This window comes from Bacteroides sp. ET225, assembly GCF_024733745.1.
Lineage (GTDB): Bacteria > Bacteroidota > Bacteroidia > Bacteroidales > Bacteroidaceae > Phocaeicola > Phocaeicola excrementipullorum.
Window position 1 is genome coordinate 115,344 of the sequence record NZ_JANRHN010000001.1, and the last position, 57,671, is coordinate 173,014.

The window sequence follows — 57,671 nt, forward strand, 5'->3', positions numbered from 1 at the left end:
GCAACGCCTCCACGTTTTGCCACATAGTCTGCCAAGTCATAAGCATGCTGCAATTCCTCTTGCGACTGCTTTCTCATCCATGATGCAAAGCCGTCGAATCCTTCACTCTGCAGATAAAAAGACATTGAAAGATACAAGTTGGAAGACCACATTTCAGCATTGATCTGGTCATTAATCGCGTTCTGTAATTTTTCTGAAATCATAATTGTATGTTTTTTTAATTGTTTAATCAAGATGTACTATACTTCCTACAAACAGAGTGCCAATGAAAATGCAAACTGACAATCTGTCGCGAAATCTCAACAAGAGCGCTGGATCATCCTTGCCTTTCCCCAAAAATAGGGCGATAAACGAAGCTTATCCATTAACCAGGCGATACCCAAGCATCCTGACACTGTTATCGCCAACGATACAGCCAGAAAAAGCATGCCAGAAGAGTCAAACGAAAAAACAGGCACAAGCGGTTTGACAAGCATGGTAAATATAGGAGAAAAAACCAAAAGAATAAAAGTGTTTGCCCCTATAAAATTGGCAGCACGGACAAACCTCTCCGGCAAGCAGCGATACAAAACAAGTGACAAGCTGACAGCCAAATATGTCAGCAAAACACCCGGAACAAGCGCCCTGTCAAGATTCGACATATCAGAGGCAAGCCAGACAAACGGAAGCACAGCCCACAACGACGGCCTGAAAAATGAGCAGAACCCAACAGAAGTGCGCCTTAAAACGGCTCCTGCAAGGAAATAAAAAGCATTAGGCAAAGAAACCACTCCAGCCCATGCAGCCTCTGCCGCATAAAGCAGACCAAGAACGATAAAGAATGAGATCAAGCTTCTCCGGTTACGGAAAAGACGAAATGCTACATAATAGGTCAATCCGCAAACTATCAAAGTATGCAAATACCAATAAGGCCCTACCGGATGCAGGAAAAGCTTCTCCAGCCATACTCCCCACCCCAACTCATCAACGCCGCCACGAACCGGAAGCACGGATGACACAATCACATATCCGCTCTCCATCACTGCATAAGGTATGAAAATCCAGACAATCATCCTGAGAAACGGACGAATTTCCTTTTCCACATTCATCAGATACCCCGATATGATCAGGAAAGCCGGCATATGAAATGTATAGACCAAAGACTTGGCATAAGGATATTTGTCGCCAATGTATGCCAGATGAAACACAATCATCAGCAAGATGAATATGCATTTCAAAAAATCCAGTTCCGCAATTCTGCCTTTCATACAAACATGCCTTTAAAAAAGGCAAAATTAGGAAATAAAAACAGACAAGCAAATGCTTTCCACCCCAAAAAGAAAAGCAAATGTCCGAATATAAGTTCAAAACACAGAGCTACAAGCACAGAACGCTGTGCTTGCACCTCTGTGTTCAATTCTTTCACATTACAGAATACTGATACTGCTCTGGATCGGAGTCATAATGAACGTAAATTCATAATCACCGTAAGGCAGCACATATTCATCAAGCGGCCATGCACCCCAACTGTTTACACATCCCAAGCCCATCTGAGCTTTGTCGATCAGTACATTCGTCAGATCGGCAGGTTTCACCTCGTTCGAATGTTCCTGACGTTTGTAAGGTCCCGAGTCGAGCGAACTGATGGTATAATGCAGAGCAGAAGCCGAGAAAGGAGCCTCTGAAACAAATTCCAGACCGTTGCCCGCATCATTCATCTGCCTCCACCAGCGGATGTCAGTCTTGTTGCCATTTTCCTGCGGACGGATATAAGCATAGAACTGGTCGCTTACATTCTGGTTCCAGATGCCAAGATCCGTACAATGATTGCGGTCGCTGTAATTCTCTATCGGACCACGTCCGTAGAATGAAATCTTCTCGAAAGATTTCGGCATAACCAACTGCATACCGAAACGGAACATCGGAGATACCTTTGCGTTCTTATCCGCCACCATCTTCTGGGTAACCTTTACAGCACCCTGATTGTTGATAACATAAGTCAGATACAGTTTTGTGGCTTCAGAAATGCCTTTCATTGCATATTCAGCAGAAACGGTTACTTGCCCATTAGCCGTTTCATGTTTGATGGATTCCAGCTTAAGCCCCGGATTCAGCCATGCACGGAACCTGTTCTGCAAGTTGGCACCAAAATCGTTATCTGTCGGAGCACGCCAGAAATTCGGTGTCAAAGCTTCACCTTCCTTAATCATATCAACCCCATTCACCGTATACCGATCCATATAGCCGGTATATTTATTGAACTGAATATTGAAATTGCTCCCCGTAATCTCCACACAATTGACGTTGTCCGCATTTACTTCGGGAACTATGGCCACCTCGTTGCTTCCAACCACATTGGGGAAGTCCATCGAAGGCGCCTTGTATTCAGTCAGAGCCAACTGATCCTTTGCCACCACATGACCGGCCGGAATCAGGTTTTCACGATTCTTCTGGATATATCTCACATTCAGCAGCCATTCGCCTTCCCCATCGGCCTGTCCCAAATCCAGTTTTACAGTAGCTGTCTGACGGGGAGCAACATTCAGATTTTCCATACGTCCGCTGCGCACAGCCTTGCCGTCCTTCAGCACTTCCCATTCCATAGCGTATGCCGAAAGGTCACGGAAGAAATTCTCGTTATACACTTTCACTTCACCTTTAGACAAGTCTCCCGGAGTTGTCCAGATGTTCTGATAGTAATAAGCCACTTCATACATGTGCGGATTCGGCTTACGGTCAGGACTGATCAGCCCATTGTCGCAGAAGTTGAAGTCGCTGGCGTCAAAACGGTTGAAATCGCCGCCATAAGCATAGATCATCACCCCGTCCTTGCCTTTCCAGCGGCAAGACTGGTCAACGAAGTCCCAAATGAATCCACCTTGATATTTCGGATATTTGCGTACCAGATCCCAATACTCCTTGAAGCCTCCCTCAGAATTACCCATGGCATGAGCATATTCACACTGAATCAGCGGCTTGGTCTTGCTGTCATCCTCACAATACTTGATACAGTTTTTATAATCATAATACATCGGGCAGAAAATGTCTGTCTTTCCGGTCTGATGCGCCTGCTCATACTGCACCGGACGGCTTGAGTCTTCAGCCTTCACCCAATCATATGCAGCTTCAAAGTTAGGTCCATACCCGGCTTCGTTACCCAATGACCAGAAAATGATGCTCGGGTGATTGAAACTGCGCTGCACATTACGCTGATTGCGCTCCAGATGCGCTTTCTTGTAGGAAGCATTCTTTGCCAGGGTCTTGTCACCGTATCCCATTCCGTGCGACTCGATGTTAGCCTCAGCCACCATATAGATTCCATACTTGTCGCACAGATCATACCAGAAATTATCATCCGGATAATGGCAGGTACGCACAGCATTGATGTTGAAACGCTTCATGATCTGAATGTCCTGAATCATGCGTTCGCGTGAGACATGATAACCGCCGTCGGGATCCATCTCATGACGGTTAGCCCCTTTGAACAGAACGGGCTGTCCATTTACAAGAACCTGAGAGCCTTTCAGTTCAACTTTGCGGAACCCTACTTTGACCGGAATCACTTCGCTCACCTTATTTCCTTCTTTTACAGTTGCGCGCAAAGTATAAAGATAAGGAGTTTCAGCCGTCCATTTATTAGGATTCTCCACATTCATAGTCACCGACACATTCTTGGAACCGTTTGCGGAAGCAGATGCTACGGTTTTGTTCTGTGCATCCAAGAGCTCCAGCTCAACGTTCACATTCCCCTTCAAGCTCAGGTTTACGGCCAGCGAACCATTCTTATACTGGCTGTCCAGATCCGGAGTTATCCGAATGTCGTCAATCCGTTTCTTGTTACGAGTATACAGATAACAGTCGCGAGCTACCCCCGTATAACGGAAAAAGTCCTGATCTTCCAGATATGAGCCGTCACACCAGCGGAACACTTGAAAAGCGATCAGGTTCTTCTGCCCTGCTTTCAAGTAAGGAGTCAAGTCAAACTCAGCTTCCAGCTTGCTGTCTTCACTGTAGCCCACATATTTTCCGTTCACCCAAAGATACATGTTTGAACTGACTGCACCAAAGTGGGCAATGATATCTTTTCCTTTCCACTCGGCAGGAACCATGATTTCGCGCCGATACGAACCCACATGATTCTTTTCGACCGGCACATACGGAGGGTTGCTTTCATACTGGTTCCTCCATGCATAACCCGTATTCACGTAAATGGGATCGCCATACCCGTTAAGCTCCCATACACCCGGAACTTGCAGATCATCCCATCCTTTGTCGTTGAAACCCACTTTCCAAAAATCGGTAGGGCGAGCGTCCGCATTGGCCACCCAGAAGAATTTCCAGATGCCGTTAATGCTCATAAAATTCTCAGAATCTTCCTTTACAGCTTTCCCCGCCTTCTCCAGATTCTCATAAGCGAAAAAGTTTGCATGCATAGGCGCACGATTCACCGCATTGATTTCCGGATCTTGCCATTCTTTGAAACTTTGAGCGTTTGCAGAAAGCAAACAAGCGCCAAAGATGCCTAGAACTAATTGTTTTTTCATGGTTTATAAATAGATGGTTATAAAATATAAAAAATTAAGCGTTGCAAATATAGGACGTTTCCTATTCCCAGCAGGACATTTTTTCGTCATTCAACCACCCAATTCTTGTCATAAGGGACAATAACCCGCGGATTATAATGCATTTCTTCCTTATCAGGTATGCGAATGACATATTCTTTCTTCCCATGATTAGGCAAAGAGAAATCTCTCAGCCAAGGATTCATGTTTCTGAGCAGACTGAAATTTGTTCCCTGCGATTTTGCGAATCTGGGCAGATCTTCAATATGTCCCGTCACTTTCACCGTGTGATAAGGGATAGGAGGATACAAATCGCTTGCCCGCAAACGGAAACCAAACTTCTTGGGATCGGCCAACATTGTTTTCACGGCCAATATCCGATACACATAACGCGCCGTTTCTTCAACCAGATAAAGGTCAAGTGCGTTTTCGGCATACTGCCGGTCCTGCTGCCGCGAAATTCTGCCTTGCCCCGCATTATACGATGCTGCTACCGTTTCCCAGTTGCCGAAGCGGGCATAAGCCTGCTTCAGATACTTACAGGCCGCACGGGTAGCTTTCTCCACATCATAACGTTCGTCCACATGACTGTTCACTTCCAGTCCGAACTCCTTCGCTGTGCCCGGCATGAACTGCCACAGGCCAGCCGCTCCTGCAACCGAACGAGCCAGCGGATTGACATTACTCTCAATCGCCATCAGATACTTGAAGTCTTCAGGAACTCCATATTCTTTCAATATAGGATCGACAATAGGAAAATAACGGTTTGCACGCTTGATGATCTGAAGAGAGGTGCTATGCATATAAGCAAATGCCATCAGTTCACGATCCATCCGCTCACGCCGGTCAAAACGGGTCAGATCAATAGCCGTGCCGCAAAATACAATACTTTCGGGAACTTCTATGCAGCTATACTGCACCACGTCCTGCTCTGAATGCTTTTCATCGCCTGCTCTCGTAAATCCTGACAATGAAAAAATGACAAAAAGAAAAAACAGCATACCGGCGCCTATGTGTAAACAATGAGTATTTTTCATATTTCAGTCAATTTGCAAACTAAAATACGAAATACGGCATAAAAGAACGCTATCTTTTAGCAAAATTTATAAAATCTATCCGGCAAGACACCCGCGAACGGCCGGATCAGTCTTTCAAGGCAAAGCTCCGCAAGATTGTTTCCGGAAGCGCATCATCCGCATCCTTGTAAACAATCGAAACGTAAAACCCGCAACTGCCATCTTTGGCAAGAAGGTAACTGTAGACACAACGGTCAGACCCGCAAATCCCTTTCAGATACACTCCATGGAACTGAGAAAGATCAAAAGACACAACCGGTGTCTGCTTTGTCACCTCATCGTCCGCAGCTATGGCCTTCAGTTCGCCAGCCAGTTCCGCCCGCCTGATGCCTTCACCTTCCAGAAGTTCCACAGTTATATAGTAGGTAGAGTTGCCGACAGCATATCCTTCCGAAGAATCTTCCGCCACAACCATATCGGAGGGAGCCTTAAACGACACATCAAACGAGGTCCACACGACAGACTTCAACTCTTGCGAACGACAAGGGACAGACAGCAGAAAAGCCGCAAGAAGAAAAAGGAATTTACTCATGGCTTTCTTTCCGCTACAACCTTTTTGGCATAAACTTCTTCTTCCGGGTTCACCATCACCCGCACGCTTCCCCCCATGCCCGCATACGGAGAAGTTACAACCGACAAGCTTTCATCCTTCAGCATGGCATCCACGCCGGCGGAAGCCAGCAAGCCCTTTACCAATTCGGCCTCCCAGAGATCCCCTCTGAAAACCTCAACCAAAGAGTCATAATCATTCGCTCTCATAATCCGAAAATTTAATAAACCAAGCAGAGCATATACCCTGCTTCTTATTTTCAAAGATAAGAAAAGTTTTCAAACAATCGCTTCTTCAGGCCGAGTTTTTTCCGTTGCCGGATTACATTTCCAATAAAGCAACATTCTATCAAGTTCTGAAACAAGCTGCCCTTATTGTGTGTTGGAAACTTCTACTTTTCCGACACACAATTTTACGCCATTCCTTTCAATTTTTCGACCAGCAAATGTGCATGGCGAACTGCTTTCGCTTTCATCCGGGCCAGCTCTGCTTCATCATGGCGGCTGGCATACGAAAGGCCTCCGCTATAGATGTAGCCACACCATTGCAGTCCACACAAATCTGCCATTTGCTTATATGCAGGAAGGAAATCATCAATGGGATAGTGCTGCGGACCGTCATACCGGTACATATCTTCGGGTGCACCGGAGGTAAAAGACAGGACAATCTGCTTGCCTTTCAATTTATCTCCTGTGCTGCCATGAGAGAAGCCATGCGTGAAAGTCTGCTCCACCCAGCGGTGCAGAAGCGAAGGCGCACTATACCAGAATAATGGATATTGCAGCACAATAATGTCTGCACGAAGCAGTCGCTCCTGTTCTGCTTTCACGTCAATATGAAAATCCGGATACAGCTTGTCCAGATAGGCAAACTCTGCCTCTGGCAATAAATGCTTTGTTTCTTCCAATATGGTCTTGTTGGCAAACGAATCGTTCAAGTCGGGATGTCCCGACACAATCAAAATCTTTTTCATCTTCTTTTCTTTTTATATTATACCTTATTGCAATCTCTTCCGGAAACACTCTGAGCAGCCGCTTGAACGAACGGTTATTGAAACCTGCTGCCCCATATACATCAGAAAGTTCTGTACTGCTATGCATCAACCGTTCGTATGCCCAATCAAGTTTTTTTGACGAGCCATTTCTCCAGCAACAGCTGTTGTCCACCACATCTTGCGCGACATGCAATATCCCGATACTGGATGTCCTTATGATTGGAGCATACTGATGCAAAAATAATGATTTTCCAGTTCTTCTTTTTGCATTCCGTTCTGTTTTTCTCGTTCAATCCACGGCTCTTTCATTTAAAATAAACCCAATAAGCCTTGCTATTGTTCGGAAAATCATTATTTTTGCACGTTGCGATGCGGGAAGCACCGCTTCCGGTGTTTCTTTTTATCGTTCATATAAAATGATTTTTGCAGGCGGAGATCAAATGCGACAGAGGTTGCTTTTTGATTTCCGCTCTTAAATTTCAGTACGTCGGGACTGTATGATACTGCGTGCAGAACAGACATCGGACAAAGCGCATTTGGAAAAACAAGGCGAAAACTGCAAGCTTGTAGACTGGTATCTTGACGTGCTCCTCAACCACAAGGATAATGTTTAACCATCCGGACAGTGCAGTGCATATATCGGAAAGAATGAAGATTCCTTCGTCACAAACTGATCAAGAAAATCATGCATTATGATGCCTGTTAACTTCGCAGGCAAAGGTAAAACAGTTAATGAAAATTCCTTCTGATTCGCTCATATAAATAGCTATAACTACTATAAGGCTACAAACAAGGCTAGAAAGAAAGCTACATCGGCTCTCTATATGGAAAATATTATTAGTGTCCACTAAAAAGCCATAGAAGTTCTTTGAAATTATTGAAGTTCAATTTGTTATAAGCGATTTGATATTCCCGAAACGTGAATTTAACTTTGCGGTCAAAATCAGACCGTTATGTTTAAAGACGAGTACGTTTTCTCTCAATTAGTGAAATTCCTTGATTACGAAAAATTCAAATACATTGTGAAGAAATACAATGGCAACAAGTATATCAAGAGCTATACTTGTTGGAATCAACAGTTTACGATGACGTTCGGTCAGCTATTTACTCTACAACGATTGATCTGTGCCTGCCAGTGTTTGAGTGGGCTAGATTTCGCAAACATAAAGGCGGAATAAAGTTGCATACGCTCTACGATATTGAAGCGGAAGTACCTGCATTTGTGCATGTTACACCATCTAATATTCACGATTCAAAGGCTATGCCTGAAACTCCATACGAATCAGGAGCACATTACATATTCGACTGCGGGTATAACGATTTCAGCAACCTTCATACGATAAATCGTATAGGTGCTTTCTTCGTCGTGCGAACCAAAACAAACATACGGATCAAGCCTAAAACCTGAAAACGAAGATTGCCGGAAGGTGTAGTTTCGGATGCAATCGGATGCCTTACGGCTTATAAAAGTTCTAAGGATTACCCCGGGAAACTTAGAAAACTCATCGTGGAGAATCCTGAAGACGGTACACAATACATCTTCCCGACGAACAATCTTGACGCATCTGCGGAGTTAATATCATCGCTTTATCGAAACAGATGGAGTGTTGAACTGTTCTTCAAACGGATAAAACAACATCTCAGTGACTTGTTTGACAAATCGAATTTCAAAAATGTCAAAGACCGATATGATTCAAGTATTTAATTTTTAACCTTGTCCATTTTTAGTGGACAGTAGTGACTTAAAGTTTAAACATTCTCTTATTAATTGCAAATAATTGAACGGAACGACAGGCATTCTGGCCTGAATCATTAATTTTGCATTCAGCCTATTCATGAAAACACGTTTTATTTAAACATCAAAACGATATGAACAATAATAATGATAGAAGTTGGAATGACAATTTTAAAGCATATACAGAATATATTGTCAATCATAAGAATTATGCTGGTCTACCATACGAAAGGGGGAAAAATGGATGCGTCAAATGGGTTGTTGCCGGCAAGTCTAAACAAGGTATTGCACGGACTAATTGGTGGAACGAAAAATGCAAGCAACATGACATACCTATCCAAAAAGGATGTTATGCTATTATAGCCAGGTTGTTACATCCTACTAAGATGCATACTTGCCAATGCTGTGGAAAGCAACTGAGCATTTATGCTGTTTACCCTTCAAAGTTGCTTCTGACAAAGCTCAAAAAGGACTACGACATCAACGTTGAACAGACTTCTTGCACAATTATGGAAATAGTCCAACATCATTTCAACACAGAAAAAGACTTAAAATACATCGCTGCACTCTTTGGCGTGACATCTTACGCAAACAAAACGGATTTAATAGAGCAAATCAAAAGATTGGCACAGAGCGAACAAAGCAAGTATTTATCGCCCGGAGTTATGAGCAATTGTCCAGACCGATTTGACGGCTTTCATTCGGACGGATTATGCTGCCGTGAAAGAACGGACAAAGGCAGACACAAAGATAATATGCAGACCTATACACAGGACAGACGGGCATATGAAGAATGGGCTGACGGAAACTACAATCTCGCCAACAGACTGATGGGAGAATTTCATAAATGCACTGTCAGGTATGAATGCCCTGTTTGCAAACAAATGGCACAAATGTCACCAGACCATATAGGTCCTATTTCACTGGGATTTTGCCATAGCACAAACTTTGCTCCCATGTGCGCCTCATGCAATTCCGCGAAGAATAACCGCTTTACCCTTAGCGATGTAAAGAAACTGATACAATTGGAAAACAACGGCCAAACTGTTGTCAGTTGGCATGCTAAATACATTTGGGACAAATGTAAATTCAACGTCAACAGTGATGATGACGCCAAGAAACTAAGTTCCATTATGGCAAAGTGCCACCAAAATATCTTAAAGTTGTTTTCAGTTATAAGCGAGAAAGGCGGAAATGAGTTGTTGATGCAATATCTACATCCCGAGTATTCCCTTTATGATTATCGCTTCAAGAACTTCAACCCGATGAAGTTAGAGGAACTACAAATAATAGAGAAGCCTTTAACCAGCAAAAACAAGCGCAAAAATCAGGAGCGTTACATACGCATCGCTTTTGAATCATTACGAGATTTCAGTAAAAAAGATAACAGAAAAGTTCTTTTTTATACAGACAGGAAAGATATTCAAGAGCAGACCGATCAGATTATCGGTTTGCTGAATGATAAAAAAATGTCAGAAGCCAAGGCCAAACTTAACGACACAATAGAGAAATTATGTGATTATGTTGAAAACGGAGATTGAGCGGAGAGGGTAGCTGAGCCCCTCCACTCAATCGCATTTATTGGGCAATACACATATTATAAAATTCTTCAAATGTGATTTCGCGCCTCATCAACCTATCGTATGGATGAACGACAGACGGATTATAGTCCATTTCGGGATAACCTCCCCCATTGTCCAACGCAGGGAGCGATTCGATTGCATCTCGAACAGACATTGCTATAGGTAATTTTGCGTTTGTCTGAACCGTTTTCCGTCTTGTTTTGCAGTTATCAGGCAATCGGAACAAGGGAGAAGGCGCATTGACAATTACACCATCTTTAGAACCTATAATAAACACACGCTTACGACGCTGCGGAACCCCGAACTCTTCCGCGTTTAATTTTATCGGCTGATTCACAAAATAACCGACATCCGCAAATGCCTGGATTATCTCTTTCATGGCTTCACCTTTTCTCATAGTCAAGATACCCGGAACATTCTCCATAACAAAAAAACTAGGCTTTAATCTCTCAACCATCTCAACAAATTCTTTAAACAATTGATTTCGTTTGTCGTTCGGATCACGCCATCCGGCATAAGAAAAGCCTTGACACGGAGGCCCGCCAATTACCACATCAATGTTACGTCTACCGCACGCCATCAATAACTTTTGTTTCGTTTCATCAAGGGTTATGTCACCGACAATGAAGTTGTCTTCAGAAGTATACCGGGAATGATTGTACGCATATGTCGACATAATGCTTCTATCAAGTTCATTGGCCGCCACCAAACTATAACCATCCATAATGAATCCTTCAGACAAGCCTCCGCAACCGGCAAACAGATCAACGAAACTATAACTGTTTAAATGCGGCTTTATTAAACAGGCTACGGCTCTCGCCAACAACGGCGGCACCGCATTCCCAATCTGCTTATACTGTGACGCGACAGAACCCTTGAACACAAAATCATCCGGAAAAGATTGCAAACGTGCAGCTTCTCTGTTTGACATGACCCTGCATTGGCTTGGATGCAGATTACACCCATTCCCGACCCGATTGAAATAAGTAGCAATGGTATAGCTCGGCTCATCCCAGCTCAACCGTCCATAATATGTGGTGCGACCACCCGACGCACGTATGTTTGTCAATCGCGCATCCGATATCGTAAGGGGAATGTCTTTCCAATTTCCCCCTTCCGGAATATGAGGAGCGATTTCCGCCTCATGCTTCCCCATTTTAAATGCAATGTGATTGTATAATTTCATACCGCAACATATCTGATTTCTTCGGCGCTTAAGCCATATAAGCTACCTATGTATGCGTCCAGCTTCTCTTGACTTGTATATTCAAATTTATCATCCACCAAATCAAGATTAACAAGAGGCAGTTCATCCAGTTCATAATTATTGATATGATTGTTTGAACTTGTGACTTTAAACCTCCAGTTGAGAAGGCTGCTGTTAAGCAGAAGATACAGTTTCTGCAATGTACTATAGTCTGAAGAAATATAGTTGCATGAGTTACCGAGAATATCACTCGCTCCGCAAAAGACAAACTTCAGGCGGCGACCCTGACCACCATTAGAGATTTGCTGGCATATCAGCCTTCTTTTGTTGAAATCTTTGGTAATGTAGTCGTTCGATCGAGTTTTTAGAAAATCTTCTTGCACAAATTCTTGGCTTCCGCCTTTAATGCCATCTGCTCCAATCATATTGCCCCTCACGAGCCTATATGGAGTTATCTCTTTCGTGATATATTGCTTGGACAAAGTTAAGTCGAGTTCTCCACGCCTATTGCGGATATTATGGTAACTCCGTAAAGGCTGGCAAAAAGACAATTTTTTAAGTACATTCCATCCTTGTTTGGATATCAGCGGTATTTCCATATTATTCCCAAACAGTTGCTTTATAAGGCTTATTTCAACTTCAAACCTTTCCACACCCACTGCAATTTCTATTTTGTCTGTCTTTCCACCTTTTCTCATATAAAAAATATTGGAGGCTTGAGTGACATTCTCAAACAATTGTGCAGCCTCGCTGAAACTTTTAATGGTCAAAATAGTATTCTTCAGCAAAAGGTGTTTACGCAATTTTGATGCAGAAACATCCGCAAACAGTGTGGAAGGACAGATTATGCCCATCATGCCGTCAGGCTTCAAAAAACCGAGCATACGTTCAATGCTCAACTGATACAGATTGAGCATTCCCTCAATGGAATGATTGTAAAGCCCAGACTTCCTGAAGTAGCTGACCATCTGCATGAGTCTGTTTCCCTTTTCATCCGCTATTTTTTTCTTGTTAGGCTTAAGAACCAGATACGGAGGATTTGAAACGATAATATCGAACTTTTCCATGCACCCTCCAAAATCTTGAAATGACAAACCTTTTAAAGAATCTGAAAACATGCCGTCATCCATAAGTGCATTACGCCACAAAACCCTCTTGCTGACCGCTTCTAAAGAGTCTGCACATATCCTGTCCAGATAAGACACTGCTTTTAAACGAGTTATATTCACGGCATTTACATCAATGTCTACAGCACAGATGTTTTTAAGTACCGAATCATTTGGCTGCATGCCATACTTCTCATGCAAGCATTTCACAATTGAATCGTAGAAACGTCCTGTTCCGCATGCGAAATCCAATATACAAATGTCATCATATACATTATAGTGCTCAAGTGTGTTATACACAATCTCATCCGTTATGCTCGTTTGTGTATATACGGCACCAGTTTCTATCAGATTACTCTTTGAGCGTATTCTTTCTACCTTATTGTTCCGGTATATAAATGAAGAATTAAGATAAGACACATGCAAACATTCGCACAATGATGGAATGTCATTTCCAGCTATCCAGTCTATAAATTCATGCGTTTCCTTCGCCATGACAAAACCCAGGCCCAACAGTTTCTCCGCCTCTTCAACACCAATCCCCTTTGATACAAAAAACGTAAATATCATATCTTCTATCAATGAACGGTGGACTAATGAAGAAATAGTTTCCATGTCTTTCGGCATATCGGGAGGCATGTTCGGAGCAAATAATCCAACGCCAACGGTTTCGCCACAAGCTTCTTTCACTTTCCGGTTCTCGAAGTCTATTATTCTTTGTGTCATTTAGTCTTATTCTTATATTCAACAATGCTTTCGGCCACAATTGACAAAACACTTTCAGCATCTTCTTCATCAACAACATAATTGTAAACCTTTTCTGCCAACCATAGCTTTAGCAGCTCTGACTCATCAAGGCCTAACAGTTTAGACAAAGCAGGTATTGCTTCTCGCTTAGCAGGGCGTTGGCCCCGCTCAATCCGGCTATACATAGGCACATCTACCCCAATGGCTTTAGCCACCTCTTTTTGTGACAACTGCAAGGAATCTCTTGCCGCTTTTATTCTTTCTGCAAACAGCATATTTGTCATTTTTTGACAAAGATACAATGTATTTCCCAAAAATCAAAAGATACAGCCAATAGATAACAATTGTTTTTCTTTCCAGTTATTTTACTTCCTTCCATACATCCTCAATATCAGGACTATCAATACTATCGCCACCACTACATCAACAACATTCCAAACCATACGCCCCAATGGAATCTTTATGATCGGCTGAAACAACACAGCCAAAGCACCGAAAACCAGCATCAAACTCTTTTTCTTCTCCAGATAGTACTGGTATGCCATAACCCCGAACATTACCATGGCAAAGAAACGAACCAGCATATAGTATCCGTAGGGCATGGGAGCCAAACATAAGAGCAATACGATAACTAGAATTAGCCTGAGATTTTTCATCATTTCATGCAATAAGGTACAACATGAATATCCTTCGCAAAATTAAGATTAGCTCCCGAATCATCACGCCCTCCTGTTGTAATCCCAATGGCTTCACCATATCGATTAATCAATGCCCCTCCACTGCTCCCATGATCTATAGGACAACTGATCTGAATAAAGTCACCTTCTCTTATTTGAGAAATTTCACCCGAAGCGAATGTATTCTCCAACCCCTTAGGACTGCCTATTGTATAGACTCTTTCTCCAACTTCACACTGTCTTTGAGAAACAGGTATGTAATTAAATCTTCCTTTTATACGAAATAAAATGTAATCATCAGATTCGCTTTTTGTCAATACCCTATCTATTTTATACTGACGACCATCGGAGAGTTTTATCACTTCATAACCGACAGCTGTCCCTTTGAAAACATGGTAATTGCTTACAGCCAATCCATCCTTACTAATAAAAAATCCCGAGCCTTGATAAGCATTATAGCCATCTGTTGTAAAAACCATAAATACAGCAGAATTGTAACGTTTGAACAGTTCTGTGGCAGGAATGACTTTGTCTGTATCATGGTTAACTTTTGGATTGTTTTGTTGTTCGGAACGTGAAATGATACGATTATTAATTTTAGAAGGTACAGATTTCTCTACATAAGGCTTTCTAACGTCTTTTTTCCTTTCATCCCTTCCCGTCATCGTACAAGAGGTTACCGAAAATAGCATTAAAAAGAATAATCCTATATTACGTATTTTATCCATATCCTTTATTTTATTACTCCTGGTTTAGGCAATATGTGAATTAAAAAGCGTTGGTTCTTTACATTCCCTGGGACATCCGGCTGCATACGTAAAGTCCCATCCTGTCCACTTCCTGACACAATAACTTCACATTGCTCCGAATTAAAATAGACACCATTATTTTTCCAATAATTCACCAAAGCCAAAGCACGCTCATAACTCAATTCATTATTTCTGATAAAATTATCCTTCGAAGCCTGTCCCTCTATAATTAATAAATATTGGGCATTATATTTCTGACATGCTTCTTTAATAAATTGATTAATAGCTTTTCCTGCATTTAACAATTGCTGCCTTGTCTCTAATTCTATATCTGTAATATCGGCACTATTTATCTGAAAACCCACATCTATTTTCAATATATGCTTCTTATGTTCGGCATTATAAGCAAAATAAGTAGAATCAATATTACTGATCGCATTTTGGATTTCTTTAATTTTATTGATTTCAGCCTCAGTAGCTTTAACTTGTTTTTGAAGCATGATAACCGTTAAAACAAACAAAACAAGCATAATAAAAAATAGACTTGACATCAAGTCTGCATAACTCGCCCAAAAGAAACTCTTTTTATTCATAATCAAAACGCACTATACTCTATCATACATTAGTTCCATTAAAAGCTGATAAAATCCAACTCAAGAGCATGACAAAAAATACGACAATACCTAATCCCATAAATAAGAACAGCATATATTCAACAGGCTTAGATATTTTTAAAGACGAAGTTTGTTTTAATGTATTCGGCATAGAAACTTCTACAGACATATTTTCTACAGCAGATATCAAGCTATCCAATTTTTCATTCTGATCAGCGGCCATTTTTTCAATTCCAATTTTCATAGCATTCAAACTCTCTAATTCCAGATCGAGCTTTTCACCTTGCATTCTTACAGATGAAACAACTTCATCCAACTTTTTTAATTCATCTAATATATTTCCATTTTCTTGAATTTTCCTTCTAAAAATTTCCTGCTGTTCATCCAATGCAGTATTAAAAATATTCTGCCTGCGTATAAGCACCTCATTCATATCTTGCATACTTCTATCTGCATTCTCTTGCAACGAGCGCAGAGTTTGCTGCAGTCTATCATCTACCATACCTACAGCCTGACTAATTGCTGCTTTACGCTGTTCTATTTCTCTTACTTCCTGTTCAAAGAAAGTACCCATCCGCTCAATCAATTGAGTACGCTCCATCTGTGAATTGATGCTGTCATTTAACGCATTAACATGACTGATATATTCATTCACATTGTGCATATACTGACTGAATTGCTCCAACTGAGGCGTACAAGCTTGCAATTCACGCAGGACTGAAACATTAGCTGTTGCCATTCTTCCAATGTCCAACCGCTGAATCGTATGCATCAACTCTATTTGATTCTCATAGGAGGTTTCTACCCGCTGAAGAGCTTTATCTAGTTTTGTAGTATTGGCAGAAAATGAACGATTAAATTTCAACAAGTTTTCTTGAAGTTTCATTAAACTGTTCTCCGTTCCACCTAATACAGGAAGAAGTTCCGTTTGAATCCATGTATAAAATTTGTTTTTATCTTCTTCGACCTTAGCCGAAGCATTTTTGGCAGACCAAGAACTGCACGTTGTCAAAATAATGCCTATAAGACTTGCAACCATTGCAATAGCAACACCACCCATCAATGTCCCTATTGAGTCACTGGGGTCATCTATAAATGCAGAGAATCCACTTACAATCGCAATATATCCAATACCGATAATAATTCCCAACATTGTACCCATTAACCCCATATACAAAGGCATCGGAAGTTGAGTTTCTATTTCTTCGTGCTTGGTATCGCAATAGCGCTCGACAATATCTTTAACTAATAAGAAATCACTTACAGCCCCTTTATTTTTCAACAAATATGAATTTATAGCATTGACTATTTGAATAAGAAGTGGGTGGGCCACTGGGGTTATCAAATCTTTGCTTAAAGCATTTATATATGTTATTTCAATCTCATCATCTGCATCCTCTGACGGTTCTTTATATGATATGTCAGATAAATCTTTTATCCTATCATTAGTTATTTCAGACAAAGGAATATATGCTTTCGAAGTACTAAAATGTACGTCTTGAAAAACGCTGATATATTCTCTAATCAACAAATTGCCACGAAACCATATATAGAATTGAATAACTACAATTACAGCTATTGCTAAAATTATAATATAATTGTGTTCTGCCATGATTCTATTATCTAATAAATTCTATTTCAGCTTTCTTAATTACTTTCCAAATATCGTTTCCAAACAATTCAACTTCCCCTTCACTCAAAACTCTAATGCTCTCAGCACCTATAGAACTACCCTTTGCATCACAAAACAAGTCCAACATATTATCTTTATTTTTTATGGCTCTTTTCTTTTGGTCTTCGTTTTCATACAAACTAAACCTACCGATATTATCTTTATCTACTAAAATAATATATATTGCTTCTGATGCTTTAGCAGTAGCTTTAAGATTGCCATTCCCTAATGGTTTTGCGTAAATTGTTTTCGGTTCATTCTTGATGCTTTCATAAGAATCCTCTTTTACGTCCTCAACATTATTTTCTTGCTCAGTCGCCTGTGTTACAGTTTGCTTGACATCAGAAACAACCACTTTCTTTATCTTTTCAACATTTTTGGCCGTTTCTATCACATTCCTCTCTACAGACGTTAATCTATGTTCAACAGACCGAGATTCTTCTGGCTTACGTTTCATCTCTTGCAATATTTTAAACACCTTATTATACATAAGTCCAACGATTGCTCCTAATATGAAAATAAGGATTCCTATAACAATTTCCCCTGTTGTAATAACCATCTTCTTAGTCATTACGGCTATTTTTTCTTTATTTTCTTGTTTCATCTTTTCAATAACTTTGTCTGCTATTGCATCTATATTGCTAATTGTCAAATAAGCATTATTTGTATTCAATACATCTTCTGTTTGCACAGAAGCTATCTTTGCCGAATCATTCTTCAGCGAATCCCTTTCAGCAGGATTCGCCCAAAGACAGACACTGCATATCAATACAAGACATAGTATAATCCTTTTCATATCATTTTCCTTTTATTCATAAACCTTTTGGGCAATCATATTCAACACACCTACAAACGGATAGAAGAAAAGTGTTTCTTCTATTTTGGGATCTGCTCCTGTTTTTTCTATCTCTTCTTTTTTACTATTGATACCATTCTTTAAATAGGTTTTAATATCTCTTTGACACCATTCCTGAACAATTTTCCATTTAGAACGTTCTGCATCAAACTTATCTGCGTAAGAGAATTTTTTATTCAAATCAAAAAACAATTGGATTGCTTTGTTAACCTCTTCCACTACACTCTTTTCTAAGGTTTCATCTATCTCATTATATTGCAAGCCTATAGAAGAAAAAGTATTAGCGGCGTCTCCTAACAATGTCTGTTTGAGATCCATGATATCCGAATAATCTTGCGGCTTGGCATTTAGCAACCCTCCCTTACAAGTTGCCTCTTTCGGATTTTCTTTTTCACGGATAATGGTCAAACCATCTTCACTATACGGTTGGTTGTATACTGCTTCAAATATCAGTTTCGTGAACTTTTCTAAAGTCGTATCATTTGGAGTAAGTACCATCAAGACTTTTGAACCTGTTCCACTAAACGTGATATGTCGCGGCATATTCATTTCTTTGGCTTTCATAATATGTGCAATATGATACACAATGGCGACGTAAAACAAAATGAATACGTATTTGCTGCATCCGTCTTGTGATAACAAGGCATTAAAATCAATGGTTATTTTCTTGTTCAGTACGCTCTTGTTTGCAGCTAACGAGAAGAAGAAAGAAATAATATCTACCGACTTCTTTTGTCTATCCAAATTCTGCATCACTTCGCAAAGTTCATCCAAACCATTATCTTGTAACTTATTAAATATCTCATCTTTAAAATGCCCGACAAAGCCGTTACTATCTGCATCAAAACCATATCCATCTCCCCAAATGCTATTGGCAGCAAAACGGAAAGATGTTAATAATTCTTCTTTGCCATCATTCACAATCAAGACATCAGTCGTACCTCCACCTATATCTACAGAAACAACATCTGTAGTCGCATTTCTCTTTTTCTTATAAAAATAATAAGGAGCTACAGACTCCGACATTGGAATTACATTCGACAAATCATTTCCAAAATTTTCTCGATACAACTCTTGCCATATATTTGAAAAATTATTGAATCGACCTTCTGTCATACTAGCCGGATAGAACCATACGATTTTTGTTTTACCTAGGTCTCCCCCATTCAACAATACTTTATTGCGCAATATCAAAAATAAAGCATCCAAATAATGTTTTACCCTTTCTTGAGTATGAGCTTCATTCGACCACTTTAAGTTCGTTGTTATTGTATTGTAATCAGAAATGCGTTCTTTTTCATAAACAAACGGAACATTGGTATTTGCCATCGAAAAGACTGACTGATTCCAATTGGTCGTACTTCCCTCAGATAAAACAGTACGTATCGGAAATCGGAATGCGCCACCTATCATGTCAGGCAAATAGTCATGGCACAATACTCTTGCTGAAGATACCGAAGCCATTAAATCATTAATTTTACGCAATTGCATATCTTTTTCTCCTATTTCAAAAGAAACAGGAGTCGAATTGTCTTCTGAATATTCTACGTGTGTATTGGTAGTACCAAAATCTATTGCAAAAGTAAACTGCTTGTTTCCTCTTTTTTCTTGTCCCCATTTCGGTACAATACATCCTCTAAAGTTCCCATTGAACACCAACATCATGTAGTCAAAATTGGAATCTAAGATATATGTTTCATTAGATGCATAATTTGTATCCGTAACATTTCTTTCGGCCTTTCCTGACACTTCGATTGTTTTACTTCCTTGAAAAAACAATAAATCTGCTTTTTCTTTACCTCTATAATCTCGTACTAAAGCAATGCGATAATGAGGATTTTCATTTCCTATAAACTTTACTAAAGGAAGCAAGGCAACACCAAAATTCCGTTTGACCACTCCTCCTTTATTATTTTGAGGCTCTGCCATTGCATCAGTAAAATACAAACGCTCGTAAGTGATATACTCGTTTTTTTGAATAGGTATTCTTAAAATTGCTTTTACACCCCCTGCATTGCGAACCAACTCAATCATTTTCTTACCATCAGGCATTGTCCTTTGAAGTTCGTCAACCGTGAAGTAAGAAAAGAATTCTTTTCGAAGAGGCAATAAATAACAACCTTCTACATCTGTGCCGCCATTGAAGAAATTTTCTTGATTGAATGTATTTTCATCCCATAAGATATAATCCCCCAAAAAGTCACCGATTGTCAGATAAGGATATTTTGTTCCATCATCCGGCAAAGAACGTTCTGTAAGAAGACGGCTGTCATTATAAGGCACTTTGGTATCTTTATCCCAAAGGTCTCTCGTATAACGCATTTGTTTAGTATACATATCTACAGGAAGAACCAAAGGCAACTTTGCATCCTTACAAATAGAAGAATTGATTTGAAAATCACTATGCACATCTGTAATTCCTTTCCTTTTCTTAAGATGAAAACCTAAAACTTCTACGAGATTCGCATCAGATGTTACAGACAAGTCTTCATAATAAGCATCATACGCATCCTTATCTAATGCACTGATTTTCTCTTTTTGTGAATTACTCAATTTTGCATAACTCAAATTCAAATAGGTATTGATTTCCGGATATAAACCAGCAAAATCAGGCATACTTTTTTGCAAACAGAACCAATACATTTGATAATCAAAATCTCGCTTGTACAAAGGTTGGAATTCTTCATCGAACGGTCGGTCTTTACCAAAACTTAGATGTTTTGACGCATATGACAAATTATTCGCAGAAGTAAAGAAAAAAGTAGCTGGGGATGTGGCTCCAATAATGTTGTTTACTCGATTCGGTTTATCATCCCCTATATAGTCTAACAAATAGATTCGTTCAAGATCATTAAAATTAAAGGCATCAGCATCCTGTTCCAAATAAAGGCGCAACGTTTCTCCAAACAAACGGTGTCTTTCATTGCCTGAATCAAGTAAGGTTTGCAAGTCATTTTTTTTGTCCCATACAATAATGCGCACTTTATCCCGAAACTTGTCTATGTTGAAGAATATTTCTCCCACATCGAAACAATCCGAAATTAGTTTATGGTGAATAGAATCGCCATCCAAATCCTTGCTCTCAGTAACAACTTTAAAAGCAGTCTTCACCAAGTCCATCCGTGCAAACGGAGAGGGAACAGACGTTATCTCTTTCTTACTCGTTGCCCCATTCGGATCCTTTATTTCTTTAATGGCTGTATTCCCATAGGCAGAAGATTCTCCCCAACCCACTAAATTATCATCGCCTGTATGTAATCTGAAAACTTTTTCCATGACTATGCTAATTTTTTATCTGTTACTAATTTGTTGACTGTTCGATAGAATAATTCTATAAAGCGTTCTTCTGTGTTCAGGTTGTTAGGAACTTTAGGCTCCAAATCGCAAAGGCAATAATCGAACAAATCATAATTACTCCGATAGTTCATTACCTTGCTTGGCTTCACTCCTGCCACAAAACCAAAAACATCTTTTTTCATTTCCTCTAAATGGAAAGGAGCAAAACCTCTATGATTGGAGGCCATCTCATCTAACCATTGCAAATAGTTTTCTTTTATTTTTACTAGGTGGCTTTTAAAGAAATCACCGTTAAAGAAATTATCATCAAAAGGACGTTTTCCCTTTGTCCATTTCTGTGATTTCGATGCAGATAGATGTTCATTAAGGAATTTGCAAAACAAAGTGAATTCAGTCATCGGACGCTGGATAATATCATGTGTATCATCATAGAAACTGGAAAATATCATATCTTCATCACCCGAAGCCGCACCAAATTCTTTATAAATCGGATTCAAAGCCTTTCCTTTTGAGGACTGAAGCACATTATCTTCCATACTGCAAAAATCTATAATAGCCAATGCAGCTAATAACTCTATGATATGCGCTTTATTTTTTTGAGTCGTACCGCCTTCGCTATATTCATACATATCGTAAATATCATCGGCTAAGTAATAAAGGGCATTCAAAGAATTGTTTCCGCTGATATTCTTATTATAATACTCTAAAGCAGCTTTTGCTTTAGAAATAAAAGTAGAACTGTCTATGTCATTCGTCCCATCCTGGCTTTGAGCCAAATTAAAATAAGGCAAAACCGTTATAGCACCAATTGGCGCATCTTTGATGTTCCCTGCATTAGGCAGCGACATATTTATACCTCGTAAATTCTTCAACAACAAAGGGAAACCACTGGCACCTGTACCCCCAAAAATAGAACTGACTATAAAAATACGGTCACCCGGACGGAAACTATTGGTAAAATTATTAAAAGCATTCGATTGCGCAAACTGGTTTAATACCACACTACCAATATTGGGATTACCTTTAAAACCGACTTCCATATCTGAATCCAAGTTCTTTTCCGAAAATAGCATATAAGCTAATGCTTGATTGGCTATATCCAATGAATCGAATCCCATATACTTACGAAAACGGTCATTTCGTGTATTCGATAATTCCAGACGATAATTCGGAATCATTTCACTGATTCTTGTTTTGAAAAAACGATTTTTTATATCATCGGAAAAATGAAGCTGTCCGTTCATATACTTATATTCCCGCAAAAAAGAAATGGTACGGGTTAAATCTGCCGCTGAGGCATCCGGATCGATAAATATCGGAACGATTTCATCTGTATTTATTTCTACTCCTGTAGTCAACAACATGGCAAGGGCTTTCATTACACGTGCACCTGTGCCTCCAATGCAAAAGATATATGTTTTCATGCTTATTAAAATTTAATGAAAGGAGAATATTTTGCCACACGGCTCCACCAGTGGAACAGGAGTGATAATACCAAAAAGAAAATAAAAGCCATAATCATATTGCTTATACCGAAACTCCAGCATTCGCTGGGAATAGAAATTAAATTTTGAACCACTTCACCGTTTTCATCCCTTAAATACAATAATTCATCGGGAATCTTTCCGGCATTATAATCAGAGAGTACACAATAATAACCTACAAACAAAGCTATTACACTATTGATTATTGCCATAATCAACCAACTCCACCATTTACAGAATCGTGGATGATCTATCACATAATAATATAACGCCATTATCACAAAAGAAATGATCAAAGTATAAAGTCCTATCGTGTTATACCTCAATTCTAAATCATACGTGCCTGATGCAGGATTGTAGCCCCACAGATATTGTGATAAGTAATCCGAATAGAACGACTTAAACCAGCAATACATATTGCCTAAAAGCAATTCAAAAAAAGTTCCCATAGCTATTTCATTTTATTGTTATTTTAAATTCAGCATAATTCTCTTGACGGGTTTTAAACGCTTCGTAAACCCCTTCTATCAAATATTTCAATCCGTATGTCTTATCGGTAGCATTGTCTTTTACCAAATCATCTCCTAATAAGTCTGTTCTCTCTTCCACCCATTGCGGAAATTGTTTTTTCAACATAATGGTAATATTTCCGCGAGAGGCTATTTTAGAAGACAAATTAAAGATGTAAGGATAACATCCTGTTTTCTGTTCTTTTACAGACAAAGTATAATCTTTATTGCTGACTTCATAATTCGCTATATCCATCAAATAGCTTTTATCCAATGGCAACTGATTCAGGTTTACCCCAACCGAAAACATAAACATCCCTTTCTGTTGCCCTTTGTTCTCCTTCCGGATATCACAGATGGTTGTCTTCGGAGCAGTTCTATCAAAGCCAAAACTCCCCAACCGCGGCGTAAGCAAAACTCTATAATCAAATTCTTTAGATGAAGAAACCAACGTACAAACGTTATCCAAATCTGCACCGTTCCCTTTCAAAGATTCCAATGGCACTTTGTCCAGCATTTGCTTAATATGTGAAGTGCTTCCTATTATCCAAATATAAAACGGACGATTTCCTTTGTAATATCTTGGATAGTCTGCCTTGTTATAAAACTTACCATCAAACGAAGACGTCAACTGACAAATTACTACCGATAAGTTTCCATTTAAACATTCCAAAGATTGTACAAAAGTCTTCTTTATCTTCGTACGTTGCTCTAATAAATAATTATTCAGATTTTGTGGAGAAGAAGCATATTTACTCCCCGGAGAAACAATACAATCAGACACAAATATAGATATACCATTTTTATCATGTCGCTTCAATATAGAATCAAGTACAATTGCTATATCTGACGTGCCTAAATTCCCTCCATGTTTTCTGAAATCAGTTGGTTCAATATTATGAATAAACTTCTCCACATCATGCCCAAGAGGAATTATCCGACTATTGACGTAATGCAAATGCAATGTATCCACAATCTTACCAATTTGCAGTTCTGACAAATAAGCATAAATGGATTGTTCAAAACCTGTATTCCCTTTGACATACCCGTCCATGCTTCCTGAATTTTCAAGATATACATTAATACTCTTAACAGAACTATCAACAGGAGATGAGAGAGTTCTTTTTGTTATCTTTCCTCCAGTATCCATTCCTCTCCCACAAGAAACCGCACCCCATAATAATCCAAAGAACAACAAACTTCCCCCTAATATGAAACCTATTTTTTTCATTTCTAACATTTGTGTCTTCCAGTCCCCAAAGGCTATAAATTCAATCTACAAAAAGAAGCGTGGAACTGCGTGCTATTTCCACGTTCTTGAAGGTCCTAGGAAAACCCAACACACAATGGTAAATAGACAGCAGACCCACGCTATACAGCATGGGAACCGCCAACTTCCATCCTTGTGTGTTTTGAAAATTTCCTAGGTTTTCAAGAACAAGAATGAAGCATGACGCTTCTCACAATATCTTTCCCGCAAAACGATGAGCGGCAGACGCTTCCGCACTTCCCACCGATACAAAAATAGAGAATCAAAACGAGATAATCAAACTTTAACTGCCGTTTTTCATCCCTCCCCTGCAAACAAAGCAAGAATGCCACGCAGGGCTGACGCATTACTAAAGTCATTGATATTCAGAGTATCTGATATTTAGAGATATACTAAAGCCTGATAAAAAGGCTGTTTTTTACCTATAAAATCAGCACATGCTGAATAATAAGTACTTAATAATCAATATTCTTTTTAATGCGTCAGCCCTGGAATGCCACGCAGATTCTATAGTTCAGCCTTTGGACTGTATAGTCCAGCCGCTGGACTATACGGTTCACACATGTGGACTATACAGTCCAGCACTTGGACCGTAGAATTTATCCCATCATACAGGAAAACTTTACACCGGCAGACGAGAATCCTTGCCGGAACACTTCACATGCGCTTCCAGACAAAAATCCGCAATTATTCTGCATTTTTTATGCAAAAACGCAGAAATATGTTCCCAAATATTGTATTTTTGTATCAAGTTGAAACATAAACCAAACGAAATGGAACTGAATGAAATCTTCAGGAGCGTTCAGGCCGCTTCACGGAAGCTGGCAATGATGAACTCTGATGAAGTGAACCGCATCCTGCTGGCATTGGCAGACGAAACGGAACACTGCATACCGGAACTGCTGGAGGCCAACCGCAAAGACCTCGAGCGGATGGATCCGGAAAACCCAAAATACGACCGGCTGAAACTTTCCGAAGCGCGCCTCATCGAAATAGCCTCGAACATACGCGATGTGGCGGCTCTGCCCTCACCCGCAGGCATCGTCCTTGAGGACAGGATACGTCCGAACGGACTCCGCCTGAAAAAAGTGAGCGTGCCCTTCGGAGTGATCGGAATCATCTATGAGGCGCGGCCGAACGTGAGTTTCGATGTCTTCTCCTTATGCCTCAAGAGCGGCAATGCGTGTATCCTGAAAGGAGGAAGCGATGCCGACTTTTCCAACAGAGCTATCGTGGCGCTGATACATCGCGTGCTGGAACGGCTCGGGACTGACCCTTCGGCGGTAGCATTGCTCCCATCTTCTCATGAAGCCACGGCAGAACTGCTCCACGCTGAAAGATACGTAGACCTGATCATTCCGAGAGGAAGCGCAGGACTGATCAAGTTTGTGCGCGAAGAAGCAACGGTTCCGGTCATCGAAACAGGAGCGGGAATCTGCCACACCTATTTCGACAAGGACGGAGATGCAGAAAAAGGGGCTGCCATCATAAACAACGCGAAGACTCGAAGGGTCAGCGTATGCAATGCGCTCGATTGCCTGCTGATACACAAAGACCGCCTGCAAGACCTGCCGGATCTGTGCCGGCCGCTCCAAAAGAACAATGTGGTCATCTATGCTGACCCGCACGCATGGGAAGCACTGAAAGGGAATTATCCGCCGGAATTGCTGGAGCATGCGGACGAGCAGAGTTTCGGAACCGAGTTTCTCGACTACAAAATGTCCGTCAAAACCGTTGGCTGTGCAGAAGAAGCCGTTTCGCATATCCACGCATACGGCTCAAAACATAGTGAAAGCATCGTCACCGAAAATAATGTTACGGGCAGCTACTTCCAGAAAGCCGTGGACGCGGCCTGTGTCTATGTAAATGCGCCCACATCATTCACAGATGGGGCACAGTTCGGTCTGGGAGCGGAAATAGGCATCAGCACACAGAAGCTCCATGCCCGCGGCCCGATGGGACTGCGCGAACTGACAACCTACAAGTGGCTGATTGAAGGAAACGGACAAATCCGTCCATAAACAGCCGAAGAGATGAATTTTTATAAACACTTCCCAACGGAAAAAGAATATTTATCGTATATTTGCAAGCAAGGAATCAATTAATATACATTCTATGAAAACTTATACAAATGTCTTCGACCTGGGAGACCTGAAGACCGCACTGGCGGAAGCATTCGAAATAAAGAAAGACCGCTACAAGTATGAAGCATTGGGCAAACACAGAACTTGTCTGCTCATATTCTTCAACAACAGCCTGCGCACCCGCCTGAGTACACAAAAAGCGGCACGCAACCTGGGAATGGACGTGATTGTGCTGGACGTGAACCAGGGCGCATGGAAGCTGGAAACGGAACGGGGCGTAGTGATGGACGGTGACAAGAGCGAACACTTGCTCGAAGCCATCCCGGTAATGGCCTCATACTGCGACATCATCGGCGTGCGCTCGTTCGCGCGTTTCGAAAGCCGCGAAGACGATTATACGGAAAAAATACTGAACCAGTTCATCCAATATTCCGGCAAGCCCGTATTCTCGATGGAAGCAGCCACCGGACATCCGCTCCAGGCATTCGCCGACCTGATTACAATTGAAGAATACAAGAGAAAAGACCGGCCGAAAGTTGTGCTGACATGGGCACCACATCCGCGCGCACTTCCGCAAGCCGTTCCAAACTCATTCGCCGACTTCATGAATGAAGCCGATGTGGACTTCGTAATCACTCATCCGCACGGTTATGAACTCGACCCCAAATTCGTCCGAGGGGCACAAGTCGAATACGACCAGATGAAGGCATTCGAAGGAGCCGACTTCATCTATGCGAAGAACTGGGCATGCCCGGGAGTCACAAATCCGGCAGATTATGGCAAAGTGCTCAGCAAAGACATGAGCTGGACGGTTGACGACGCGCACATGGCGGTTACAAACGATGCATTCTTCATGCACTGTCTTCCGGTCCGCCGCAACATGATCGTGACAGACAGCGTGATTGAGGCTCCCACGTCATTGGTGATTCCGGAAGCCGCCAATCGCGAAATATCTGCAACAGTTGTGCTGAAGCGTATGCTTCAGAGCTTATAAAGCTGAACAACACTCCAGAACTCCCGAACGGATAACGGCAAACTTCACGCACGGTCGGTTCTGGAGTGTTATCCCGGAAAACAACAGCCGGACACCATGCCGGTTCCTGAAGACCTAAATCTACAGACAAAAAATCCGAATCTTGTATAACCTCATAAAAAAACAATTTTTCCCAAGAAAAAAGTTTTCCAAAATTTGGCTTTATCATCCATATCATGTACATTTGGAGAACTTTTAACCAACGCAAGATATTTTCTTGCCAACAAATTTAATAATATGAAAAAGACAGAGCATCTTCGTGACGATATGCTTATAGAAGCTTATCGCCAGACCCAATCGCAGAAGGCAGCACTAGCATTGCACAAACGTTATGAACCATTAATCAGAAGACTGATTCAAAATGTCATTCTGAACCACGAAGAACAAATGGATCTCATGCAGGAAATCGAAATCAAGATATTTCAGAGTCTGCTGCTTTCATACACCGAACAAGGCAAATTCAAACAATGGGTAAAAACAATCACCGTCAACATGATCAATGACTATCTCAGAAGGCGGGCCAAAGCTCCGCAAATGATTGACTGTGACATAAACAGTCTTCCAGCCCTCTATTATGACGAAAGGAAAGAACAGCAACACAAAGAAAAAATCTACCGCATCATAGAGGTCGTTATCCAGCAACTGTCGCCTGCACACAGGCTGTTATTGCAGAAAGTCTTTTTTGAAAACAAGAGTTTCCGGGAAATATCACAAGAACTGGGCATATCAAAGTCCGGAAGCCACAAAAGATTGAAATCACTCTTCCCGAAAATTGAACAGACACTGAGAGAAATGGGTATCAACGGACTCGAATCCGATTGGTAACAAATAAAGAAGACGGTGAAATCCACAAACTGGAGTTTCACCGTCTTCTTTAATATCTCATTTCAGATTATTATTCTACTTCACTATAATCCAAAACATTCTTCTTGTTGGCCAAAATGCGGTCGTATTCTTCTTTAGAGCCGACCACAATCTTGTCAAATTCACGCTGTCCTGTTCCTGCAGGAATCAAATGACCGCAAATCACGTTCTCTTTCATACCCTCCAGTTTATCAACCTTACCGTTTATCGCTGCTTCATTCAGCACTTTCGTCGTTTCCTGGAATGAAGCTGCAGACATGAAGCTTGAAGTCTGCAATGCAGCACGCGTAATACCCTGCAGAATCTGAGTTGACGTTGCAGGAATTGCATCACGCACTTCAACCAGTTTCAGGTCGCGGCGTTTCAGCATACTGTTCTCGTCACGGAGCTTGCGGGCTGTCACAATCTGACCCGGCTGCAGAATCTGAGAGTCACCGGCATCAACAACCACTTTCTTGCCCCAAATCCGGTCGTTCTCTTCATTGAATTCGATGCGGTCGACAATCTGCTGTTCCAAGAAGCGTGTGTCACCCGGTTCGTCAATCTGAACCTTACGCATCATCTGGCGGACAATGATTTCAAAGTGCTTGTCGTTGATCTTTACACCCTGCAAACGGTATACATCCTGAATTTCATTCACAATGTATTCCTGAACGGCTGTAGGACCTTTAATAGCCAGAATGTCGGCTGGAGTAATGGCACCGTCAGACAACGGAGTACCGGCACGCACATAATCGTTCTCCTGAACCAGAATCTGCTTGGACAAAGCAACCAGATACTTCTTCACATCGCCAGCTTTCGACGTAACGATGATTTCACGGTTACCGCGCTTGATCTTGCCCATCGTTATCTCTCCGTCGATTTCTGAAACGACAGCCGGATTAGACGGATTGCGCGCTTCGAACAATTCGGTTACACGCGGCAGACCACCGGTAATATCACCAGCCTTACCGACTGCACGAGGAATCTTGACAAGAATATCTCCGGCCTTAACCGTCTGTTTATCTTCCACAACAACATGGCCGCCCACAGGCAAGTTGTATGTACGGAGCGAGTTGCCGTTTTCATCCAGAATATGCAGCGACGGAATCTTTGACTTATCTTTAGACTCGGTGATAATAATTTCACGCAAACCGGTAGCCTCATCCGACTCAACCTTATACGTTACATTTTCGATTACCGCCTCAAAGTCAATCTTACCTGAAGCTTCTGTCACAATCACAGCATTGAACGGGTCCCACTTGGCAATCAGCTTGCCCTTTTCAACAACTTCACCGTCGGAAGCGTATAGTTTCGAACCGTAAGGCACATTGTGAGTTGACAGGATAATGCCTGTATTGACATCCACAAAACGAACCTCGGCCAAACGTCCGACTACAATCTTAACCGGTTCGCCTGTTTCTTCAACAGCGTCCACCGTACGCAGTTCTTCAAACTCCAGACGTGAATCATTCTTCGCCACGATGCTTGCATTGGCAGCCATGTTGCCTGCGATACCTCCGGCATGGAAAGTACGCAATGTCAACTGAGTACCCGGCTCACCGATAGACTGTGCAGCGATAACGCCCACGGCCTCACCTTTCTGAACCATACGGCTTGTTGCCAGGTTACGTCCATAGCACTTAGCACAAACACCCCGCTTCGATTCGCAAGTCAACACAGAACGGATTTCAACGCTTTCAATCGGAGATTTCTCGATTTCTTCTGCGATGGCTTCCGTGATTTCTTCACCGGCTGCGACAATCAGCTTGCCTGTTGTCGGATGAATAATATCATGTACAGAAACACGGCCGAGGATGCGTTCGTATAACGTAGCAATCACCTCATCGTTGTTTTTCAGAGCTGTGCATACCAGTCCGCGCAACGTACCGCAGTCTTCTTCGTTGATGATGACATCATGCGAAACGTCAACAAGACGACGAGTCAGATAACCGGCATCGGCTGTTTTCAATGCGGTATCGGCAAGACCCTTACGGGCACCGTGAGTAGAAATAAAGTACTCAAGCACCGACAGACCCTCCTTAAAGTTAGAAAGGATCGGGTTCTCGATAATCTGTGCACCTTCAGCTCCGGCTTTCTGCGGCTTGGCCATCAATCCACGCATACCCGACAACTGACGGATCTGCTCTTTAGAACCACGGGCACCGGAGTCCAGCATCATGAATACCGAGTTGAAACCTTGGTCATCTTCCTTAATAGTCTTATACAGAATATCTGACAAATCACTGTTAACATGTGTCCATGTATCGATAACCTGATTATAACGTTCGTTATCGGTGATGAAACCCATGTTGTAGTTCATCATGATCTGCTCGATTTCTTCGTTACCTCTCTTGATCAGATCTTCCTTCTCTTTCGGAATGATAATATCGCCCAAGTTGAACGACAAGCCGCCTTCGAATGCTTTCTGATAACCCAGGTTCTTGATTCCATCCAAGAATTCACATGCGCGTGCAACACCGACTTTCTTGATTACATCGCTGATGATATCACGCAATGACTTCTTAGAAATAATCGTATTCAGATAACCGCACTCATCAGGAACAAGCTGGTTGACAATGACACGTCCAACAGACGTTTCTTTAATCAGCTTCTTGACGATATTGCCGTCTTCATCAAGGTCATTGGCAACTACGCTGATAATGGCATGAATGTCAACCTTTCCTTCATTGTAAGCAATCATCGCTTCTTCCGGGCCATAGAAAATCAATCCTTCACCCTTTGCGCCCTTACGCAGTTTGGTAATGTAATACAGTCCCAATACCATATCCTGTGCCGGCACAGTGATAGGCGCACCGTTCGCAGGATTCAAGATGTTATGCGACTGCAACATCAGCAATTGAGCTTCCAGCACAGCCTCGTTGCTCAAAGGCAGGTGAACAGCCATCTGGTCACCGTCGAAGTCGGCGTTAAATGCCGTACAAGCCAACGGATGCAGCTGAATAGCCTTGCCTTCAATCATCTTCGGCTGGAATGCCTGGATACCCAGACGGTGCAGTGTCGGAGCACGGTTAAGCAACACCGGATGTCCTTTCATCACATGTTCAAGAATATCCCAGATAACAGGCTCCTTCCGGTCAACTATCTTCTTGGCTGATTTTACAGTCTTCACGATACCGCGTTCTATCAGCTTACGGATAATGAACGGCTTGTACAATTCGGCAGCCATCAGTTTCGGAATACCGCATTCACCCATCTTCAATTCAGGGCCAACAACAATAACCGAACGCGCTGAATAGTCGACACGCTTACCCAACAAGTTCTGACGGAAACGTCCCTGCTTACCTTTCAAGCTGTCTGACAAGGACTTCAACGGACGGTTTGCATCTGTCTTAACAGCACTTGATTTACGGGAGTTATCGAACAAGGAATCAACGGCTTCCTGCAGCATACGCTTCTCGTTACGCAAGATTACTTCAGGTGCCTTAATCTCAATCAACCGTTTCAATCGATTGTTACGGATAATTACGCGGCGATACAAATCGTTCAAGTCAGATGTAGCGAAACGTCCACCGTCCAAAGGAACCAACGGACGCAGTTCAGGCGGAATAACCGGAACAATACGCACAATCATCCATTCAGGCTTATTGCGACCACGTGACGCGCGGAATGATTCTACAACCTGCAAACGTTTCAACGCTTCGTTTTTGCGCTGCTGTGAAGAATCATTGTTCGCCTTATGGCGAAGCTCGTACGACAGAGCGTCCAGATCCAATCCTACCAGCAGGTCATAAATGGCCTCGGCGCCCATCTTAGCGATAAACTTGTTCGGATCTGTATCTTCCAAATACTGATTGTCCTTCGGAAGTGTATCCATAATGTCCAAATACTCTTCTTCAGACAGCAAGTCGTATTTATTAATGCCGTCTTCAGCCTTCACACCCGGCTGAATCACTATATAGCGTTCATAATAAATGATAGCATCCAGTTTCTTTGTCGGCAAGCCCAACAAATAGCCGATCTTATTCGGCAATGAACGGAAATACCAGATATGAGCAACAGGTACAACCAGTTGAATATGTCCGCTGCGTTCACGACGAACTTTTTTTTCCGTCACTTCAACACCACACCGGTCACACACAATTCCTTTATAACGGATACGCTTGTATTTACCGCAATGGCACTCGTAGTCCTTCACCGGACCGAAGATACGTTCGCAGAACAAACCGTCGCGTTCAGGTTTGTAAGTACGATAATTGATTGTTTCCGGTTTCAGCACTTCACCATATGAATTTTCAAGGATCTCCTCCGGTGAAGCCAGACCGATAGTAATCTTCGAGAAGTTACTTTTTATCTTGGTATCTTTTCTAAAAGCCATACTTTATATTTTATAATAAAATGAAGAATTTAAATCATGAAGAACAAGGAGCAAGTCCGGACCTTGTTCTCCACTTGTAGATTATTCCAGGGTTATGCTCAAGCAAAGGCCTCTCAGTTCATGCAACAGCACATTCAAAGACTCAGGAATACCCGGAGTAGGCATCGGCTCGCCCTTAACGATTGCTTCGTATGCCTTAGAACGTCCTACGACATCATCCGACTTAATGGTAAGGATTTCCTGAAGAATGTGAGCAGCACCGAAGGCCTCGATTGCCCAAACCTCCATTTCTCCAAAACGCTGTCCACCGAACTGTGCCTTACCTCCAAGAGGCTGCTGAGTGATCAGAGAGTACGGACCGATAGAACGTGCGTGCATCTTGTCTTCAACCATATGACCCAGTTTCAACATATAAGTCACACCTACAGTCGCAGCCTGGTCAAACTGTTCACCTGTACCGCCATCATACAAATAAGTCTTGCAATAGCGAGGCAACCCTGCCTTATCTGTCCACTTGTCCAGATCGTCCAATGTCGCACCGTCAAAAATCGGAGTAGCAAACTTCACTCCCAGCTCTTTTCCGGCGCGTCCAAGTACGGCTTCGAATATCTGACCGATATTCATACGCGAAGGCACACCCAACGGGTTCAGCACGATATCAACCGGCGTTCCGTCAGCCAAGAACGGCATATCCTCCTGACGAACAACTCGAGATACGATACCCTTGTTACCGTGACGACCCGCCATTTTATCGCCGACACCGATTTTACGCTTCTTGGCAATATACACTTTGGCCATCTGAATGATGCCGGAAGGAAGTTCATCACCGATTGTCAGCGCAAACTTCTTACGCTTCAGCTCTGCATCAAGTTCTTTGAACTTCTTCAGATAATTCATAACCAGGTCACGGATCATATCATTCTTATGAGCATCGTTTGTCCACTTGCTCAACTGAATAACGGTATAATCCAGCGGTTCCAGATCATGCTTTGTAAATTTGGCGCCCTTGGCTATGACTTCCACACCCAGATAATCCTTAACACCTTGGGAAACCTTATCGGCCGTCAGTACCAGCAACTTGTTGACAAGTATTTCCTTCAGTGCTGCGGCTTTTTCTTTAAATTCATCCTCCAATTTGGGAAGAATTGCCTTATCAGCATTTTTCTCACTGCGGGTTTTGATAACACGCGAATAAAGTTTCTTATCAATAACCACACCTCGCAGCGAAGGAGAAGCTTTCAGCGAAGCATCTTTTACATCACCGGCCTTATCGCCAAAAATCGCACGAAGCAACTTTTCTTCCGGTGACGGATCAGACTCACCTTTCGGAGTAATCTTTCCTATCAGGATATCGCCCGGCTCAACACGCGCTCCGATACGAATAATACCGTTTTCATCCAAATCCTTGGTTGCCTCCTCGCTCACATTCGGAATATCAGAAGTCAACTCTTCCATTCCACGTTTTGTTTCGCGAACTTCCAGAATATATTCATCCACGTGAACAGAAGTCAGGATGTCTTCACGAACCATACGCTCGTTCAGCACAATGGCATCCTCATAGTTGTATCCTTTCCACGGCATATAAGCAACAAGCAGATTCTTGCCCAAAGCCAACTCACCGTCAGCTGTCGAATAGCCTTCTGTTAGGATATCACCTTTCTTCACGCGCTGTCCCTTGCTGCAAATCGGACGCAGGTCAATCGTCATACTCTGGTTGGTTTTGCGGAATTTCGGTATGCGATATTCCTTCAACGCAGGCTCAAAGCTGACAAATTCTTCATCATCCGTACGGTCATACAGAATGCGGATTGTTGTAGCGTCTACAAAATCAATGACTCCGTCACCCTCCGCAGCAATCTGTGTGCGCGAATCTTCACACAACTGCTTTTCAATGCCGGTTCCTACAATAGGAGCCTCGGTTCTCAACAGAGGAACAGCCTGGCGCATCATGTTCGATCCCATCAATGCACGGTTAGCATCGTCATGTTCCAAGAACGGAATCAAAGAAGCTGCGATTGAAGCAATCTGCTGAGGAGAAACATCCATCAAGTCAACTTGATCAGGAGCAACAACCGGGTAATCCGCATCACGGCGGGATTTAACCTTATTCCGCACAAACGAACCGTCATCATTCAACGGTGCATTACCCTGTGCAATAATCTTATCTTCTTCTTCTTCAGCAGAAAGATACTCAATGCCTTCCGGTGAAAGATCAACTACTCCATCCTTAACCTTCCGGTATGGAGTCACGATAAATCCGAGGTCGTTAATCTTTGCATAGACACACAAAGAAGAGATCAGACCGATATTCGGACCTTCAGGAGTTTCAATCGGACACAGACGTCCATAATGGGTGTAATGCACGTCACGCACCTCAAATCCGGCACGGTCACGCGACAAACCACCAGGACCCAATGCAGACAAACGACGTTTGTGAGTGATCTCTGCCAACGGATTGGTCTGGTCCATAAACTGAGATAGAGCATTTGTTCCAAAGAATGAATTGATCACAGAAGAAATAGTCTTCGCATTGATCAAATCAATCGGAGTGAACACCTCATTGTCGCGTACATTCATGCGTTCGCGAATGGTACGTGACATACGAGCCAAGCCTATCGCAAACTGATTTGACAACTGTTCGCCTACAGTACGCACACGACGGTTGCTCAAATGATCGATATCATCAACATCCGCCTTCGAGTTAATCAGCTCTATCAGATATTTGATGATTTCGATAATATCTTGTTTCGTCAATACTCTGACATCCATAGGCGTATCGAGATTCAATTTCTTATTGATACGATAACGGCCTACATCACCCAAATCATAACGCTTTTCAGAGAAGAACAAGTTATTGATAACTTCGCGTGCGCTTGCATCATCGGCCGGATCTGCATTTCGCAACTGACGGTAGATATACAGCACGGCCTCCTTCTCAGAGTTGCTCGGGTCTTTCTGCAAAGTATTGAAGATGATGGAATAATCTGAAGAATTAGCTTCTTCATTATGAACGAGGATGTTCTGGACGCCAGATTCAAGAATCAGGTCGATATGTTCAGGCTCGATAACCGTTTCACGGTCGATGACAACCTCGTTACGTTCGATAGAAACAACTTCACCCGTATCTTCATCAACGAAATCTTCCGTCCATGTTTTCAGCACACGAGCCGCAAGCTTGCGCCCCACGATTTTCTTCAGATTCGTTTTGGTTACCTTAACGTCCTCTGCAAGATTGAAGATTTCAAGTATATCCTTGTCATTTTCAAAGCCTACAGCTCTCAACAACGTTGTAACCGGCAACTTCTTCTTGCGGTCAATATAAGCATACATGACATTGTTTATGTCAGTTGCAAACTCAATCCAGGATCCCTTAAACGGAATAATACGCGCAGAATACAGCTTGGTTCCATTCGCATGGATACTCTGTCCAAAGAATACGCCCGGCGAACGGTGCAGCTGAGAAACGACAACTCGCTCAGCGCCATTGATGACAAAGGTTCCTTTCGGAGTCATATAAGGAATCGGTCCCAAATACACGTCCTGAATCACCGTGTCAAAGTCTTCGTGATCGGGGTCTGTACAATAAAGCTTCAATTTGGCTTTCAAGGGAACACTATAAGTCAATCCACGTTCCAGACAATCATCAATGGTATAGTGAGGCGGATCGATATAGTAGTCAAGGAACTCGAGCACGAAGTTGTTGCGTGTATCAGCAATCGGGAAATTTTCCGCAAAAACCTTATACAAGCCATCGTTTTTTCGTTTTTCGGGCGGGGTATCTAACTGTAAAAAGTCATGGAAAGACTTCAACTGCACTTCCAGAAAATCCGGATAGTTCATCGGATTCTTTACGGAAGCAAAATTAATTCGTTGATTTTGAGTTTCTGAAGACATCTGTATGAAGTTTTTATAAAATATTTTCAGCCAGACAATGAATAAATATCCGGCGAACTTAATATAGACACAAAAAGGTTAAGAATCCCCGAACAGGGAGATTCTTAACCGAAGTACCTGACTAACAGGCTAATGTTATTTAAGTTCGATTTCTGCTCCAGCTTCTTCCAAAGTCTTCTTCAAGGATTCAGCTTCGTCTTTAGCCAAACCTTCTTTCAAAGTGCTGGGAGCACCGTCAACCAAGTCTTTAGCTTCCTTCAAGCCAAGACCGCAAGCTTCCTTCACAGCCTTAACAACCTGCAGTTTAGCTGCACCTGCGCTCTTCAAAACAACATCAAATGAAGTTTTTTCTTCAGCAGCAGCTGCACCAGCAGCAGCAGGACCAGCAGCAACAGCTACGGCTGCAGCAGCAGGTTCAATACCATATTCTTCTTTCAGGATAGTTGCAAGTTCATTAACTTCTTTTACTGTCAAGTTAACTAATTGTTCTGCAAAAGCTTTCAAATCTGCCATTTTTGTATGAATTTAATTGTTTGTTACTTTTTAATAATTAATGGTTTGAGTGTTTTCAGTTCAAGCACAACGCATCATTCCGCACGTTCGGCCAAAGTCTGAAGAACTCCATGAATGGTGTTTCCACCAGACTGAAGAGCTGAGATGACATTCTTTGCCGGAGATTGCAGCAAAGCCACGATTTCGGCAATAACCTCGTCCTTGCTCTTGATAGTCGCGAGAGCTTCCAGTTGTTCAGCACCCACATAGAAGCCTTCTTCTGCATAAGCAGCCTTCAGAGAAGGAACTCCTTCTTTATATTCTTTCAACAGTTTTGCCGGAGCATTAGCTGTTTCACAGAACATTACAGAAGTCGTACCTTTCAAGGAATCGAACAACGGTGAATAATCAACATCCAAGCTCATCAAAGCCTTGTGAAGCAATGAATTCTTCACAACTACCAGCTTAATACCAGCATTAAAACATTTCCGGCGGAGCTCGCTTGTTGCAGCTGCATTCATTGCAGTCGTGTCAACCAGGTAGAAATGTCCATACTGCTTAACAGCATCAGCCAACTGGCTGATAACAACGCCTTTATCTTCCTTTCTCATGATTTCCTCCTGCTTTAAATTGTTTCGTCTACAGTTTTAGGGTCTACTTTAATTCCCTTACTCATAGTACTTGAAAGATAAATGCTCTTGATATAAGTACCTTTAGCTGCAGCAGGTTTCAGTTTAATGATAGTAGCAATAAATTCTTTGGCATTATCACGAATCTGATCAGCAGTGAAAGAAACTTTTCCGATTGAAGTGTGAACGATACCGCTCTTGTCAACCTTAAAGTCAATCTTACCCTGCTTAACCTCTTTAACAGCCTTAGCCACGTCCATAGTTACGGTACCGCTCTTCGGGTTAGGCATCAATCCGCGAGGACCGAGAATACGGCCGAGAGCACCGATTTTACCCATAATAGACGGCATTGTGATGATAACATCAACGTCAGTCCATCCACCTTTGATCTTTTCAATATATTCGTCAAGACCTACATAGTCAGCACCGGCTTCCTTAGCAGCAGCTTCAGCGTCAGATGTACACAAAGCGAGCACACGAACTTGCTTACCAGTTCCGTGAGGAAGAGCAACTACGCCTCTCACCATCTGGTTAGCTTTACGAGGGTCAACTCCCAAGCGCACGTCTATATCTACCGAAGCGTCGAATTTAGTAAAAGTAATTTCTTTTACCAAATTAGCAGCTTCTTTAAGTGAGTATGCTTTCCCTGCTTCAATCTTACCTGCAGCCAACTTTTGATTTTTTGTCAGTTTACCCATTGTCAATTGAAGTTAATTAATTATTACCCGGGAAGTCACCTTTTACAGCGATACCCATACTTCTAGCTGTTCCTGCCACCATTGACATGGCAGCTTCGATAGTAAAGCAGTTCAAGTCAACCATCTTATCTTGAGCAATAGCGCGAATCTGATCCCATGTCAGTTCAGCAACCTTCTTGCGGTTAGGTTCAGCGGAACCGCTCTTAATCTTGGCAGCCTCGAGCAACTGGATAGCTACAGGAGGAGTCTTGATGATAAAATCGAAAGACTTGTCTGAGTAGTAGGTAATGATTACAGGCAATACCTTGCCCGCCTTGTCCTGGGTTCTGGCGTTGAATTGCTTGCAAAACTCCATGATATTGATACCCTTGGAACCCAAAGCAGGTCCTACGGGAGGAGATGGATTTGCAGCGCCTCCTTTAATCTGTAATTTGATTTGTCCAGCAACTTCTTTAGCCATTTTCTTATGAAATTTTTATATAAGTATTTAACGAAGGGAACTTTGTACGTAACAAATACATCATTCCTTTTCTACATCCGCAAAGCCTAACTCGAGCGGTGTTTTCCGACCGAATATTTTGACCATAACCTTCAGCTTGCGCTTTTCCGTATTCACTTCTTCAATGAGGCCACTGAATCCGCTGAACGGACCGACGCTAACTTTCACTGTTTCTCCAACGGTATAAGGAATATTGATTTCCTCTCCGCTTTCCTGCAGTTCATCTACCGTACCCAGAATCCGACTTACTTCCGATTGCCTGAGGGGGACTGGATGATCCATTCCTCCAAGGAAACCGATCACGTTCGGTGTATTCCTCAAATGATGGGCAACTTCACCCACCAAAGCGGCCTCCACCAAAACATAACCAGGGAGATAAGTTCTCTCCTTCACAATTCTTTTGCCATTGCGAACCTGATAGATCTTTTCGGTCGGAATCAATACCTGAGATACATAGTCACCAAGGTTACCGTGCTTGATATCAGCATCAAGATACTCTTTCACCTTGCTTTCCTTACCACTTACGGCACGCAGCACGTACCATTTCTTTTCAATCTCAGACATCTTAAAAACTTATTAATAGTGCGGATAGATAACGTCCTCCATAAGGAACTGGAAGGCAGAATCCATTATAAAAACAACGAGTGCAATGAGAAGGGAAGCTGTCAAAACAACCACTGCACTACTTGAAAGCTGCGAACGGTTAGGCCATGAAACTTTATGGACCAGTTCGTCATAAGATTCTTTGCAATACTTCGTTATCTTTGTAAACATATTCTTTTAATTTTAGCACGGGAAGAGAGGCTCGAACTCCCGACACTCGGTTTTGGAGACCGATGCTCTACCAACTGAGCTATTCCCGTAAAAATAGTTCCCGAAAACGAATCCGGGAACTATCGTATCATTCGGTTAAACAACCATTCAATTTATTAGTCAAGGATTTCAGTAATCTGACCAGCACCTACTGTACGTCCACCTTCACGGATAGCGAAACGCAGACCTACGTTCAATGCAACCGGGTAGATCAAATCTACAGTGATAGTTACGTTATCACCCGGCATTACCATGTCTGTTCCTTCCGGCAAAGAGATTTCACCTGTACAGTCCATAGTACGCAGATAGAACTGAGGACGGTAGTGGTTGTGGAACGGAGTGTGACGGCCACCTTCTTCTTTCTTCAGGATATAAACCTCAGCTTTGAACTTAGAGTGAGCTTTAACCTGTCCCGGATGGCACAGAATCATACCACGCTTGATTTCGTTCTTGTCGATACCACGGAGCAACAGACCTACGTTATCACCAGCTTCGCCTTCGTCCAAAATCTTACGGAACATTTCAACGCCAGTTACAACAGACTTCTTGTCTTCGCCCAAGCCCAGGATTTCAACTTCATCACCAACCTTTACACGGCCAGCTTCGATACGACCTGTAGCAACAGTACCACGACCAGTAATTGAGAATACGTCTTCAACCGGCATCAAGAACGGTTTGTCTACATCACGCGGAGGCAGAGGAATCCAGTTATCAACAGCATCCATCAGTTCGATAACCTTGTCTTCCCATTCCTTAACACCATTCAATGCACCCAGAGCAGAACCGCGGATAATCGGAGTGTTGTCACCATCATAGTCATAGAAAGAAAGCAATTCACGCATTTCCATTTCTACCAGTTCCAACATTTCCTCATCGTCAACCATATCACACTTGTTCAAGAATACAACCAAGCGCGGTACGTTTACCTGACGAGCCAACAGAATATGTTCACGAGTCTGAGGCATCGGACCATCAGTTGCAGCAACTACAATGATCGCACCATCCATCTGAGCAGCACCAGTAACCATGTTCTTTACATAGTCAGCGTGTCCCGGACAGTCAACGTGAGCATAGTGACGATTAGCAGTTTCATACTCTACGTGAGAAGTATTGATGGTGATACCACGTTCCTTTTCTTCGGGAGCGTTGTCAATCTGATCGAAAGACTTGATTTCGTCAGCTTTAGTGAAACCTCTTTCTGCCAATACCTTAGTAATAGCGGCAGTCAAAGTTGTCTTACCGTGGTCTACGTGACCAATCGTACCAATGTTCACATGCGGTTTGGTGCGTTCAAATTTCTCTTTAGCCATAGCTTTACTTATTTTTATTTGATTAATAATCAGCTTTACAAATCCACGAGCTGTTACCGGGACTTGAACCCGGGACCTCTTCCTTACCAAGGAAGTGCTCTACCGCTGAGCTATAACAGCAAAAAAAAGAAGAAGAAAAAGAGCGGAAGACGGGACTCAAACCCGCGACCCTCAGCTTGGAAGGCTAATGCTCTATCAACTGAGCTACTTCCGCAAATTCAAGTGGGCAAAGATGGATTCGAACCACCGAAGGCGTAAGCCAGCAGATTTACAGTCTGCCCCATTTGGCCACTCTGGTATTTGCCCCACTCTCAAAGAACATCCGGCATTGAAACACCTTTTGTTTCCTCTTCTTGTTGAGCCTCTTGTCGGATTCGAACCAACGACCCCGAGATTACAAATCACGTGCTCTGGCCAACTGAGCTAAAGAGGCTTGATTTTTAAAATTTTGCAGCCGCCTTTCACGACTTAGCGGCTGCAAAGTTAGGTATTATTTTTTAATCACAAAACATTTTCGTGACTTTTTTACTTACCCTGCTGTTTTTCTTTCGCTTTCAGCAATTGCTTAGACAGTGCATCCATGCACACATCTATCGATTCTTCGAATGTATCACTTACTTTTTCTGCGTAAAACTCTGAATTGAGCGCCAAGACACGCACTCCGGCCTCCTTGTTCATAGCCGTTTCAGGTTTCACAACTTTCAAAGACACCTCTACTTTCTTTATATTATCGCAAAATCTCTCGAGCTTTTCCGCCTTCTTCTGAATAAAGGCTTCCAGTTTTTCAGACGCATCGAAATGAATGGATTGAATTCTTACTTCCATAATTACCTCCTCTTTCTTTAGGCTCTGGGATGAGCTTGTTTATAAACTTTTTTTAATTCTTCAAAAGTCGTATGCGTATAGACCTCCGTAGTGGTCAGGCTCTCATGTCCCAGCAACTCCTTCACCGCTTCCAAGTTGGCTTGATTGTTCAGCATGGAAGTAGCAAAGGTATGCCTAAGCACATGCGGGCTCCTTTTCTTCAACGTTACAACTTTCGACAGGTTCCGTTTCACTATAAGCCTCACCGTTCCAGGAAGCATTGCCCTTCCGTCCTTACGGACAAAAAAAGCCTCACATTTCCCGTCACAGCTTTCGTTCCTCGCCTCCACATAGGCTTTCATATCTTCCCTCAGCTCCTCACCGAAAGGGATCAGCCTTTGCTTGTTTCTCTTTCCAGTCACCTTTATCACTCCCGCCGAGAAATCCACGTCCTTGTCAGCCAGCCCCACAAGTTCAGACAACCGCATCCCCGTCGAATAGAACATCTCTATAATCATACGGTCACGCACTCCTAAAAAGCCTTCGCCGAAATCCGTTTCATCAAGCAAACGGGCCATATCGGCTTCTTTCACAAAAACGGGAAGCGGCTTCCTCTTTTTAGGACCGGCAATCTTCAGCATAGGGTCAACACTGACAACGCCTTTCCTCAGCAAATAATGATAAAAAGACCGCAACGAACTCAGCTTTCTGTTCACTGAAGAAGCCGTATAGCCTGCATCCATCAGCGAAACCACCCAATTGCGGATAACATCAGCATCCACCGTCCGGTAGTCCAGAGCCTCGTCCATGTTTTTAAAGAACTCCTCAAACTTAACCAAATCCGTACCATACGAAAGCACCGTATAGTCCGAATAGTTCCGTTCATAGCGGAGATACCTTAAAAAAGATTCTTTCAGCATAGAAACATCGCTTATATTCAGCAACGAATATATGAAAAAGAATTCAATAATTCAAGAATTTTGCGGAATTATTATTCTTCGTTCTGACGCATTTTTTGTACATAGATGGCATGTTCCATCTTAAGTCTCTTTTTAACAGACGGTTTGTCGTACTGCTGTCTGTTTCTCAGTTCTTTAATTACACCTGTTTTTTCAAATTTTCTTTTGAATTTCTTCAGCGCCTTTTCAATGTTTTCGCCTTCTTTTACTGGTACAATAATCATGTTTTTTAAAATTAAAGATATGTTGTTATTAAATATTTCCGGCAGTTAATCGCGGCGCAAAATTACACATACTTTCTTTATCCACAAAACTTTCCGGCATATTTTATAAAAAATCACACAGAAATGCTAACTTTGTATACCTTAATACATTAAAAACAGTTACACATCATGAAACATATCATTACAGAGCGTGTCGCCGCCTTGAGAAAAGTCATGCTGTCGCAGCACGTCGACGCTTTCATTGTGCCGAGCACCGACCCTCATTCGGGAGAGTACGTACCTGCCCATTGGGAATGCAGGAAATGGATATCAGGCTTTACCGGCTCAGCAGGGACGGCGGTCATCACCGCAGACCAATGCGGGCTATGGACTGATTCGCGTTATTTTTTGCAGGCTGAAGAACAATTGGAGGGCACAGAATATACCTTATTTAAAGACCGGCTGCCAGAAACTCCGTCCATCCCTCAGTGGCTGGGTTCGCAGCTCCCGCCCCACGGACGCATCGGGATTGACGGTACTGTAAATACGCTGGACGAAACCGAAATGCTGAAATCTGCAGTCGCAGCATATGGTCTGGAAGTCGTTTCCATTCCCGATCCTTTTGAGGCCCTATGGACCGACCGCCCATCCATACCCTTGAACCGCCCCTTCATCCTGCCTTTGTGCTATGCCGGCGAATCATGCCAGAGCAAGCTGGCAAGAATACGCGAAAGCATACACGGCAACGGCGCAGAAGGAGTGCTTCTTTCAGCACTCGACGAAATAGCCTGGACGCTCAACCTGAGAGGGGACGACGTACATTGCAACCCGGTCTTTGTAAGCTACCTGCTTATCACCGCCAATGATGCCACATTGTTCATACACCCCCAAAAGCTCACCGAAGAAACGCGCCAATACCTTGCCGCCAACAATATCAACACCCAAGACTACAATCAGGTTACAGAAGCGCTGCTGAACTATAAAGGACGAAACATCCAGATTTCTGATTCTGCCAACTATGCGCTCTATCAAGCAGCATCCGCCTGTACAACCGTCACCCGAAAGCCATCACCGGCACTTTGCCTGAAGGCAATCAAAAACGAAACAGAGATCGAGGGATTCCGCTCAGCCATGAAACGCGACGGAGCTGCTATGGTCAAATTCCTCATATGGCTGAAAAACGCCGTAAGAAACGGAGAGGAAACAGAAAAGAGCATCGACCGGAAGCTGTTTGAGTTCCGCGCACAGCAGGATTTGTTTAAAGGCATCAGTTTTGATACCATTGCAGGCTATCAAGAACATGGAGCCATCGTACATTATGAGGCAACCGAGGAATCGGCCTCTACACTGAAACCCGAAGGACTGCTATTGCTGGACAGCGGGGCGCAATACCTGGACGGAACAACCGATATCACACGGACAATCGCACTTGGACCGGTTACAGAAGAACAGAAAAAGGACTACACGCTGGTATTGAAAGGCTTCATCTCCTTGTCGATGGCTGAATTCCCGTACGGAACCTGCGGCACGCAACTGGATGCCTTTGCCCGCCAGTTCATGTGGAAGGCAGGCATCAACTACGGACATGGCACGGGGCATGGAGTCGGACATTTTCTGAACGTCCATGAAGGACCGCACCAATTCCGCATGAATCATGTGCCGGCTCTTCTGCTGCCCGGCATGACCATAACGAACGAACCGGGAATCTATAAAGCGGGACGCCACGGAGTGCGGACGGAAAACACCATGCTCATCGTGCAAAGCCAGCACACGGAGTTTGGAGATTTCTACAAGTTCGAACCGCTCACCCTCTGCCCCATTGACAAAGAGGCGATTCATGCCGAAATGCTGACAGACGAAGAAAAAGGATGGCTGAACAAGTATCACCGGCAGGTTTACGAGCTGCTCTGCCCTATGCTGAACGCAGAAGAACAGGCATGGCTGAAACAGGCAACAAGTGCGATATAATTCACAGTTCAAATAACTTTCAACCGGAAAAGAATAAAATGGCTTTAATAAAATCTGTAAGGGGATTCACCCCACAAATCGGAGAGAACTGCTATCTGGCAGAGAACGCTACGATCATCGGAGATGTGATTATCGGAGACCAATGCAGCATCTGGTTCAACGCCGTACTGCGAGGAGATGTCAATTCCATCCGAATCGGCAACCGCGTAAACATACAGGACGGAACGGTGCTTCACACCTTATTCGAGAAGTCTACCGTTGAACTGGGAGATGACGTTTCCATCGGACACAATGTCACCCTCCACGGTGCGCACGTAGGCAACAATGCGCTTATAGGCATGGGAGCCACGCTGCTCGACAACGCCGTTGTGGGTGAAGGAGCCATTGTAGCCGCCGGCGCATTGGTTCTCGCAAACACAATCATCGAACCATACACGCTTTGGGGAGGGGTGCCGGCGCATTTCATCAAGAAAATAGACCCGGAACAAAGCAAAACGCTCAACCAACGCACGGCCCACAATTATCTGACCTACGCCGCCTGGTTTAAAGAAGATAAATGACGCCATGCTCTCCCCGAAACAGCCAAGCCGCTGAGGACGGACGGGCAAATCCCGGAACTTCTCGCGGCTTTGGCATTTAAACTCACAGCAAAGAGAGCAGTTCTTCTACATCCTCTTCGCGCGTAGCCCAACTGGTAGCAATGCGGACAACCGTATGATCAGCATCTGCCTTTTCCCAGATGCCGAAACTGACATGTCCGGACAACGCAGAAAGACGGCTGTTTTCAAGCACCACAAACAATTGATTGCTTTGAGGGACCGCATAAAACCGATATCCTTTCTTTTCCAGGCAGGCTGCAATGCGGTCGGCCATCTCGATGCCGTGACGGGCAATCTTCAGATACAGTCCGTCCGTAAACAATGTATCAAACTGCAGGCCGAGCAAACGCCCTTTTGCCAAGAGCACGCCACGCTGCTTGATGATCGTATTGAACTGCTTCACGAAGCCCGGGCGGGGAATCACCACCGCTTCGCCAAACAAGGCTCCCACTTTGGTACCTCCTATATAGAAAATATCACACAAAGACGCAATGGCTTCGAGCGTCACATCTGTTCCATGAGCGGCCAAGCCATAACTCAAACGCGCGCCGTCAAGAAACAAGGGAATATGACGCTTGCGGCATACGGACGACAACGCCTTCAGTTCGTCCAGACGATAAAGCGTTCCGTATTCTGTAGGATGTGAAATATACACCATGCCCGGAGCCACCATGTGGTCCCAGCTCGGATCGGCATAGAAATCACTCACATAACGGTCTACCTCCGCCGCATCCAGTTTTCCTTCATGCGAGGGAAGTGCAAGTACTTTATGTCCTCCCGCTTCAATGGCACCTGCTTCATGCACATTGATATGACCTGTAACGGCTGCAATCACTCCTTCATACGGACGGAGAATGGCTGTAATCGTAGTAGCATTGGTCTGAGTACCCCCTACAAGAAAATGCACCTCAGCCTCAGGACATCCGCATGCCTCACGGATTCTCCTCCGGGCCGACTCACAATATGCATCAGTCCCGTAACCTGGTGTTTTCTCCATATTGGTCCTGATCAGACGCTCCATAATAAGGGGATGTGCCCCTTCCATATAATCACTGTCAAAATACTGCATATATCCTTTTATTGGTTACAACAAATTCAGTTTTTTCGCTATTGCCACAGCATTGACGGAATTTCCGGCATGCAACTTCCGCAAAATATTCTGCCGGTGACGACTCACCGTATGAATGCTGACAGAAAGTGTGCCGGCTATCTCCTTGCTCGATTTTCCCTGCCCGATCAGTCCCAGTACCTCACACTCCCTTTTTGACAACAACGTCCCGCACGATTGCCGTCCGATATCAATCTGCTCTCCTGTCAGAGAGTCTATAATCACGTCCGGATGTTCGTCACGGCACAAAGTATACAGACACAAGGCGAACGCGACATTCCCCGAAGAATCTTCTATATAAAACATCCGATGACAGACCTGCACTTCACCGCCCGACGCATTCTTCATCTTCAGACGCGACATCAGAAAGTAACGGGTACGCACATCAGGAGAAAGAGACTTCCGGAAATGAAAAAAACGAAGTTCCTGTACGTGCTTTTTCATCAGGTCACCGGGACTCATCCGCTCGAAAATCTCTTTTTCCCAGATGGAGTCCGTCTCCAGGAAGGTGCCACGGGAAGCCATACCCAGCATCTCACCCATACCTCCGTAATAAATACAGCTTCGGTCCGACCTCATGTCGCTCAATACAGCCACAGCATTCTCCATCTCCGCATACATCCGGGCAATCCGCCTGCAACGGCCGGATATGTCCGAAGAGTTTTCCACGTCTTCAAAATCCTGCACCAGCAAATTCCGGTTGAGTTCCTGCAAAGTATCATTCATGGCATGCGCTACAAAAATGGTTATTAATAAGCATTGACCCGTTTATCTGAAGGCAATATCTTTGCAAAGATAAAAAATATATCACCATCATAAATTCTTACAGACAAATGAAAACACTTATTCTTACACTTTTCACACTGGGTACGTTAGGCCTGCAGGCACAGACCCTCGAGAAGATGCAATGGTTCAACGAACCTGAGCAATGGGAAATAAACGGAAAAACACTTAACATGTCGGTCACCCCGCACAGTGACTACTGGCGTATCTCGCACTATGGATTTACCGTAGACGATGCTCCTTTCTATTATACCACCTACGGAGGAGAGTTTGAGGTAAAGGTAAAGATTACGGGAGACTATAAGGTGCGCTTTGACCAGGCCGGTCTGATGCTCCGCATCGACAAGGAAAACTACATCAAGGCGGGGATCGAGTTCGTAGACGGCAAATACAACCTGAGTACAGTCGTCACCCACCATACCAGCGACTGGAGCGTCATCTCACTTGACAAAGCCGTTCCTTACGTCTGGATCAAAGCTGTACGCCGGAAAGATGCCGTCGAAGTATTCTATTCTTTTGACGACAAAACCTATACCATGATGCGCAACGCATGGATGCCGGACAACACACCGATGATGGTCGGCCTGATGGGAGCCTGTCCCGACGGAGAAGGATTCAATGTCACTTTCGAAGGATTCAAGGTGACTCATCTGCCTGACATGCGGCGGATGGAATGGCTGAAAAAGAACGCGGAGCATTAATATTATGTGAGTCATGCAAATCTTTTTCCGAGAATCCGCATGACTCACATCACTTTTTCAATTTCCTTGCACATTGTACACACTCCAGCCTTTTCACCGGAGATACAGCTGTTGACAGTGCCACAAAAAAAATCCGTTTTTATTTGGTTTATAAAATAAACTTATTTATCTTTGCTGCAAAAGAACAGGCAATGACGCGCGGTGCCTGTTTTTTTAGACATAGATAGTTTATAAAATAAACCAATTAAAAAAGTAAAGATTATGGAAGACAGAAAAATCAACGAACGGGAAAGTCTGGAACTCATATCCGACATGATCAGAAAGACAAAGAAGGGAACCACCATGAAGAAGGACTACAACACCTTCCTCATATACGGCTATACCGCCCTGATTACCGCAATAATCACATGGGTAACCGTACATTTCACCGGAAGAGGAGAAGCCATGTTCACATGGTTTGCCATGTTCATACCTTATATTGCCAACACCTTCTTCCGCAAAAGTTCCAAACCTGAAGTGACAACCTATATCGACAGCATGCTGGGCAATATATGGAAAGTTATCGGGAGCATGTTCATATTCACGGTAATCGCAATTGTGCTCATCGGAGTCCTCACCCATGTCATGAACTTCTCGATAATGATGCCGCTTTCGCTCATCTATGCCGGCATAGGCACATCCATGACAGGGCTTGTGATAAAGGAGAAGGCCTTTATCTGGACACCTCTCGCAGGATTGCTTGCCGCCGTATACATGCTCACGGAAGGCTGGTGCCACAATTTCTGGAACATCCTTTTCGGGATGTCATTTCTTGTATTCATGATCATACCGGCGCATATAGCCAGAAACAAAATCAAAGAATAACAATATGAGAGAGCTTGACCCATTGCTGCACTCCCAGCTGCGCCTTGCCGTGGTGTCGCTCCTGCTTTCCGTTGAAGAGGCTGACTTCAGCTATCTCAAGGACAAGACACAGGCCACCTCCGGCAATCTGAGCGTGCAGATAGACAAATTGTCTGAGGCCGGATACATCGAAGTGAGGAAAGAGATAATCGGAAAGAAACCGCGCACATCGTGCCGCCTGACCGACAAGGGCAGGGATGCGCTGAACGAATACGTAAGTACGCTGAAAGAATATCTCGGAGGAATGCTGGACAAATGACAAGAGAAACGGACACCGCGCAGGCACGGAAACCGGACTTTTACGGCTCCGTACCTGCGTGCGTCCGGCCAGCCTCCAGCATCAGTCCCACGCCTTTCACCGTCTTCAGACGAACATCGGGATCGCCCGAAAACATCTTGCGGAGGCGGGACACGAAGACATCGAGGCTGCGCGAAGCAAAATAGTCGTCTTCGGTATCCCAAAGGCGGGAGAGTATCACCTCGCGCCGCACCACATGCCCCTGTCCCTCACAAAGAATCCGGAGCAGACCGGACTCACGGACGGTCAGTTCCCGGTCGGGCTGACCCTCCTGATGCAACACGCTGCGCTCTGCATCAAACACATACGACTTGCCGATCCGGAAGAAAGTATCCGCACGCTCCGGCTCCCTTGCATGAGTCAGCCTCAGCAGAGCCTTGATGTGTGCGTCCAGCTCTTCGGGAAGAAAGGGCTTCTTCACATAGTTGTTCACTCCGATTTCATACCCTTTCACCACATCCTTGGGCGACACACGGCCCGAAGTGAACAGAATCGGGATGCACGCATCGGACTCACGGATGCGGCGCACCATTTCATATCCGTCCATCACCGGCATTTCAATGTCGGAAACAATCACTTCCGGCTTCCAGCTTTTCCACTTCCGGATTCCTTCCTGCCCGTCGGAAGCGGTTTCCACCTCATAGCCGCCTATCATGTCTTCCAGTCCGCCTTTAATGATGTAGCACAGATTGGCATCGTCTTCCACTAACAAAACCTTGGTCATAGTTGTCATTTTTTTATCTTTTCCCGACACCTCAAGCGTATCACTCCAGTGAAGAGATCGTATCACTAGAGTGAAGAGATCGCATCACTTCAGTGAAGCAATCGTATCACTGGAGTGATACGATAAAGACAACGGGACATTCACTCATTCTTGTCCGATAATTCTTCCTCTCCCGACGGCAGATAAAGCGAAAACAGGCTGTATTCTCCTTCAATGCTTTCCACCTCTACCCGTCCGCCATGTGCCTCCGCCACACGGAGCACATAATTGAGTCCCAGGCCGAAGCCCGGCGCACCTCCGTTCCGGCTCCGCACCGCGGCCGAAGCGCGTTCGTACTTCTCGAATATCCTGGCCTGTTCCTTGAACGGAATGCCGAATCCGTTATCCCGTATGCCGATGCGGACCATGCCGTCCGACGCCTCTGAAGTGAAGCAGATTTCCACCTGCCCTCCCGAGTATTTCACGGCATTGTCTATCAGGTTGCTCAACGCCTCTTTCAGAACATTCTTTTATCCCGAATCGATACAGATTTTAGCAGCTTTATATGAGTTTCTTAATGTTTTTTCTTAACTTTGTTCGTGCAACCTGCATATCGCCAAGCGGATTGTCGAATTTTTGAGAATAAGGAGCGTTATGTCTGCATCTTGCAAGTGCGAAGCCTGAGAAACTTGCCACGAAAATCAACAAGAAGTCGGCGTAGCAGTTCCCACGTCATAGCGTGGGCTGCTATTACCATATCTGTTGATTTAGGTTTTCTCAGGGCCTGCACTTTAAGACGTGGTTCATAGCAGTGCCACGTTTCCGTTTTTATAACCTGTCCTTTGGGTACTGAAGAACAACGAAAAACACTTCGATTATGAAAAAGATTTTATTACTTGCCATGCTACTCGTATTTTCGTTCGCTGTTCATGCACAAAAAGACGTGACCAAGTTCCTCGGCATTCCCATTGACGGAACGAAATCGGAAATGATAAAGAAACTGAAAGAGAAAGGGTTCACTGAGAGTGTGCTTGGTGACGATGTGCTGGAAGGTGAATTTAACGGAGTGGATGTCTATATATATATATTGGAACAAATAATAATAAAGTATGGCGAATTGCTGTTGCTGATGCTTACCCAAGAGATGAAACGAATATTCGAATAAGGTTCAATAAACTTTGCAGTCAGTTTGAACGTAATAAAAAGTATTTTGAAGCGAACATAAATAGTTCTGCTTATATAGACTATACAATACCTGACGATGAAGATATATCTTATGAAATGAAAGTTAACAAAAAACGATATGAAGCTCTTTATACTCAATTGCCGGATTCAGCATTTGTTGCTCAACAATTATTATCAAGATATGAAAAATCGCGATGGGATAGTATTCCTCCAAAATTGCAAGAGTCACTTTTTAATTTAGAAAAATCTGCACAAACAGTAATTGCTTCCATTAATAAGAGTGTTTGGTTTACAATTTCTGAGCATCCCTTGGGAGAATATTTCATTATTATGTATTATGATAATGAATACAACAGAGCCCAAGGGGAAGACTTGTAATTATATTAACTATTCCGGTCTTGCAGAATCGCCAGCAGGGCGATGAAGGCTATCCAGCGGATATATTTTACATCTTTCATAAGCAAATCTCCATTAACGTTACGTTAACCTTGGCCTTAACATAGAAAGCGGAAAGGGCTTCCTACATTTGCAGCATCAAAGGTAAAGAAATAAATCAAAAACATACAGACATGAAAACATCTTTTTTGCTTGGCATTTTGCTTGCTGCAGGAGCCGGAACGGATCTTTCCGCACAGACTCTCACGGGCAAGGTTACCGACATGGCACAAAAACCGGTGGATGCGGCTACCGTGATACTCCAGCTCGCCGACTCTACGTTTGCCGATGCCGCTATCACCGACACGGCGGGAGTGTTCAGCTTCAATGCCTGCCCGGAACATTACCGCCTCATCGTGCAGCACATGCTCTATCAGACGATGGAACGGGAAGGAAGCGGTGAAGATGCAGGCACATTCACTCTCACACCGAAAGACTATGCGCTGGAAGAAGTGGTGGTGAAAGGGGAACGCCCGCTGGTGAAGGTGGAAGGAAGCAGGCTGACCTACGACATGCCCCGGCTGACCGCAAACCGCCTCGTAACCAATGCCTACGAAGCGCTTCTCCAGCTTCCGGGGGTGATGGAGAAGGACGGATTGCCCAGCCTTGCCGGAACCGGAAGCCTCAGCATCGTATTGAACGGAAAGCCTTCGTCAATGACCGAAGAACAATTGATTTCTCTCTTAAAGAGTATGCCGGCCTCGCGCGTGGAACGGGCGGAGGTGATGTACAGCGCTCCTCCCCAATACCATGTGCGCGGAGCCGCCATCAACCTCGTGCTGAAAGGCTACAAGGCAGGCGAAGGAGGACTGCAAGGGGAAGTGAACGGGAGCTATATCAAAAAGGACGCAGCCGGAGGAAACGGCGGAGCGGCACTGACCTGGCTCTCGGAGAAATGGGACGCAGACGTGATGTACAATCTCAAGGATGAGTATGTCCGCCAGGGATTCGACTTCTCGGCCTTGCACACGGTGAAGGACAAAACGCACGACATCCGCCTTTCGGACAACGGGGAAATACGGAACCTCACCCACACCTTCCGTGCGGGAGCCACCTACAGGCCGGACGAGAAGAACAGTATCAGCCTGAGCTACACGGGGAGCATCAGTCCGGACCGAAAATCATACATGAACGCATGGGGAAACGTGACAGACTCACACAATGACAAGCGGAGCGATGTCCGGCTCCACAATGCTTCGCTGAACTACACTTCAGGATTCGGGCTGAGTGCCGGAGCTGACTATACCTATTATAGGAACAAAGACTCGCAGAACTTTTCCGATACGGATGCCGGAGGAAACACCACTGCCTTCAGAAGCGATTCGCGCCAGCGCATCGACCGGTGGAAAGTGTATGCCGACCAGAGCCATGCGCTCCCCGAAGCATGGAAGCTGAACTACGGAGTTGCATTCACCTATGTGAGCGACCGGAATTCGCAGCTTTATGACCTTCCCGAAATGACCGGACTGAACAACGAGAGCCGCATCGACGAATATACCTATAATCTGTATGCCGGATTCGAAAAGGCTTTCAATCCGCAATGGAGCCTCAGCGTATCGGCCGCGGTAGAGTATTACAGGATGACGGACTACAAGAAATGGGCGGTCTATCCCAACCTTTCGCTCAACTACATGGCTTCTGCCTCACACGTTCTCCAGCTATCGTTCAGCTCAGACAAGACCTATCCGGACTACTGGACACTGAGCGGCACAACCAGTTACCTGAACGGATACCAAGTCTCTGAAGGCAACGCATACCTGCGTCCCTATGCCGACTATACCGCTTCCCTGACCTATATAATGAAAAGCAAATACATCTTCCAGGCGTCATACAGCTATGTGCCCGACTATTTCATGCAGATGACTTATCTTGACTCCGACGAACTGAGGGCCGTATATAACTTCCAGAACTGGGACTTCATCAAGCTGCTGACCTTGACCGCCGTCATTCCGTTCAAGGCCGGCGCATGGTGGGACAGCCGCCTGACGCTGAACGCGCAACTGAAACACGACAAGGCAAGCCATTATTATGATGCGCCTTTCGACAACAGGCGATGGGCTGGCATCGGACAATGGACAAACACCTTTACGCTGAGCCGACATCCGGACATCCGGCTGGAAATCTCGGCATTCGGACAGACAGGCATCATACAGGGAAGCTACCGCAGCGGTGCCATCGGCTATGTGGATGCCGCCTTGCGCTATACGTTCGCAGGTGACAAGGCGATGATTCAGGTGAAGGGCACCGACCTCTTCAACGGATTGAACCACATCGACATCAGATCACGCAACGGCAGCCAGCATTTCGACATGAATGTAAGGAGCTACGCGCAAAGCTTCTCCGTAGCATTCAGCTACAAGTTTGGAGGCTACAAAAAGAAAGCCACAAAGGATATAGACACTTCCCGCTTCGGGATGTAGACACCGGCCCTCAAAGGCGCGACGCACGGAACGTGCTGCATAAAGCGGCAGAATCATTCCGCCTTCGCGCCTTTGCGCTCAAAAAGAGCGAGAAACTGGAAAAACTTTCTTATATTTGTCCCGTTCACTAAACGAAAGAAATTATGAAAAAGATTTTTTCCGCTTTAATGCTTATGGCTTGCCTCTGCCTGGCCATGCCGGCACAAGCCCAGTTAAAGTTCGGTGTAAAGGCCGGTCTGAATGTATCGAAAGTATCCATATCAAAAGAAGTGTTCAATCCGGACAACCGGACAGGATTCTTTATCGGTCCCACAGCTGATGTCACCCTGCCGCTGCTCGGCCTTGGTCTGGACGCTTCGCTCTTGTACAACCAGTTCGGCATTGATACGGAAGAAGGCTCTACAATGAAGAAGAGCATCGAAATCCCTGTCAACGTGAAATGGAACTTCGGGTTCAGCAGCGTTGTCGGAGCATATGTTGCCGTAGGTCCTCAGTTCGGATTCAACGTAGGGCACAGCTGGTTTAAAGACATCTGCGAGTTCAAGAAAAAGACCACCAGCTTCAACGTTGGCGCAGGACTGAACCTGTTCAGCCACCTCCGCATCGGCGCTAACTACAACTTCGGCCTGAAAGACAACGGAATTATGGTAAAGGACGAATCCGGAAGCATAACCCAGGACGGATTCAAGCACAACACGTGGCAGATATCACTTGCCTACATGTTCTGATTCCACTGAAAAAGAAATTGCATGCAACTCCGTTTATCTGCCGAAACAGGAAGCAGGAAACGGAGTTTCTTTGTATCTTTGCCCTATGAAGAAATATGTCGATGTCATAGTGCCTCTGCCCGTAGCGGGTCAATTCACTTATTCTGTCCCTGAGAGTCTGGCGGAAAAAGTGCAATGGGGAAGCCGTGTCATCGTTCCCTTCGGAGCCAAAAGATATTACACCGGGATTGTAATCCAGACAGACTCCACGCCATCGGCCAATTACGAAATCAAGGAAGTGACCGAAGTGCTCGACAACCATCCTATTCTGCTGAAACACCAATATGAGTTCTGGAAATGGATGGCCGGTTATTACCTCTGCACAACAGGGGATGTCTACAATGCAGCCATTCCTTCCGGCTTGAAGCTGGAGAGCGAAACGCGTGTGGAGGGGAATCCTGAATTCGAGGCGTCCGGACCGTTGCCCGAAAAAGAGCAGAAAGTGCTCGACCTGCTCGCGAACAAAAGCCTGAATATCTCGCAGCTCGAAAAGGCGGCACAGACAAGAAACCTGATGCCTGTCATCAGGTCGCTTCTCGAAAAAGACGCGATACGGATCAAAGAAGAGCTGAAGCTGAACTACAAGCCGCGCACAGAAACCCGGGTCCGCCTGACCGAAAAGATGCGGAACGAAAGAAACATTCATCTGCAACTGGACATGCTGAAACGCGCAACCAGGCAACGAGAGGTGCTGCTGAAGTATCTGGAGTTGTCGGAATGGGAAGAGGGATGCGAACCCAAAGAAGTTTCGCGGGAAAAACTGGCCGAAGCATCAGGAGCTTCATCCGGCATTCTGAACGAACTGACAGCCAAAGGAATCCTTGAAACATACGAACATGAAACCGGAAGACTTGATCTGGAGGCGAAAGAAACAAGTCCGGTAAATGCTCTCAGCCCGATCCAGCAGGCAGCGTTTGACTCCATTCTCCGCTCGTTCGGGCAAAAGGATGTGTGCCTGCTCCATGGAGTAACATCCAGCGGAAAGACAGAAATCTATATCCACCTGATACAAAAGGCTCTTCAAGCAGGAAAACAAGTGCTCTATCTGCTCCCGGAAATCGCACTGACCGCCCAAATCACCGAACGGTTGAGAAGAGTGTTCGGCAGCCGCCTGGGAGTTTATCATTCCAAGTTCCCTGACGCAGAACGAGTGGAAATATGGCAGAAGCAATTATCCGACACTCCTTACGAGGTGATTCTGGGAGTGCGCTCGTCCATATTCCTGCCCTTCAAGCGGCTGGGACTGGTAATCATTGACGAAGAGCACGAAACGTCCTACAAGCAGCAGGATCCGGCTCCCCGCTATCATGCCCGCAATGCCGGAATCATGCTGGCGTCCATGTTCGCCGCCAAGACATTGCTGGGAACCGCCACGCCAAGCATCGAAACCTATTACAATGCCGAACAAGGAAAATACGGACTGGCTGAACTGACAGAACGCCACCGGCAGATCCGGCTTCCGCACATCGAGTTGGTAGACATCAAGGAGCTTGCCCGCAAAAAACGGATGACGGCGCAATTTTCTCCTTTCCTCCTGCAAAAGATAAAAGAAGCCCTGGACAACAAAGAGCAGGTGATTCTCTTTCAGAACCGCCGCGGCTTTGCCCCGATGATTGAATGCCGCACTTGCGGATGGGTGCCCAAATGCAAGAACTGTGACGTGAGCCTGACTTACCACAAAAGGCTGAACCAACTGACCTGCCACTATTGCGGCTATACTTATCAGGTGCCCGAGGCATGTCCGGCCTGCGGAGGGACCGAACTGACCAACCGCGGATTCGGCACCGAGAAAATAGAAGATGATATCCGGCTGCTGTTTCCGGATGCGCGCGTGGCCAGAATGGATCTGGATACCACACGCACCCGGACAGCTTATGAGAAAATCATCGCGGATTTTGAAGACGGAAAGACAGATATCCTGATAGGCACGCAAATGGTGTCAAAAGGACTTGACTTCGACAAAGTAAGCGTGGTGGGCATTCTGAATGCCGACTCCATGCTCAACTACCCCGACTTCCGTTCGTATGAGCGCGCTTTCCAGCTTATGGCCCAAGTGGCAGGAAGGGCAGGAAGAAGGGACAAGCAGGGGCTGGTGGTCTTGCAGACAAAATCACCCGATTTGCCGCTTATCCGGCAGGTGTTGGACAATAACTATCGGCAAATGTATGAAGACCAACTGGCCGAACGGCACCTGTTCAGATACCCGCCCTTCTACCGGCTCATCTATGTATACCTGAAACATCGGAAAGAAGACGTAGTGGAACAGGCGGCTTCGCAGACAGCAGTCTACTTGCGCAACGGGCTGAAAGAAAGGGTGCTCGGTCCGGACAAACCGCCTGTAGCAAGAATACAGACCCTGTTTATCCGGAAAATAGTAATCAAGATAGAACAACAGGCATCAATGAGCAAAGTGAAGAAATACCTGACGGAAGTACAGCAAGCCATTACGGCAGACGAACGCTTCCGTACTGTAAACTTTTATTACGATGCAGACCCTATGTAACTACCGGTGCAGACTCATCTGCTTAAATTAT

General features: G+C 44.0%; 49 protein-coding genes, 5 tRNA genes and 2 pseudogenes (1 of these 56 only partly in view). 16 read left to right on the top strand and 40 right to left on the bottom strand.

The genetic code is table 11. The annotated features are described in order from the left end of the window. From NW212_RS00545 to NW212_RS00575, 7 genes are all read right to left on the bottom strand, one after another. Positions 1-203, bottom strand: partial view of a ferritin gene (locus NW212_RS00545; RefSeq protein WP_258336703.1) — the 5' end (the start) only. The gene continues 286 nt to the left of window position 1, outside the view; only the first 203 of its 489 coding nucleotides appear in the window; it begins with the start codon at positions 201-203; the stop codon falls past the left edge of the window. A 96-nt stretch (positions 204-299) separates the two neighbouring features. Beyond that, a complete protein-coding gene (locus NW212_RS00550) occupies positions 300-1,247 on the bottom strand; it encodes an acyltransferase (protein ID WP_258336704.1) in 948 nt (315 codons plus the stop codon). A gap of 159 nt (positions 1,248-1,406) precedes the next feature. After that, a complete protein-coding gene (locus NW212_RS00555) occupies positions 1,407-4,523 on the bottom strand; it encodes a glycoside hydrolase family 2 TIM barrel-domain containing protein (protein WP_258336705.1) in 3,117 nt (1,038 codons plus the stop codon). A gap of 86 nt (positions 4,524-4,609) precedes the next feature. After that, the gene (locus tag NW212_RS00560; protein ID WP_258336802.1) at positions 4,610-5,542 is read right to left on the bottom strand and encodes a lytic transglycosylase domain-containing protein; all 933 of its coding nucleotides are present in this window, start codon (positions 5,540-5,542) and stop codon (positions 4,610-4,612) included. Between the two features lie 142 nt (positions 5,543-5,684). Next, a complete protein-coding gene (locus NW212_RS00565) occupies positions 5,685-6,149 on the bottom strand; it encodes a hypothetical protein (protein ID WP_258336706.1) in 465 nt (154 codons plus the stop codon). Continuing rightward, complete coding sequence (locus tag NW212_RS00570) at positions 6,146-6,376, bottom strand: DUF2007 domain-containing protein (RefSeq protein ID WP_258336707.1); 231 nt, start codon at positions 6,374-6,376, stop codon at positions 6,146-6,148. Before NW212_RS00570 ends, NW212_RS00565 begins: the two co-directional genes overlap by 4 nt. A 203-nt stretch (positions 6,377-6,579) precedes the next feature. After that, a complete protein-coding gene (locus NW212_RS00575; protein WP_258336708.1) occupies positions 6,580-7,140 on the bottom strand; it encodes an NAD(P)H-dependent oxidoreductase in 561 nt (186 codons plus the stop codon). Between the two features lie 974 nt (positions 7,141-8,114). Here NW212_RS00575 and NW212_RS00580 point away from each other — a divergent pair. From NW212_RS00580 to NW212_RS00590, 3 genes and pseudogenes are all read left to right on the top strand, one after another. Then, positions 8,115-8,339 (top strand): DUF4372 domain-containing protein, encoded by a 225-nt coding sequence (locus NW212_RS00580; RefSeq protein ID WP_258336709.1) that lies wholly within the window; start codon positions 8,115-8,117, stop codon positions 8,337-8,339. Then, positions 8,297-8,866, top strand: a pseudogene (locus NW212_RS00585) (IS4 family transposase). The gene NW212_RS00580 and the pseudogene NW212_RS00585 overlap by 43 nt, the downstream one beginning before the upstream one ends. Before the next feature lie 164 nt (positions 8,867-9,030). Beyond that, the gene (locus NW212_RS00590; protein WP_258336710.1) at positions 9,031-10,437 is read left to right on the top strand and encodes a restriction endonuclease; all 1,407 of its coding nucleotides are present in this window, start codon (positions 9,031-9,033) and stop codon (positions 10,435-10,437) included. 37 nt (positions 10,438-10,474) lie between these two features. Here NW212_RS00590 and dcm read toward each other — a convergent pair whose 3' ends face one another. The 12 genes from dcm to NW212_RS00650 all read right to left on the bottom strand — a co-directional run bounded on the left by dcm (position 10,475) and on the right by NW212_RS00650 (position 24,628). Next, positions 10,475-11,665, bottom strand: a complete 1,191-nt coding sequence (gene dcm / locus NW212_RS00595; protein WP_258336711.1) for a DNA (cytosine-5-)-methyltransferase — start codon at positions 11,663-11,665, stop codon at positions 10,475-10,477. Continuing rightward, complete coding sequence (locus tag NW212_RS00600) at positions 11,662-13,518, bottom strand: Eco57I restriction-modification methylase domain-containing protein (RefSeq protein WP_258336712.1); 1,857 nt, start codon at positions 13,516-13,518, stop codon at positions 11,662-11,664. The genes dcm and NW212_RS00600 overlap by 4 nt, the downstream gene beginning before the upstream one ends. After that, complete coding sequence (locus NW212_RS00605; protein WP_258336713.1) at positions 13,515-13,814, bottom strand: helix-turn-helix domain-containing protein; 300 nt, start codon at positions 13,812-13,814, stop codon at positions 13,515-13,517. The genes NW212_RS00600 and NW212_RS00605 overlap by 4 nt, the downstream gene beginning before the upstream one ends. A 90-nt stretch (positions 13,815-13,904) precedes the next feature. Further along, positions 13,905-14,198: a DUF6804 family protein gene (locus NW212_RS00610; protein WP_258336714.1), complete on the bottom strand. Its 294-nt coding sequence runs from the start codon at positions 14,196-14,198 to the stop codon at positions 13,905-13,907. Then, positions 14,195-14,944 (bottom strand): S1C family serine protease, encoded by a 750-nt coding sequence (locus NW212_RS00615; RefSeq protein WP_258336715.1) that lies wholly within the window; start codon positions 14,942-14,944, stop codon positions 14,195-14,197. Before NW212_RS00615 ends, NW212_RS00610 begins: the two co-directional genes overlap by 4 nt. A 5-nt stretch (positions 14,945-14,949) precedes the next feature. Then, on the bottom strand, positions 14,950-15,558 hold the full coding sequence (locus NW212_RS00620) for an OmpA family protein (RefSeq protein ID WP_258336716.1): 609 nt from the start codon (positions 15,556-15,558) through the stop codon (positions 14,950-14,952). 22 nt (positions 15,559-15,580) lie between these two features. After that, the gene (locus NW212_RS00625) at positions 15,581-17,191 is read right to left on the bottom strand and encodes a hypothetical protein (protein WP_258336717.1); all 1,611 of its coding nucleotides are present in this window, start codon (positions 17,189-17,191) and stop codon (positions 15,581-15,583) included. Positions 17,192-17,198: 7 nt separating this feature from the next. Next, positions 17,199-18,047 (bottom strand): hypothetical protein, encoded by an 849-nt coding sequence (locus NW212_RS00630; RefSeq protein ID WP_258336718.1) that lies wholly within the window; start codon positions 18,045-18,047, stop codon positions 17,199-17,201. A gap of 12 nt (positions 18,048-18,059) precedes the next feature. Then, positions 18,060-21,383, bottom strand: coding sequence for a hypothetical protein (locus NW212_RS00635; protein ID WP_258336719.1), 3,324 nt, complete (start codon positions 21,381-21,383; stop codon positions 18,060-18,062). A gap of 2 nt (positions 21,384-21,385) precedes the next feature. Continuing rightward, positions 21,386-22,828, bottom strand: coding sequence for a hypothetical protein (locus NW212_RS00640; protein WP_258336720.1), 1,443 nt, complete (start codon positions 22,826-22,828; stop codon positions 21,386-21,388). A gap of 5 nt (positions 22,829-22,833) precedes the next feature. Further along, positions 22,834-23,337, bottom strand: a complete 504-nt coding sequence (locus NW212_RS00645; RefSeq protein WP_258336721.1) for a hypothetical protein — start codon at positions 23,335-23,337, stop codon at positions 22,834-22,836. Positions 23,338-23,344: 7 nt separating this feature from the next. After that, positions 23,345-24,628 (bottom strand): hypothetical protein, encoded by a 1,284-nt coding sequence (locus tag NW212_RS00650; protein ID WP_258336722.1) that lies wholly within the window; start codon positions 24,626-24,628, stop codon positions 23,345-23,347. An 812-nt stretch (positions 24,629-25,440) separates the two neighbouring features. Here NW212_RS00650 and NW212_RS00655 point away from each other — a divergent pair. From NW212_RS00655 to NW212_RS00665, 3 genes are all read left to right on the top strand, one after another. Beyond that, the gene (locus NW212_RS00655) at positions 25,441-26,688 is read left to right on the top strand and encodes a glutamate-5-semialdehyde dehydrogenase (protein ID WP_258336723.1); all 1,248 of its coding nucleotides are present in this window, start codon (positions 25,441-25,443) and stop codon (positions 26,686-26,688) included. 94 nt (positions 26,689-26,782) lie between these two features. After that, entirely contained in the window at positions 26,783-27,745 is a 963-nt protein-coding gene (locus NW212_RS00660; protein ID WP_258336724.1) for an acetylornithine carbamoyltransferase, read from the top strand. A gap of 276 nt (positions 27,746-28,021) precedes the next feature. Then, positions 28,022-28,609 carry an RNA polymerase sigma factor gene (locus tag NW212_RS00665; protein WP_258336725.1) on the top strand — a complete coding sequence of 196 codons (588 nt, stop codon included), beginning with the start codon at positions 28,022-28,024 and terminating at the stop codon, positions 28,607-28,609. Between the two features lie 70 nt (positions 28,610-28,679). Here the strand turns inward: NW212_RS00665 and rpoC are convergent, their stop codons facing one another. The 17 genes from rpoC to rpsU all read right to left on the bottom strand — a co-directional run bounded on the left by rpoC (position 28,680) and on the right by rpsU (position 43,288). After that, entirely contained in the window at positions 28,680-32,966 is a 4,287-nt protein-coding gene (gene rpoC, locus NW212_RS00670; protein ID WP_258336726.1) for a DNA-directed RNA polymerase subunit beta', read from the bottom strand. A gap of 81 nt (positions 32,967-33,047) precedes the next feature. Continuing rightward, the gene (gene rpoB, locus NW212_RS00675; RefSeq protein WP_258336727.1) at positions 33,048-36,860 is read right to left on the bottom strand and encodes a DNA-directed RNA polymerase subunit beta; all 3,813 of its coding nucleotides are present in this window, start codon (positions 36,858-36,860) and stop codon (positions 33,048-33,050) included. A 135-nt stretch (positions 36,861-36,995) separates the two neighbouring features. Continuing rightward, on the bottom strand, positions 36,996-37,373 hold the full coding sequence (gene rplL / locus NW212_RS00680) for a 50S ribosomal protein L7/L12 (RefSeq protein ID WP_258336728.1): 378 nt from the start codon (positions 37,371-37,373) through the stop codon (positions 36,996-36,998). Positions 37,374-37,447: 74 nt separating this feature from the next. Continuing rightward, the gene (gene rplJ, locus NW212_RS00685) at positions 37,448-37,963 is read right to left on the bottom strand and encodes a 50S ribosomal protein L10 (protein WP_258336729.1); all 516 of its coding nucleotides are present in this window, start codon (positions 37,961-37,963) and stop codon (positions 37,448-37,450) included. A 14-nt stretch (positions 37,964-37,977) separates the two neighbouring features. Beyond that, on the bottom strand, positions 37,978-38,679 hold the full coding sequence (rplA, locus tag NW212_RS00690; protein WP_258336730.1) for a 50S ribosomal protein L1: 702 nt from the start codon (positions 38,677-38,679) through the stop codon (positions 37,978-37,980). Positions 38,680-38,695: 16 nt separating this feature from the next. Next, positions 38,696-39,139 carry a 50S ribosomal protein L11 gene (gene rplK, locus NW212_RS00695; RefSeq protein ID WP_258336731.1) on the bottom strand — a complete coding sequence of 148 codons (444 nt, stop codon included), beginning with the start codon at positions 39,137-39,139 and terminating at the stop codon, positions 38,696-38,698. 60 nt (positions 39,140-39,199) lie between these two features. Next, positions 39,200-39,742: a transcription termination/antitermination protein NusG gene (nusG, locus tag NW212_RS00700; RefSeq protein ID WP_258336732.1), complete on the bottom strand. Its 543-nt coding sequence runs from the start codon at positions 39,740-39,742 to the stop codon at positions 39,200-39,202. Positions 39,743-39,754: 12 nt separating this feature from the next. Next, positions 39,755-39,952, bottom strand: a complete 198-nt coding sequence (secE, locus tag NW212_RS00705) for a preprotein translocase subunit SecE (RefSeq protein ID WP_258336733.1) — start codon at positions 39,950-39,952, stop codon at positions 39,755-39,757. Between the two features lie 16 nt (positions 39,953-39,968). Then, positions 39,969-40,041 (bottom strand) — tRNA-Trp (locus NW212_RS00710). 66 nt (positions 40,042-40,107) lie between these two features. After that, entirely contained in the window at positions 40,108-41,301 is a 1,194-nt protein-coding gene (gene tuf / locus NW212_RS00715) for an elongation factor Tu (protein WP_258336734.1), read from the bottom strand. A gap of 48 nt (positions 41,302-41,349) precedes the next feature. Further along, positions 41,350-41,421 (bottom strand) — tRNA-Thr (locus NW212_RS00720). A 21-nt stretch (positions 41,422-41,442) separates the two neighbouring features. Beyond that, positions 41,443-41,515 (bottom strand) — tRNA-Gly (locus NW212_RS00725). A 9-nt stretch (positions 41,516-41,524) separates the two neighbouring features. Then, positions 41,525-41,607: transfer RNA gene (locus tag NW212_RS00730), tRNA-Tyr, on the bottom strand. A gap of 53 nt (positions 41,608-41,660) precedes the next feature. Then, a tRNA-Thr gene (locus NW212_RS00735) sits at positions 41,661-41,734 on the bottom strand. Positions 41,735-41,826: 92 nt separating this feature from the next. Beyond that, positions 41,827-42,126 (bottom strand): ribosome hibernation-promoting factor, HPF/YfiA family, encoded by a 300-nt coding sequence (gene hpf, locus NW212_RS00740; RefSeq protein ID WP_258336735.1) that lies wholly within the window; start codon positions 42,124-42,126, stop codon positions 41,827-41,829. A 17-nt stretch (positions 42,127-42,143) separates the two neighbouring features. Continuing rightward, positions 42,144-43,025, bottom strand: coding sequence for a tyrosine-type recombinase/integrase (locus NW212_RS00745; RefSeq protein ID WP_258336736.1), 882 nt, complete (start codon positions 43,023-43,025; stop codon positions 42,144-42,146). 71 nt (positions 43,026-43,096) lie between these two features. Continuing rightward, on the bottom strand, positions 43,097-43,288 hold the full coding sequence (rpsU, locus tag NW212_RS00750; RefSeq protein ID WP_258336737.1) for a 30S ribosomal protein S21: 192 nt from the start codon (positions 43,286-43,288) through the stop codon (positions 43,097-43,099). Positions 43,289-43,456: 168 nt separating this feature from the next. Here rpsU and NW212_RS00755 point away from each other — a divergent pair, with 168 nt between their 5' ends. Together NW212_RS00755 and NW212_RS00760 are read left to right on the top strand one after the other, a co-directional pair. Continuing rightward, on the top strand, positions 43,457-45,235 hold the full coding sequence (locus NW212_RS00755; RefSeq protein WP_258336738.1) for an aminopeptidase P family protein: 1,779 nt from the start codon (positions 43,457-43,459) through the stop codon (positions 45,233-45,235). A gap of 38 nt (positions 45,236-45,273) precedes the next feature. Then, a complete protein-coding gene (locus NW212_RS00760; protein ID WP_258336739.1) occupies positions 45,274-45,795 on the top strand; it encodes a gamma carbonic anhydrase family protein in 522 nt (173 codons plus the stop codon). 82 nt (positions 45,796-45,877) lie between these two features. On the opposite strand, the gene NW212_RS00765 is transcribed toward NW212_RS00760, so the two are convergent. Further along, positions 45,878-46,903 carry a low specificity L-threonine aldolase gene (locus NW212_RS00765; RefSeq protein ID WP_258336740.1) on the bottom strand — a complete coding sequence of 342 codons (1,026 nt, stop codon included), beginning with the start codon at positions 46,901-46,903 and terminating at the stop codon, positions 45,878-45,880. Positions 46,904-46,918: 15 nt separating this feature from the next. Then, entirely contained in the window at positions 46,919-47,668 is a 750-nt protein-coding gene (locus tag NW212_RS00770; RefSeq protein WP_258336741.1) for a response regulator transcription factor, read from the bottom strand. Between the two features lie 107 nt (positions 47,669-47,775). Between NW212_RS00770 and NW212_RS00775 the strand changes: the two genes are divergently transcribed. From NW212_RS00775 to NW212_RS00785, 3 genes are all read left to right on the top strand, one after another. Continuing rightward, positions 47,776-48,426 carry a DUF1349 domain-containing protein gene (locus NW212_RS00775; protein WP_258336742.1) on the top strand — a complete coding sequence of 217 codons (651 nt, stop codon included), beginning with the start codon at positions 47,776-47,778 and terminating at the stop codon, positions 48,424-48,426. 261 nt (positions 48,427-48,687) lie between these two features. Further along, positions 48,688-49,290 carry a hypothetical protein gene (locus NW212_RS00780; protein WP_258336743.1) on the top strand — a complete coding sequence of 201 codons (603 nt, stop codon included), beginning with the start codon at positions 48,688-48,690 and terminating at the stop codon, positions 49,288-49,290. A gap of 4 nt (positions 49,291-49,294) precedes the next feature. Continuing rightward, on the top strand, positions 49,295-49,588 hold the full coding sequence (locus NW212_RS00785; RefSeq protein WP_258336744.1) for a transcriptional regulator: 294 nt from the start codon (positions 49,295-49,297) through the stop codon (positions 49,586-49,588). 40 nt (positions 49,589-49,628) lie between these two features. On the opposite strand, the gene NW212_RS00790 is transcribed toward NW212_RS00785, so the two are convergent. Both NW212_RS00790 and NW212_RS00795 read right to left on the bottom strand, forming a co-directional pair. Beyond that, a complete protein-coding gene (locus tag NW212_RS00790) occupies positions 49,629-50,351 on the bottom strand; it encodes a response regulator transcription factor (protein WP_258336745.1) in 723 nt (240 codons plus the stop codon). Positions 50,352-50,491: 140 nt separating this feature from the next. Beyond that, a pseudogene (locus NW212_RS00795) lies at positions 50,492-50,851 on the bottom strand (sensor histidine kinase); the annotation flags it as partial. 356 nt (positions 50,852-51,207) lie between these two features. Between NW212_RS00795 and NW212_RS00800 the strand changes: the two are divergent. From NW212_RS00800 to priA, 5 genes are all read left to right on the top strand, one after another. Further along, positions 51,208-51,495, top strand: coding sequence for a hypothetical protein (locus NW212_RS00800; RefSeq protein ID WP_258336746.1), 288 nt, complete (start codon positions 51,208-51,210; stop codon positions 51,493-51,495). Positions 51,496-51,611: 116 nt separating this feature from the next. Beyond that, the gene (locus tag NW212_RS00805; RefSeq protein ID WP_258336747.1) at positions 51,612-51,893 is read left to right on the top strand and encodes a hypothetical protein; all 282 of its coding nucleotides are present in this window, start codon (positions 51,612-51,614) and stop codon (positions 51,891-51,893) included. Positions 51,894-52,084: 191 nt separating this feature from the next. Next, positions 52,085-54,370: an outer membrane beta-barrel family protein gene (locus NW212_RS00810; protein WP_258336748.1), complete on the top strand. Its 2,286-nt coding sequence runs from the start codon at positions 52,085-52,087 to the stop codon at positions 54,368-54,370. Positions 54,371-54,513: 143 nt separating this feature from the next. After that, on the top strand, positions 54,514-55,098 hold the full coding sequence (locus tag NW212_RS00815; RefSeq protein WP_258336749.1) for a porin family protein: 585 nt from the start codon (positions 54,514-54,516) through the stop codon (positions 55,096-55,098). A gap of 85 nt (positions 55,099-55,183) precedes the next feature. Continuing rightward, positions 55,184-57,640, top strand: coding sequence for a primosomal protein N' (priA, locus tag NW212_RS00820; protein WP_258336750.1), 2,457 nt, complete (start codon positions 55,184-55,186; stop codon positions 57,638-57,640). The last annotated feature ends 31 nt before the right edge of the window (positions 57,641-57,671 follow it).

Coding starts and splice junctions, on each gene's coding strand:
- NW212_RS00550 (WP_258336704.1), bottom strand. CDS start 1,247: ATGAAAGGCAGAATTGCGGAACTGGATTTTTTGAAATGCATATTCATC.
- NW212_RS00555 (WP_258336705.1), bottom strand. CDS start 4,523: ATGAAAAAACAATTAGTTCTAGGCATCTTTGGCGCTTGTTTGCTTTCT.
- NW212_RS00560 (WP_258336802.1), bottom strand. CDS start 5,542: ATGCTGTTTTTTCTTTTTGTCATTTTTTCATTGTCAGGATTTACGAGA.
- NW212_RS00565 (WP_258336706.1), bottom strand. CDS start 6,149: ATGAGTAAATTCCTTTTTCTTCTTGCGGCTTTTCTGCTGTCTGTCCCT.
- NW212_RS00570 (WP_258336707.1), bottom strand. CDS start 6,376: ATGAGAGCGAATGATTATGACTCTTTGGTTGAGGTTTTCAGAGGGGAT.
- NW212_RS00575 (WP_258336708.1), bottom strand. CDS start 7,140: ATGAAAAAGATTTTGATTGTGTCGGGACATCCCGACTTGAACGATTCG.
- NW212_RS00580 (WP_258336709.1), top strand. CDS start 8,115: ATGTTTAAAGACGAGTACGTTTTCTCTCAATTAGTGAAATTCCTTGAT.
- NW212_RS00590 (WP_258336710.1), top strand. CDS start 9,031: ATGAACAATAATAATGATAGAAGTTGGAATGACAATTTTAAAGCATAT.
- dcm (WP_258336711.1), bottom strand. CDS start 11,665: ATGAAATTATACAATCACATTGCATTTAAAATGGGGAAGCATGAGGCG.
- NW212_RS00600 (WP_258336712.1), bottom strand. CDS start 13,518: ATGACACAAAGAATAATAGACTTCGAGAACCGGAAAGTGAAAGAAGCT.
- NW212_RS00605 (WP_258336713.1), bottom strand. CDS start 13,814: ATGCTGTTTGCAGAAAGAATAAAAGCGGCAAGAGATTCCTTGCAGTTG.
- NW212_RS00610 (WP_258336714.1), bottom strand. CDS start 14,198: ATGATGAAAAATCTCAGGCTAATTCTAGTTATCGTATTGCTCTTATGT.
- NW212_RS00615 (WP_258336715.1), bottom strand. CDS start 14,944: ATGGATAAAATACGTAATATAGGATTATTCTTTTTAATGCTATTTTCG.
- NW212_RS00620 (WP_258336716.1), bottom strand. CDS start 15,558: ATGAATAAAAAGAGTTTCTTTTGGGCGAGTTATGCAGACTTGATGTCA.
- NW212_RS00625 (WP_258336717.1), bottom strand. CDS start 17,191: ATGGCAGAACACAATTATATTATAATTTTAGCAATAGCTGTAATTGTA.
- NW212_RS00630 (WP_258336718.1), bottom strand. CDS start 18,047: ATGAAAAGGATTATACTATGTCTTGTATTGATATGCAGTGTCTGTCTT.
- NW212_RS00635 (WP_258336719.1), bottom strand. CDS start 21,383: ATGGAAAAAGTTTTCAGATTACATACAGGCGATGATAATTTAGTGGGT.
- NW212_RS00640 (WP_258336720.1), bottom strand. CDS start 22,828: ATGAAAACATATATCTTTTGCATTGGAGGCACAGGTGCACGTGTAATG.
- NW212_RS00645 (WP_258336721.1), bottom strand. CDS start 23,337: ATGGGAACTTTTTTTGAATTGCTTTTAGGCAATATGTATTGCTGGTTT.
- NW212_RS00650 (WP_258336722.1), bottom strand. CDS start 24,628: ATGAAAAAAATAGGTTTCATATTAGGGGGAAGTTTGTTGTTCTTTGGA.
- NW212_RS00655 (WP_258336723.1), top strand. CDS start 25,441: ATGGAACTGAATGAAATCTTCAGGAGCGTTCAGGCCGCTTCACGGAAG.
- NW212_RS00660 (WP_258336724.1), top strand. CDS start 26,783: ATGAAAACTTATACAAATGTCTTCGACCTGGGAGACCTGAAGACCGCA.
- NW212_RS00665 (WP_258336725.1), top strand. CDS start 28,022: ATGAAAAAGACAGAGCATCTTCGTGACGATATGCTTATAGAAGCTTAT.
- rpoC (WP_258336726.1), bottom strand. CDS start 32,966: ATGGCTTTTAGAAAAGATACCAAGATAAAAAGTAACTTCTCGAAGATT.
- rpoB (WP_258336727.1), bottom strand. CDS start 36,860: ATGTCTTCAGAAACTCAAAATCAACGAATTAATTTTGCTTCCGTAAAG.
- rplL (WP_258336728.1), bottom strand. CDS start 37,373: ATGGCAGATTTGAAAGCTTTTGCAGAACAATTAGTTAACTTGACAGTA.
- rplJ (WP_258336729.1), bottom strand. CDS start 37,963: ATGAGAAAGGAAGATAAAGGCGTTGTTATCAGCCAGTTGGCTGATGCT.
- rplA (WP_258336730.1), bottom strand. CDS start 38,679: ATGGGTAAACTGACAAAAAATCAAAAGTTGGCTGCAGGTAAGATTGAA.
- rplK (WP_258336731.1), bottom strand. CDS start 39,139: ATGGCTAAAGAAGTTGCTGGACAAATCAAATTACAGATTAAAGGAGGC.
- nusG (WP_258336732.1), bottom strand. CDS start 39,742: ATGTCTGAGATTGAAAAGAAATGGTACGTGCTGCGTGCCGTAAGTGGT.
- secE (WP_258336733.1), bottom strand. CDS start 39,952: ATGTTTACAAAGATAACGAAGTATTGCAAAGAATCTTATGACGAACTG.
- tuf (WP_258336734.1), bottom strand. CDS start 41,301: ATGGCTAAAGAGAAATTTGAACGCACCAAACCGCATGTGAACATTGGT.
- hpf (WP_258336735.1), bottom strand. CDS start 42,126: ATGGAAGTAAGAATTCAATCCATTCATTTCGATGCGTCTGAAAAACTG.
- NW212_RS00745 (WP_258336736.1), bottom strand. CDS start 43,025: ATGCTGAAAGAATCTTTTTTAAGGTATCTCCGCTATGAACGGAACTAT.
- rpsU (WP_258336737.1), bottom strand. CDS start 43,288: ATGATTATTGTACCAGTAAAAGAAGGCGAAAACATTGAAAAGGCGCTG.
- NW212_RS00755 (WP_258336738.1), top strand. CDS start 43,457: ATGAAACATATCATTACAGAGCGTGTCGCCGCCTTGAGAAAAGTCATG.
- NW212_RS00760 (WP_258336739.1), top strand. CDS start 45,274: ATGGCTTTAATAAAATCTGTAAGGGGATTCACCCCACAAATCGGAGAG.
- NW212_RS00765 (WP_258336740.1), bottom strand. CDS start 46,903: ATGCAGTATTTTGACAGTGATTATATGGAAGGGGCACATCCCCTTATT.
- NW212_RS00770 (WP_258336741.1), bottom strand. CDS start 47,668: ATGAATGATACTTTGCAGGAACTCAACCGGAATTTGCTGGTGCAGGAT.
- NW212_RS00775 (WP_258336742.1), top strand. CDS start 47,776: ATGAAAACACTTATTCTTACACTTTTCACACTGGGTACGTTAGGCCTG.
- NW212_RS00780 (WP_258336743.1), top strand. CDS start 48,688: ATGGAAGACAGAAAAATCAACGAACGGGAAAGTCTGGAACTCATATCC.
- NW212_RS00785 (WP_258336744.1), top strand. CDS start 49,295: ATGAGAGAGCTTGACCCATTGCTGCACTCCCAGCTGCGCCTTGCCGTG.
- NW212_RS00790 (WP_258336745.1), bottom strand. CDS start 50,351: ATGACCAAGGTTTTGTTAGTGGAAGACGATGCCAATCTGTGCTACATC.
- NW212_RS00800 (WP_258336746.1), top strand. CDS start 51,208: ATGAAAAAGATTTTATTACTTGCCATGCTACTCGTATTTTCGTTCGCT.
- NW212_RS00805 (WP_258336747.1), top strand. CDS start 51,612: ATGAAAGTTAACAAAAAACGATATGAAGCTCTTTATACTCAATTGCCG.
- NW212_RS00810 (WP_258336748.1), top strand. CDS start 52,085: ATGAAAACATCTTTTTTGCTTGGCATTTTGCTTGCTGCAGGAGCCGGA.
- NW212_RS00815 (WP_258336749.1), top strand. CDS start 54,514: ATGAAAAAGATTTTTTCCGCTTTAATGCTTATGGCTTGCCTCTGCCTG.
- priA (WP_258336750.1), top strand. CDS start 55,184: ATGAAGAAATATGTCGATGTCATAGTGCCTCTGCCCGTAGCGGGTCAA.